This is a genomic window from Bacteroides gallinaceum, from assembly GCF_030373775.1.
Classification (GTDB): Bacteria; Bacteroidota; Bacteroidia; order Bacteroidales; family Bacteroidaceae; genus Phocaeicola; species Phocaeicola excrementipullorum.
This window is the reverse complement of sequence record NZ_JAUDEN010000015.1, coordinates 1-57,671: the sequence shown is the minus strand read 5'-3', so window position 1 is coordinate 57,671 and position 57,671 is coordinate 1. Positions and strand designations below refer to the sequence as shown.

Sequence of the window (57,671 nt, the reverse complement as noted above, 5' to 3'; positions counted from 1 at the left end):
ACCGCTTCCGACGGGCAGGAAGGAATCCGGAAGTGGAAAAGCTGGAAGCCGGAAGTGATTGTTTCCGACATTGAAATGCCGGTGATGGACGGATATGAAATGGTGCGCCGCATCCGTGAGTCCGATGCGTGCATCCCGATTCTGTTCACTTCGGGCCGTGTGTCGCCCAAGGATGTGGTGAAAGGGTATGAAATCGGAGTGAACAACTATGTGAAGAAGCCCTTTCTTCCCGAAGAGCTGGACGCACACATCAAGGCTCTGCTGAGGCTGACTCATGCAAGGGAGCCGGAGCGTGCGGATACTTTCTTCCGGATCGGCAAGTCGTATGTGTTTGATGCAGAGCGCAGCGTGTTGCATCAGGAGGGTCAGCCCGACCGGGAACTGACCGTCCGTGAGTCCGGTCTGCTCCGGATTCTTTGTGAGGGACAGGGGCATGTGGTGCGGCGCGAGGTGATACTCTCCCGCCTTTGGGATACCGAAGACGACTATTTTGCTTCGCGCAGCCTCGATGTCTTCGTGTCCCGCCTCCGCAAGATGCTTTCGGGCGATCCGGATGTTCGTCTGAAGACGGTGAAAGGCGTGGGACTGATGCTGGAGGCTGGCCGGACGCACGCAGGTACGGAGCCGTAAAAGTCCGGTTTCCGTGCCTGCGCGGTGTCCGTTTCTCTTGTCATTTGTCCAGCATTCCTCCGAGATATTCTTTCAGCGTACTTACGTATTCGTTCAGCGCATCCCTGCCCTTGTCGGTCAGGCGGCACGATGTGCGCGGTTTCTTTCCGATTATCTCTTTCCTCACTTCGATGTATCCGGCCTCAGACAATTTGTCTATCTGCACGCTCAGATTGCCGGAGGTGGCCTGTGTCTTGTCCTTGAGATAGCTGAAGTCAGCCTCTTCAACGGAAAGCAGGAGCGACACCACGGCAAGGCGCAGCTGGGAGTGCAGCAATGGGTCAAGCCCTCTCATATTGTTATTCTTTGATTTTGTTTCTGGCTATATGCGCCGGTATGATCATGAATACAAGAAATGACATCCCGAAAAGGATGTTCCAGAAATTATGGCACCAGCCTTCCGTGAGCATGTATACGGCGGCAAGCAATCCTGCGAGAGGTGTCCAGATAAAGGCCTTCTCCTTTATCACAAGCCCTGTCATGGATGTGCCTATGCCGGCATAGATGAGCGAAAGCGGCATCATTATCGAGAAGTTCATGACATGGGTGAGGACTCCGATGAGCACAATTGCGATTACCGTGAATATGAACATGCTCCCGATAACTTTCCATATATTGCCCAGCATGCTGTCGATATAGGTTGTCACTTCAGGTTTGGAACTTTTGCGGAAGAAGGTGTTGGCAATATAAGGTATGAACATGGCAAACCATGTGAACATGGCTTCTCCTCTTCCGGTGAAATGTACGGTTACCCATGTGATTATTGCGGTAATCAGGGCGGTATAGCCGTATATGAGGAAGGTGTTGTAGTCCTTCTTCATGGTGGTTCCCTTCTTTGTCTTTCTGATCATGTCGGATATGAGTTCCAGACTTTCCCGTTCGTTGATTTTTCTGTCTTCCATAATCTTTACTTTTTTAATTGGTTTATTTTATAAACTATCTATGTCTAAAAAAACAGGCACCGCGCGTCATTGCCTGTTCTTTTGCAACAAAGATAAATAAGTTTATTTTATAAACCAAATAGCGAGGCGTTTTTTTTAAAAGAATCCGTGAAATGTTTTTTATCTTTGCAGTTGCACTCCGATGAAGAATCTGAAGACATTTTGTCTGGCAGACATGCAGCGTTTCGAGAAATGGGTGGCAGAAGATTATAAACTGGTGAGGCAGGCTTGATCTGCCGGCAGGTGCGGGGCAGAAGCATTTATTTGTTTGGTCCTGTCTGCCATTGCGATAAGAATTAGTGGAAAATCCTATAATATTGAAATAAATTCGTCCTTTGTATGCAGTATTTTGACAGTGATTATATGGAAGGCGCGCATCCGTTGATTTTGGAGCGGCTGGTAAAAACGAATATGGAGAAAACTTCAGGCTACGGGACTGATGCGTATTGTGAATCGGCGAAGAAGAAGATCCGGAAAGCGTGCGGATGCCCTGAGGCGGAGATACATTTTATGGTGGGAGGCACGCAGACCAATGCGACGGTGATTACGGCCATGCTTCGTCCGTATGAAGGGGTGATTGCGGCTGCTACGGGCCACATCAATGTGCATGAAGCGGGTGCTGTGGAGGCTGGAGGACACAAGGTGCTTGCGCTTCCTTCGCACGAAGGCAAGCTGGATGCGGCGGAGGCCGACCGTTATATAGCTGATTTCTACTCGGATGCCAGCTGGGATCATATGGTGGCGCCGGGTATGGTGTATATCTCTCATCCCACGGAATACGGGACGCTTTATCGTCTGGACGAATTGGAGGCGTTGTCGTCCGTATGCCGCAAGCATCATATTCCCTTGTTTCTTGACGGCGCGCGTTTGGGTTATGGCTTGGCCGCTCATGGAACAGATGTGACGCTCGAAGCCATTGCGTCTTTGTGTGATATTTTCTATATAGGAGGTACCAAAGTGGGAGCCTTGTTTGGCGAAGCGGTGGTGATTCCCCGCCCGGGCTTCGTGAAGCAGTTCAATACGATCATCAAGCAGCGTGGCGTGCTCTTGGCAAAAGGGCGTTTGCTCGGCCTGCAGTTTGATACATTGTTTACGGACGGACTGTATCTGAAGATTGCCCGTCACGGCATCGAGATGGCCGACCGCATTGCAGCCTGCCTGGAAAAGAAAGGATATCGGTTTTATGCGGTCCCTCAAAGCAATCAATTGTTTGTGGTGCTTGAAAACAGCCGTCTTTCTGCGTTGTCCGGACATGTCAGTTTCGGCATCTGGGAAAAGGCAGATGCTGATCATACGGTTGTCCGCATTGCTACCAGTTGGGCTACGCGCGAAGAGGATGTAGAAGAACTGCTCTCTTTGCTGTGAGTTTAAATGCCAAAGCCGCGAGAAGTTCCGGGATTTGCCCGTCCGTCCTCAGCGGCTTGGCTGTTTCGGGGAGAGCATGGCGTCATTTATCTTCTTTAAACCAGGCGGCGTAGGTCAGATAATTGTGGGCCGTGCGTTGGTTGAGCGTTTTGCTTTGTTCCGGGTCTATTTTCTTGATGAAATGCGCCGGCACCCCTCCCCAAAGCGTGTATGGTTCGATGATTGTGTTTGCGAGAACCAATGCGCCGGCGGCTACAATGGCTCCTTCACCCACAACGGCGTTGTCGAGCAGCGTGGCTCCCATGCCTATAAGCGCATTGTTGCCTACGTGCGCACCGTGGAGGGTGACATTGTGTCCGATGGAAACGTCATCTCCCAGTTCAACGGTAGACTTCTCGAATAAGGTGTGAAGCACCGTTCCGTCCTGTATGTTTACGCGGTTGCCGATTCGGATGGAATTGACATCTCCTCGCAGTACGGCGTTGAACCAGATGCTGCATTGGTCTCCGATAATCACATCTCCGATGATCGTAGCGTTCTCTGCCAGATAGCAGTTCTCTCCGATTTGTGGGGTGAATCCCCTTACAGATTTTATTAAAGCCATTTTATTCTTTTCCGGTTGAAAGTTATTTGAACTGTGAATTATATCGCACTTGTTGCCTGTTTCAGCCATGCCTGTTCTTCTGCGTTCAGCATAGGGCAGAGCAGCTCGTAAACCTGCCGGTGATACTTGTTCAGCCATCCTTTTTCTTCGTCTGTCAGCATTTCGGCATGAATCGCCTCTTTGTCAATGGGGCAGAGGGTGAGCGGTTCGAACTTGTAGAAATCTCCAAACTCCGTGCGCTGGCTTTGCACGATGAGCATGGTGTTTTCCGTCCGCACTCCGTGGCGTCCCGCTTTATAGATTCCCGGTTCGTTCGTTATGGTCATGCCGGGCAGCAGAAGAGCCGGCACATGATTCATGCGGAATTGGTGCGGTCCTTCATGGACGTTCAGAAAATGTCCGACTCCATGCCCCGTGCCATGTCCGTAGTTGATGCCTGCCTTCCACATGAACTGGCGGGCAAAGGCATCCAGTTGCGTGCCGCAGGTTCCGTACGGGAATTCAGCCATCGACAAGGAGATGAAGCCTTTCAATACCAGCGTGTAGTCCTTTTTCTGTTCCTCTGTAACCGGTCCAAGTGCGATTGTCCGTGTGATATCGGTTGTTCCGTCCAGGTATTGCGCCCCGCTGTCCAGCAATAGCAGTCCTTCGGGTTTCAGTGTAGAGGCCGATTCCTCGGTTGCCTCATAATGTACGATGGCTCCATGTTCTTGATAGCCTGCAATGGTATCAAAACTGATGCCTTTAAACAAATCCTGCTGTGCGCGGAACTCAAACAGCTTCCGGTCAATGCTCTTTTCTGTTTCCTCTCCGTTTCTTACGGCGTTTTTCAGCCATATGAGGAATTTGACCATAGCAGCTCCGTCGCGTTTCATGGCTGAGCGGAATCCCTCGATCTCTGTTTCGTTTTTGATTGCCTTCAGGCAAAGTGCCGGTGATGGCTTTCGGATGACGGTTGTACAGGCGGATGCTGCTTGATAGAGCGCATAGTTGGCAGAATCAGAAATCTGGATGTTTCGTCCTTTATAGTTCAGCAGCGCTTCTGTAACCTGATTGTAGTCTTGGGTGTTGATATTGTTGGCGGCAAGGTATTGGCGCGTTTCTTCGGTGAGCTTTTGGGGGTGTATGAACAATGTGGCATCATTGGCGGTGATAAGCAGGTAGCTTACAAAGACCGGGTTGCAATGTACGTCGTCCCCTCTCAGGTTGAGCGTCCAGGCTATTTCGTCGAGTGCTGAAAGAAGCACTCCTTCTGCACCGTTGCCGTGTATGCTTTCGCGTATTCTTGCCAGCTTGCTCTGGCATGATTCGCCGGCATAGCACAAAGGCAGGATGAAGGGGCGGTTCAAGGGTATGGATGGGCGGTCGGTCCATAGGACCTCAAAAGGATCGGGAATGGAAACGACTTCCAGACCATATGCTGCGACTGCAGATTTCAGCATTTCGGTTTCGTCCAGCGTATTTACAGTACCGTCAATCCCGATGCGTCCGTGGGGCGAGAGCTGCGAACCCAGCCACTGAGGGATGGACGGAGTTTCTGGCAGCCGGTCTTTAAATAAGGTATATTCTGTGCCCTCCAATTGTTCTTCAGCCTGCAAAAAATAACGCGAATCAGTCCATAGCCCGCATTGGTCTGCGGTGATGACCGCCGTCCCTGCTGAGCCGGTAAAGCCTGATATCCATTTCCTGCATTCCCAATGGGCAGGTACGTACTCTCCCGAATGAGGGTCGGTGCTCGACACAATGAAAGCGTCGACGTGCTGCGACAGCATGACTTTTCTCAAGGCGGCGACACGCTCTGTAATGATATGTTTCATGATGTGTAACTGTTTTTAATGTATTAAGGTATACAAAGTTAGCATTTCTGTGTGATTTTTTATAAAATATGCCGGAAAGTTTTGTGGATAAAGAAAGTATGTGTAATTTTGCGCCGCGATTAACTGCCGGAAATATTTAATAACAACATATCTTTAATTTTAAAAAAACATGATTATTGTACCAGTAAAAGAAGGCGAAAACATTGAAAAGGCGCTGAAGAAATTCAAAAGAAAATTTGAAAAAACAGGTGTAATTAAAGAACTGAGAAACAGACAGCAGTACGACAAACCGTCTGTTAAAAAGAGACTTAAGATGGAACATGCCATCTATGTACAAAAAATGCGTCAGAACGAAGAATAATAATTCCGCAAAATTCTTGAATTATTGAATTCTTTTTCATATATTCGTTGCTGAATATAAGCGATGTTTCTATGCTGAAAGAATCTTTTTTAAGGTATCTCCGCTATGAACGGAACTATTCGGACTATACGGTGCTTTCGTATGGTACGGATTTGGTTAAGTTTGAGGAGTTCTTTAAAAACATGGACGAGGCTCTGGACTACCGGACGGTGGATGCTGATGTTATCCGCAATTGGGTGGTTTCGCTGATGGATGCAGGCTATACGGCTTCTTCAGTGAACAGAAAGCTGAGTTCGTTGCGGTCTTTTTATCATTATTTGCTGAGGAAAGGCGTTGTCAGTGTTGACCCTATGCTGAAGATTGCCGGTCCTAAAAAGAGGAAGCCGCTTCCCGTTTTTGTGAAAGAAGCCGATATGGCCCGTTTGCTTGATGAAACGGATTTCGGCGAAGGCTTTTTAGGAGTGCGTGACCGTATGATTATAGAGATGTTCTATTCGACGGGGATGCGGTTGTCTGAACTTGTGGGGCTGGCTGACAAGGACGTGGATTTCTCGGCGGGAGTGATAAAGGTGACTGGAAAGAGAAACAAGCAAAGGCTGATCCCTTTCGGTGAGGAGCTGAGGGAAGATATGAAAGCCTATGTGGAGGCGAGGAACGAAAGCTGTGACGGGAAATGTGAGGCTTTTTTTGTCCGTAAGGACGGAAGGGCAATGCTTCCTGGAACGGTGAGGCTTATAGTGAAACGGAACCTGTCGAAAGTTGTAACGTTGAAGAAAAGGAGCCCGCATGTGCTTAGGCATACCTTTGCTACTTCCATGCTGAACAATCAAGCCAACTTGGAAGCGGTGAAGGAGTTGCTGGGACATGAGAGCCTGACCACTACGGAGGTCTATACGCATACGACTTTTGAAGAATTAAAAAAAGTTTATAAACAAGCTCATCCCAGAGCCTAAAGAAAGAGGAGGTAATTATGGAAGTAAGAATTCAATCCATTCATTTCGATGCGTCTGAAAAACTGGAAGCCTTTATTCAGAAGAAGGCGGAAAAGCTCGAGAGATTTTGCGATAATATAAAGAAAGTAGAGGTGTCTTTGAAAGTTGTGAAACCTGAAACGGCTATGAACAAGGAGGCCGGAGTGCGTGTCTTGGCGCTCAATTCAGAGTTTTACGCAGAAAAAGTAAGTGATACATTCGAAGAATCAATAGACGTGTGCATGGATGCACTGTCTAAACAATTGCTGAAAGCGAAAGAAAAACAGCAGGGTAAGTAAAAAAGTCACGAAAATGTTTTGTGATTAAAAAATAATACCTAACTTTGCAGCCGCTAAGTCGTGAAAGGCGGCTGCAAAATTTTAAAAATCAAGCCTCTTTAGCTCAGTTGGCCAGAGCACGTGATTTGTAATCTCGGGGTCGTTGGTTCGAATCCGACAAGAGGCTCAACAAGAAGAGGAAACAAAAGGTGTTTCAATGCCGGATGTTCTTTGAGAGTGGGGCAAATACCAGAGTGGCCAAATGGGGCAGACTGTAAATCTGCTGGCTTACGCCTTCGGTGGTTCGAATCCATCTTTGCCCACTTGAATTTGCGGAAGTAGCTCAGTTGATAGAGCATTAGCCTTCCAAGCTGAGGGTCGCGGGTTTGAGTCCCGTCTTCCGCTCTTTTTCTTCTTCTTTTTTTTGCTGTTATAGCTCAGCGGTAGAGCACTTCCTTGGTAAGGAAGAGGTCCCGGGTTCAAGTCCCGGTAACAGCTCGTGGATTTGTAAAGCTGATTATTAATCAAATAAAAATAAGTAAAGCTATGGCTAAAGAGAAATTTGAACGCACCAAACCGCATGTGAACATTGGTACGATTGGTCACGTAGACCACGGTAAGACAACTTTGACTGCCGCTATTACTAAGGTATTGGCAGAAAGAGGTTTCACTAAAGCTGACGAAATCAAGTCTTTCGATCAGATTGACAACGCTCCCGAAGAAAAGGAACGTGGTATCACCATCAATACTTCTCACGTAGAGTATGAAACTGCTAATCGTCACTATGCTCACGTTGACTGTCCGGGACACGCTGACTATGTAAAGAACATGGTTACTGGTGCTGCTCAGATGGATGGTGCGATCATTGTAGTTGCTGCAACTGATGGTCCGATGCCTCAGACTCGTGAACATATTCTGTTGGCTCGTCAGGTAAACGTACCGCGCTTGGTTGTATTCTTGAACAAGTGTGATATGGTTGACGATGAGGAAATGTTGGAACTGGTAGAAATGGAAATGCGTGAATTGCTTTCTTTCTATGACTATGATGGTGACAACACTCCGATTATCCGCGGTTCTGCTCTGGGTGCATTGAATGGTGTTAAGGAATGGGAAGACAAGGTTATCGAACTGATGGATGCTGTTGATAACTGGATTCCTCTGCCTCCGCGTGATGTAGACAAACCGTTCTTGATGCCGGTTGAAGACGTATTCTCTATCACTGGTCGTGGTACTGTTGCTACAGGTCGTATCGAAGCTGGCCGTGTAAAGGTTGGTGATGAAGTTGAAATCCTGGGCTTGGGCGAAGACAAGAAGTCTGTTGTAACTGGCGTTGAAATGTTCCGTAAGATTTTGGACGAAGGCGAAGCTGGTGATAACGTAGGTCTGTTGCTCCGTGGTATCGACAAGAACGAAATCAAGCGTGGTATGATTCTGTGCCATCCGGGACAGGTTAAAGCTCACTCTAAGTTCAAAGCTGAGGTTTATATCCTGAAGAAAGAAGAAGGTGGCCGTCACACTCCGTTCCACAACCACTACCGTCCTCAGTTCTATCTGCGTACTATGGACTGTACAGGTGAAATCACTTTGCCGGAAGGAACAGATATGGTGATGCCGGGTGATAACGTAACTATCACTGTAGATTTGATCTACCCGGTTGCATTGAACGTAGGTCTGCGTTTCGCTATCCGTGAAGGTGGACGTACAGTAGGTGCTGGTCAGATCACTGAAATCCTTGACTAATTATTGATGGTTATTTAACCGAATGATACGATAGTTCCCGAAAAATAAATTCGGGAACTATTTTTACGGGAATAGCTCAGTTGGTAGAGCATCGGTCTCCAAAACCGAGTGTCGGGAGTTCGAGTCTCTCTTCCCGTGCTAAAATTAAAAGAATATGTTTACAAAGATAACGAAGTATTGCAAAGAATCTTATGACGAACTGGTCCATAAAGTTTCATGGCCTAACCGTTCGCAGCTTTCAAGTAGTGCAGTGGTTGTTTTGACAGCTTCCCTTCTCATTGCACTCGTTGTTTTTATAATGGATTCTGCCTTCCAGTTCCTTATGGAGGACGTTATCTATCCGCACTATTAATAAGTTTTTAAGATGTCTGAGATTGAAAAGAAATGGTACGTGCTGCGTGCCGTAAGTGGTAAGGAAAGCAAGGTGAAAGAGTATCTTGATGCTGATATCAAGCACGGTAACCTTGGTGACTATGTATCTCAGGTATTGATTCCGACCGAAAAGATCTATCAGGTTCGCAATGGCAAAAGAATTGTGAAGGAGAGAACTTATCTCCCTGGTTATGTTTTGGTGGAGGCCGCTTTGGTGGGTGAAGTTGCCCATCATTTGAGGAATACACCGAACGTGATCGGTTTCCTTGGAGGAATGGATCATCCAGTCCCCCTCAGGCAATCGGAAGTAAGTCGGATTCTGGGTACGGTAGATGAACTGCAGGAAAGCGGAGAGGAAATCAATATTCCTTATACCGTTGGAGAAACAGTGAAAGTTAGTGTCGGTCCGTTCAGCGGATTCAGTGGCCTCATTGAAGAAGTGAATACGGAAAAGCGCAAGCTGAAGGTTATGGTCAAAATATTCGGTCGGAAAACACCGCTCGAGTTAGGCTTTGCGGATGTAGAAAAGGAATGATGTATTTGTTACGTACAAAGTTCCCTTCGTTAAATACTTATATAAAAATTTCATAAGAAAATGGCTAAAGAAGTTGCTGGACAAATCAAATTACAGATTAAAGGAGGCGCTGCAAATCCATCTCCTCCCGTAGGACCTGCTTTGGGTTCCAAGGGTATCAATATCATGGAGTTTTGCAAGCAATTCAACGCCAGAACCCAGGACAAGGCGGGCAAGGTATTGCCTGTAATCATTACCTACTACTCAGACAAGTCTTTCGATTTTATCATCAAGACTCCTCCTGTAGCTATCCAGTTGCTCGAGGCTGCCAAGATTAAGAGCGGTTCCGCTGAACCTAACCGCAAGAAGGTTGCTGAACTGACATGGGATCAGATTCGCGCTATTGCTCAAGATAAGATGGTTGACTTGAACTGCTTTACTATCGAAGCTGCCATGTCAATGGTGGCAGGAACAGCTAGAAGTATGGGTATCGCTGTAAAAGGTGACTTCCCGGGTAATAATTAATTAACTTCAATTGACAATGGGTAAACTGACAAAAAATCAAAAGTTGGCTGCAGGTAAGATTGAAGCAGGGAAAGCATACTCACTTAAAGAAGCTGCTAATTTGGTAAAAGAAATTACTTTTACTAAATTCGACGCTTCGGTAGATATAGACGTGCGCTTGGGAGTTGACCCTCGTAAAGCTAACCAGATGGTGAGAGGCGTAGTTGCTCTTCCTCACGGAACTGGTAAGCAAGTTCGTGTGCTCGCTTTGTGTACATCTGACGCTGAAGCTGCTGCTAAGGAAGCCGGTGCTGACTATGTAGGTCTTGACGAATATATTGAAAAGATCAAAGGTGGATGGACTGACGTTGATGTTATCATCACAATGCCGTCTATTATGGGTAAAATCGGTGCTCTCGGCCGTATTCTCGGTCCTCGCGGATTGATGCCTAACCCGAAGAGCGGTACCGTAACTATGGACGTGGCTAAGGCTGTTAAAGAGGTTAAGCAGGGTAAGATTGACTTTAAGGTTGACAAGAGCGGTATCGTTCACACTTCAATCGGAAAAGTTTCTTTCACTGCTGATCAGATTCGTGATAATGCCAAAGAATTTATTGCTACTATCATTAAACTGAAACCTGCTGCAGCTAAAGGTACTTATATCAAGAGCATTTATCTTTCAAGTACTATGAGTAAGGGAATTAAAGTAGACCCTAAAACTGTAGACGAAACAATTTAAAGCAGGAGGAAATCATGAGAAAGGAAGATAAAGGCGTTGTTATCAGCCAGTTGGCTGATGCTGTTAAGCAGTATGGACATTTCTACCTGGTTGACACGACTGCAATGAATGCAGCTGCAACAAGCGAGCTCCGCCGGAAATGTTTTAATGCTGGTATTAAGCTGGTAGTTGTGAAGAATTCATTGCTTCACAAGGCTTTGATGAGCTTGGATGTTGATTATTCACCGTTGTTCGATTCCTTGAAAGGTACGACTTCTGTAATGTTCTGTGAAACAGCTAATGCTCCGGCAAAACTGTTGAAAGAATATAAAGAAGGAGTTCCTTCTCTGAAGGCTGCTTATGCAGAAGAAGGCTTCTATGTGGGTGCTGAACAACTGGAAGCTCTCGCGACTATCAAGAGCAAGGACGAGGTTATTGCCGAAATCGTGGCTTTGCTGCAATCTCCGGCAAAGAATGTCATCTCAGCTCTTCAGTCTGGTGGAAACACCATTCATGGAGTTCTTCAGACTTTGGCCGAACGTGCGGAATGATGCGTTGTGCTTGAACTGAAAACACTCAAACCATTAATTATTAAAAAGTAACAAACAATTAAATTCATACAAAAATGGCAGATTTGAAAGCTTTTGCAGAACAATTAGTTAACTTGACAGTAAAAGAAGTTAATGAACTTGCAACTATCCTGAAAGAAGAATATGGTATTGAACCTGCTGCTGCAGCCGTAGCTGTTGCTGCTGGTCCTGCTGCTGCTGGTGCAGCTGCTGCTGAAGAAAAAACTTCATTTGATGTTGTTTTGAAGAGCGCAGGTGCAGCTAAACTGCAGGTTGTTAAGGCTGTGAAGGAAGCTTGCGGTCTTGGCTTGAAGGAAGCTAAAGACTTGGTTGACGGTGCTCCCAGCACTTTGAAAGAAGGTTTGGCTAAAGACGAAGCTGAATCTTTGAAGAAGACTTTGGAAGAAGCTGGAGCAGAAATCGAACTTAAATAACATTAGCCTGTTAGTCAGGTACTTCGGTTAAGAATCTCCCTGTTCGGGGATTCTTAACCTTTTTGTGTCTATATTAAGTTCGCCGGATATTTATTCATTGTCTGGTTGAAAATATTTTATAAAAACTTCATACAGATGTCTTCAGAAACTCAAAATCAACGAATTAATTTTGCTTCCGTAAAGAATCCGATGAACTATCCGGATTTTCTGGAAGTGCAGTTGAAGTCTTTCCATGACTTTTTACAGTTAGATACCCCGCCCGAAAAACGAAAAAACGATGGCTTGTATAAGGTTTTTGCGGAAAATTTCCCGATTGCTGATACACGCAATAACTTCGTGCTCGAGTTCCTTGACTACTATATCGATCCGCCTCACTATACCATTGATGATTGTCTGGAACGTGGATTGACTTATAGTGTTCCCTTGAAAGCCAAATTGAAGCTTTATTGTACAGACCCCGATCACGAAGACTTTGACACGGTGATTCAGGACGTGTATTTGGGACCGATTCCTTATATGACTCCGAAAGGAACCTTTGTCATCAATGGCGCTGAGCGAGTTGTCGTTTCTCAGCTGCACCGTTCGCCGGGCGTATTCTTTGGACAGAGTATCCATGCGAATGGAACCAAGCTGTATTCTGCGCGTATTATTCCGTTTAAGGGATCCTGGATTGAGTTTGCAACTGACATAAACAATGTCATGTATGCTTATATTGACCGCAAGAAGAAGTTGCCGGTTACAACGTTGTTGAGAGCTGTAGGCTTTGAAAATGACAAGGATATACTTGAAATCTTCAATCTTGCAGAGGACGTTAAGGTAACCAAAACGAATCTGAAGAAAATCGTGGGGCGCAAGCTTGCGGCTCGTGTGCTGAAAACATGGACGGAAGATTTCGTTGATGAAGATACGGGTGAAGTTGTTTCTATCGAACGTAACGAGGTTGTCATCGACCGTGAAACGGTTATCGAGCCTGAACACATCGACCTGATTCTTGAATCTGGCGTCCAGAACATCCTCGTTCATAATGAAGAAGCTAATTCTTCAGATTATTCCATCATCTTCAATACTTTGCAGAAAGACCCGAGCAACTCTGAGAAGGAGGCCGTGCTGTATATCTACCGTCAGTTGCGAAATGCAGATCCGGCCGATGATGCAAGCGCACGCGAAGTTATCAATAACTTGTTCTTCTCTGAAAAGCGTTATGATTTGGGTGATGTAGGCCGTTATCGTATCAATAAGAAATTGAATCTCGATACGCCTATGGATGTCAGAGTATTGACGAAACAAGATATTATCGAAATCATCAAATATCTGATAGAGCTGATTAACTCGAAGGCGGATGTTGATGATATCGATCATTTGAGCAACCGTCGTGTGCGTACTGTAGGCGAACAGTTGTCAAATCAGTTTGCGATAGGCTTGGCTCGTATGTCACGTACCATTCGCGAACGCATGAATGTACGCGACAATGAGGTGTTCACTCCGATTGATTTGATCAATGCGAAGACTATTTCTTCTGTGATCAATTCATTCTTTGGAACAAATGCTCTATCTCAGTTTATGGACCAGACCAATCCGTTGGCAGAGATCACTCACAAACGTCGTTTGTCTGCATTGGGTCCTGGTGGTTTGTCGCGTGACCGTGCCGGATTTGAGGTGCGTGACGTGCATTACACCCATTATGGACGTCTGTGTCCGATTGAAACTCCTGAAGGTCCGAATATCGGTCTGATTTCTTCTTTGTGTGTCTATGCAAAGATTAACGACCTCGGATTTATCGTGACTCCATACCGGAAGGTTAAGGATGGAGTAGTTGATCTTTCACCGGAAGGCATTGAGTATCTTTCTGCTGAAGAAGAAGAAGATAAGATTATTGCACAGGGTAATGCACCGTTGAATGATGACGGTTCGTTTGTGCGGAATAAGGTTAAATCCCGCCGTGATGCGGATTACCCGGTTGTTGCTCCTGATCAAGTTGACTTGATGGATGTTTCTCCTCAGCAGATTGCTTCAATCGCAGCTTCTTTGATTCCGTTCTTGGAACATGACGATGCTAACCGTGCATTGATGGGATCGAACATGATGCGCCAGGCTGTTCCTCTGTTGAGAACCGAGGCTCCTATTGTAGGAACCGGCATTGAAAAGCAGTTGTGTGAAGATTCGCGCACACAGATTGCTGCGGAGGGTGACGGAGTTATTGATTTTGTAGACGCTACAACAATCCGCATTCTGTATGACCGTACGGATGATGAAGAATTTGTCAGCTTTGAGCCTGCGTTGAAGGAATATCGCATACCGAAATTCCGCAAAACCAACCAGAGTATGACGATTGACCTGCGTCCGATTTGCAGCAAGGGACAGCGCGTGAAGAAAGGTGATATCCTAACAGAAGGCTATTCGACAGCTGACGGTGAGTTGGCTTTGGGCAAGAATCTGCTTGTTGCTTATATGCCGTGGAAAGGATACAACTATGAGGATGCCATTGTGCTGAACGAGCGTATGGTTCGTGAAGACATCCTGACTTCTGTTCACGTGGATGAATATATTCTGGAAGTTCGCGAAACAAAACGTGGAATGGAAGAGTTGACTTCTGATATTCCGAATGTGAGCGAGGAGGCAACCAAGGATTTGGATGAAAACGGTATTATTCGTATCGGAGCGCGTGTTGAGCCGGGCGATATCCTGATAGGAAAGATTACTCCGAAAGGTGAGTCTGATCCGTCGCCGGAAGAAAAGTTGCTTCGTGCGATTTTTGGCGATAAGGCCGGTGATGTAAAAGATGCTTCGCTGAAAGCTTCTCCTTCGCTGCGAGGTGTGGTTATTGATAAGAAACTTTATTCGCGTGTTATCAAAACCCGCAGTGAGAAAAATGCTGATAAGGCAATTCTTCCCAAATTGGAGGATGAATTTAAAGAAAAAGCCGCAGCACTGAAGGAAATACTTGTCAACAAATTGCTGGTACTGACGGCCGATAAGGTTTCCCAAGGTGTTAAGGATTATCTGGGTGTGGAAGTCATAGCCAAGGGCGCCAAATTTACAAAGCATGATCTGGAACCGCTGGATTATACCGTTATTCAGTTGAGCAAGTGGACAAACGATGCTCATAAGAATGATATGATCCGTGACCTGGTTATGAATTATCTGAAGAAGTTCAAAGAACTTGATGCAGAGCTGAAGCGTAAGAAGTTTGCGCTGACAATCGGTGATGAACTTCCTTCCGGCATCATTCAGATGGCCAAAGTGTATATTGCCAAGAAGCGTAAAATCGGTGTCGGCGATAAAATGGCGGGTCGTCACGGTAACAAGGGTATCGTATCTCGAGTTGTTCGCCAGGAGGATATGCCGTTCTTGGCTGACGGAACGCCGGTTGATATCGTGCTGAACCCGTTGGGTGTGCCTTCGCGTATGAATATCGGTCAGATATTCGAAGCCGTACTTGGACGCGCCGGAAAAGAACTGGGAGTGAAGTTTGCTACTCCGATTTTTGACGGTGCAACATTGGACGATCTGGACAAGTGGACAGATAAGGCAGGGTTGCCTCGCTATTGCAAGACTTATTTGTATGATGGCGGTACAGGTGAACAGTTTGACCAGGCTGCAACTGTAGGTGTGACTTATATGTTGAAACTGGGTCATATGGTTGAAGACAAGATGCACGCACGTTCTATCGGTCCGTACTCTCTGATTACTCAGCAGCCTCTTGGAGGTAAGGCACAGTTCGGTGGACAGCGTTTTGGAGAAATGGAGGTTTGGGCAATCGAGGCCTTCGGTGCTGCTCACATTCTTCAGGAAATCCTTACCATTAAGTCGGATGATGTCGTAGGACGTTCTAAGGCATACGAAGCAATCGTTAAGGGCGAGCCGATGCCTACTCCGGGTATTCCTGAGTCTTTGAATGTGCTGTTGCATGAACTGAGAGGCCTTTGCTTGAGCATAACCCTGGAATAATCTACAAGTGGAGAACAAGGTCCGGACTTGCTCCTTGTTCTTCATGATTTAAATTCTTCATTTTATTATAAAATATAAAGTATGGCTTTTAGAAAAGATACCAAGATAAAAAGTAACTTCTCGAAGATTACTATCGGTCTGGCTTCACCGGAGGAGATCCTTGAAAATTCATATGGTGAAGTGCTGAAACCGGAAACAATCAATTATCGTACTTACAAACCTGAACGCGACGGTTTGTTCTGCGAACGTATCTTCGGTCCGGTGAAAGACTACGAGTGCCATTGCGGTAAATACAAGCGTATCCGTTATAAAGGAATTGTGTGTGACCGGTGTGGTGTTGAAGTGACGGAAAAGAAAGTTCGTCGTGAACGCAGCGGACATATTCAACTGGTTGTACCTGTTGCTCATATCTGGTATTTCCGTTCATTGCCGAATAAGATCGGCTATTTGTTGGGCTTGCCGACAAAGAAACTGGATGCTATCATTTATTATGAACGCTATATAGTGATTCAGCCGGGTGTGAAGGCTGAAGACGGCATTAATAAATACGACTTGCTGTCTGAAGAAGAGTATCTGGACATTATGGATACACTTCCGAAGGACAATCAGTATTTGGAAGATACAGATCCGAACAAGTTTATCGCTAAGATGGGTGCCGAGGCCATTTATGACCTGCTGGTAGGATTGGATCTGGACGCTCTGTCGTACGAGCTTCGCCATAAGGCGAACAATGATTCTTCGCAGCAGCGTAAAAACGAAGCGTTGAAACGTTTGCAGGTTGTAGAATCATTCCGCGCGTCACGTGGTCGCAATAAGCCTGAATGGATGATTGTGCGTATTGTTCCGGTTATTCCGCCTGAACTGCGTCCGTTGGTTCCTTTGGACGGCGGACGTTTCGCTACATCTGACTTGAACGATTTGTATCGTCGCGTGATAATCCGTAATAATCGTTTGAAACGGTTGATCGAGATTAAGGCACCTGAAGTTATCTTGCGTAATGAAAAGCGTATGCTGCAGGAAGCCGTTGATTCCTTGTTCGATAACTCCCGTAAATCAAGTGCTGTTAAGACAGATGCAAACCGTCCGTTGAAGTCTTTGTCAGACAGCCTGAAAGGTAAGCAGGGACGTTTCCGTCAGAACTTGTTGGGTAAGCGTGTCGACTATTCAGCGCGTTCGGTTATTGTTGTTGGCCCTGAATTGAAGATGGGTGAATGCGGTATTCCGAAACTGATGGCTGCCGAATTGTACAAGCCGTTCATTATCCGTAAGCTGATAGAACGCGGTATCGTGAAGACTGTAAAATCAGCCAAGAAGATAGTTGACCGGAAGGAGCCTGTTATTTGGGATATTCTTGAACATGTGATGAAGGGGCATCCGGTGTTGCTTAACCGTGCTCCGACACTGCACCGTCTGGGTATCCAGGCATTCCAGCCGAAGATGATTGAAGGCAAGGCTATTCAGCTGCATCCGTTGGCTTGTACGGCATTTAACGCCGACTTCGACGGTGACCAGATGGCTGTTCACCTGCCTTTGAGCAACGAGGCTGTACTGGAAGCTCAATTGCTGATGTTGCAGTCGCATAACATCTTGAATCCTGCAAATGGTGCGCCTATCACTGTGCCGGCACAGGATATGGTATTGGGACTGTATTACATTACCAAACTGCGTAAGGGCGCAAAGGGTGAAGGATTGATTTTCTATGGCCCGGAAGAAGCGATGATTGCTTACAATGAAGGAAAGGTTGACATTCATGCCATTATCAGCGTAGTTGCCAATGACCTTGATGAAGACGGCAATATCGTCAAGAAGCTGATTAAAGAAACGTCTGTTGGACGTGTTATTGTCAACCAGCTTGTTCCTGATGAGTGCGGTTATCTGAATACGATTATTTCTAAGAAGTCATTGCGTGATATCATCAGCGATGTAATCAAGAAAGTCGGTGTTGCACGCGCATGTGAATTCTTGGATGGAATCAAGAACCTGGGTTATCAGAAAGCATTCGAAGGCGGCTTGTCGTTCAACTTGGGCGATATTATCATTCCGAAAGAGAAGGAAGATCTGATCAAGAGAGGTAACGAAGAAATCGAGCAGATCATGATGAACTACAACATGGGTTTCATCACCGATAACGAACGTTATAATCAGGTTATCGATACATGGACACATGTTAACAGTGATTTGTCAGATATTCTGTATAAGACTATTAAGGAAGATGACCAAGGTTTCAACTCGGTATTCATGATGCTGGACTCCGGTGCCCGTGGTTCTAAAGAGCAGATCCGTCAGTTGTCGGGTATGCGTGGATTGATGGCCAAGCCGCAGAAAGCCGGAGCTGAAGGTGCACAGATTATCGAGAACCCGATCCTTTCTAACTTTAAGGAGGGTCTGTCGGTGCTTGAGTACTTTATTTCTACTCACGGTGCCCGTAAGGGTCTTGCCGATACCGCATTGAAAACAGCCGATGCCGGTTATCTGACTCGTCGTCTTGTTGATGTTTCGCATGATGTCATCATCAACGAAGAAGACTGCGGTACGTTGCGCGGACTGGTATGCACAGCTCTGAAAAACAACGATGAGGTGATTGCTACGTTATACGAACGCATCCTCGGCCGTGTTTCTGTACATGATATTATTCATCCGACAACTGGCAAGCTGATTGTCGCAGCCGGTGAAGAAATCACGGAAGCCATCGCAGAAGAAATCGAGAAATCTCCGATTGAAAGCGTTGAAATCCGTTCTGTGTTGACTTGCGAATCGAAGCGGGGTGTTTGTGCTAAGTGCTATGGACGTAACCTGGCAACAAGCCGTATGGTTCAGAAAGGTGAGGCCGTGGGCGTTATCGCTGCACAGTCTATCGGTGAGCCGGGTACTCAGTTGACATTGCGTACTTTCCATGCCGGAGGTATCGCAGGCAACATGGCTGCCAATGCAAGCATCGTGGCGAAGAATGATTCACGTCTGGAGTTTGAAGAACTGCGTACGGTGGACGCTGTTGAAGAAACAGGCGAACCGGTTAAGATTGTAGTCGGACGTTTGGCCGAGGTTCGTTTTGTGGATGTCAATACAGGCATTATCCTGTCAACTCACAATGTGCCTTACGGTTCGAAACTATACGCTTCCGACGGTGAAGTTGTTGAAAAGGGCAAGCTGATTGCCAAGTGGGACCCGTTCAATGCTGTGATTGTGACAGAAGCTTCAGGTAAGATTGACTTTGAGGCGGTAATCGAAAATGTAACGTATAAGGTTGAGTCGGATGAGGCTACCGGTTTGCGTGAAATTATTATCACCGAGTCTAAAGATAAGTCAAAGATTCCGTCGCTGCATATTCTGGATGAAAACGGCAACTCGCTCCGTACATACAACTTGCCTGTGGGCGGCCATGTTGTTGTGGAAGATAAACAGACGGTTAAGGCCGGAGATATTCTTGTCAAGATTCCTCGTGCAGTCGGTAAGGCTGGTGATATTACCGGTGGTCTGCCGCGTGTAACCGAATTGTTCGAAGCGCGCAATCCGTCTAATCCGGCTGTCGTTTCAGAAATCGACGGAGAGATAACGATGGGCAAGATCAAGCGCGGTAACCGTGAAATCATCGTTACGTCGAAGGCTGGCGATGTGAAGAAGTATCTGGTTGCTTTGTCCAAGCAGATTCTGGTTCAGGAGAACGATTATGTGCGTGCCGGTACTCCGTTGTCTGACGGTGCCATTACTCCAGCCGACATTCTGGCTATTAAAGGTCCTACAGCCGTTCAGGAATACATTGTGAATGAAATTCAGGATGTATACCGTTTGCAGGGTGTAAAGATCAACGACAAGCACTTTGAAATCATTGTCCGCCAGATGATGCGTAAGGTTCAGATTGACGAACCGGGTGACACACGCTTCTTGGAACAGCAGATTGTCGACCGCATCGAATTCAATGAAGAGAACGACCGGATTTGGGGCAAGAAAGTGGTTGTTGATGCCGGTGACTCTCAGATTCTGCAGCCGGGTCAGATTGTGACAGCTCGCAAGCTCCGTGACGAGAACAGTATGCTGAAACGCCGCGACCTGAAACTGGTTGAAGTGCGTGATGCAATTCCTGCAACGTCAACTCAGATTCTGCAGGGTATTACGCGTGCTGCATTGCAGACTTCAAGCTTCATGTCTGCAGCTTCATTCCAGGAAACGACGAAAGTGCTGAATGAAGCAGCGATAAACGGTAAGGTTGATAAACTGGAGGGTATGAAAGAGAACGTGATTTGCGGTCATTTGATTCCTGCAGGAACAGGACAGCGTGAATTTGACAAGATTGTGGTCGGCTCTAAAGAAGAATACGACCGCATTTTGGCCAATAAGAAGAATGTTTTGGATTATAGTGAAGTAGAATAATAATCTGAAATGAGATATTAAAGAAGACGGTGAAACTCCAGTTTGTGGATTTCACCGTCTTCTTTATTTGTTACCAATCGGATTCGAGTCCGTTGATACCCATTTCTCTCAGTGTCTGTTCAATTTTCGGGAAGAGTGATTTCAATCTTTTGTGGCTTCCGGACTTTGATATGCCCAGTTCTTGTGATATTTCCCGGAAGCTCTTGTTTTCAAAAAAGACTTTCTGCAATAACAGCCTGTGTGCAGGCGACAGTTGCTGGATAACGACCTCTATGATGCGGTAGATTTTTTCTTTGTGTTGCTGTTCTTTCCTTTCGTCATAATAGAGGGCTGGAAGACTGTTTATGTCACAGTCAATCATTTGCGGAGCTTTGGCCCGCCTTCTGAGATAGTCATTGATCATGTTGACGGTGATTGTTTTTACCCATTGTTTGAATTTGCCTTGTTCGGTGTATGAAAGCAGCAGACTCTGAAATATCTTGATTTCGATTTCCTGCATGAGATCCATTTGTTCTTCGTGGTTCAGTATGACATTTTGAATCAGTCTTCTGATTAATGGTTCATAACGTTTGTGCAATGCTAGTGCTGCCTTCTGCGATTGGGTCTGGCGATAAGCTTCTATAAGCATATCGTCACGAAGATGCTCTGTCTTTTTCATATTATTAAATTTGTTGGCAAGAAAATATCTTGCGTTGGTTAAAAGTTCTCCAAATGTACATGATATGGATGATAAAGCCAAATTTTGGAAAACTTTTTTCTTGGGAAAAATTGTTTTTTTATGAGGTTATACAAGATTCGGATTTTTTGTCTGTAGATTTAGGTCTTCAGGAACCGGCATGGTGTCCGGCTGTTGTTTTCCGGGATAACACTCCAGAACCGACCGTGCGTGAAGTTTGCCGTTATCCGTTCGGGAGTTCTGGAGTGTTGTTCAGCTTTATAAGCTCTGAAGCATACGCTTCAGCACAACTGTTGCAGATATTTCGCGATTGGCGGCTTCCGGAATCACCAATGACGTGGGAGCCTCAATCACGCTGTCTGTCACGATCATGTTGCGGCGGACCGGAAGACAGTGCATGAAGAATGCATCGTTTGTAACCGCCATGTGCGCGTCGTCAACCGTCCAGCTCATGTCTTTGCTGAGCACTTTGCCATAATCTGCCGGATTTGTGACTCCCGGGCATGCCCAGTTCTTCGCATAGATGAAGTCGGCTCCTTCGAACGCCTTCATCTGGTCGTATTCGACTTGTGCCCCTCGGACGAATTTGGGGTCGAGTTCATAACCGTGCGGATGAGTGATTACGAAGTCCACATCGGCTTCATTCATGAAGTCGGCGAATGAGTTTGGAACGGCTTGCGGAAGTGCGCGCGGATGAGGCGCCCATGTCAGCACAACTTTCGGCCGGTCTTTTCTCTTGTATTCTTCAATTGTAATCAGGTCGGCGAATGCCTGGAGCGGATGTCCGGTGGCTGCTTCCATCGAGAATACGGGCTTGCCGGAATATTGGATGAACTGGTTCAGTATTTTTTCCGTATAATCGTCTTCGCGGCTTTCGAAACGCGCGAACGAGCGCACGCCGATGATGTCGCAGTATGAGGCCATTACCGGGATGGCTTCGAGCAAGTGTTCGCTCTTGTCACCGTCCATCACTACGCCCCGTTCCGTTTCCAGCTTCCATGCGCCCTGGTTCACGTCCAGCACAATCACGTCCATTCCCAGGTTGCGTGCCGCTTTTTGTGTACTCAGGCGGGTGCGCAGGCTGTTGTTGAAGAATATGAGCAGACAAGTTCTGTGTTTGCCCAATGCTTCATACTTGTAGCGGTCTTTCTTTATTTCGAACGCTTCCGCCAGTGCGGTCTTCAGGTCTCCCAGGTCGAAGACATTTGTATAAGTTTTCATAGAATGTATATTAATTGATTCCTTGCTTGCAAATATACGATAAATATTCTTTTTCCGTTGGTAAGTGTTTATAAAAATTCATCTCTTCGGCTGTTTATGGACGGATTTGTCCGTTTCCTTCAATCAGCCACTTGTAGGTTGTCAGTTCGCGCAGTCCCATCGGGCCGCGGGCATGGAGCTTCTGTGTGCTGATGCCTATTTCCGCTCCTAGACCGAACTGTGCCCCATCTGTGAATGATGTGGGCGCATTTACATAGACACAGGCCGCGTCCACGGCTTTCTGGAAGTAGCTGCCCGTAACATTGTTTTCGGTGACGATGCTTTCGCTATGTTTTGAGCCGTATGCGTGGATATGCGAAACGGCTTCTTCTGCACAGCCAACGGTTTTGACGGACATTTTGTAGTCGAGAAACTCGGTTCCGAAACTCTGCTCGTCCGCATGCTCCAGCAATTCCGGCGGATAATTCCCTTTCAGTGCTTCCCATGCGTGCGGGTCAGCATAGATGACCACATTGTTCTTTTGGAGCGGCCGGCACAGATCCGGCAGGTCTTGCAGGCGGTCTTTGTGTATCAGCAGGCAATCGAGCGCATTGCATACGCTGACCCTTCGAGTCTTCGCGTTGTTTATGATGGCAGCCCCTTTTTCTGCATCTCCGTCCTTGTCGAAATAGGTGTGGCAGATTCCCGCTCCTGTTTCGATGACCGGAACCGTTGCTTCTTCGCGCACAAACTTGATCAGTCCTGCGCTTCCTCTCGGAATGATCAGGTCTACGTATCTTTCAGCGTGGAGCAGTTCTGCCGTGGCTTCATGAGAAGATGGGAGCAATGCTACCGCCGAAGGGTCAGTCCCGAGCCGTTCCAGCACGCGATGTATCAGCGCCACGATAGCTCTGTTGGAAAAGTCGGCATCGCTTCCTCCTTTCAGGATACACGCATTGCCGCTCTTGAGGCATAAGGAGAAGACATCGAAACTCACGTTCGGCCGCGCCTCATAGATGATTCCGATCACTCCGAAGGGCACGCTCACTTTTTTCAGGCGGAGTCCGTTCGGACGTATCCTGTCCTCAAGGATGATGCCTGCGGGTGAGGGCAGAGCCGCCACATCGCGTATGTTCGAGGCTATTTCGATGAGGCGCGCTTCGGAAAGTTTCAGCCGGTCGTATTTTGGGTTTTCCGGATCCATCCGCTCGAGGTCTTTGCGGTTGGCCTCCAGCAGTTCCGGTATGCAGTGTTCCGTTTCGTCTGCCAATGCCAGCAGGATGCGGTTCACTTCATCAGAGTTCATCATTGCCAGCTTCCGTGAAGCGGCCTGAACGCTCCTGAAGATTTCATTCAGTTCCATTTCGTTTGGTTTATGTTTCAACTTGATACAAAAATACAATATTTGGGAACATATTTCTGCGTTTTTGCATAAAAAATGCAGAATAATTGCGGATTTTTGTCTGGAAGCGCATGTGAAGTGTTCCGGCAAGGATTCTCGTCTGCCGGTGTAAAGTTTTCCTGTATGATGGGATAAATTCTACGGTCCAAGTGCTGGACTGTATAGTCCACATGTGTGAACCGTATAGTCCAGTGGCTGGACTATACAGTCCAAAGGCTGAACTGTAGAATCTGCGTGGCATTCCAGGGCTGACGCATTAAAAAGAATATTGATTATTAAGTACTTATTATTCAGCATGTGCTGATTTTATAGGTAAAAAACAGCCTTTTTATCAGGCTTTAGTATATCTCTAAATATCAGATACTCTGAATATCAATGACTTTAGTAATGCGTCAGCCCTGCGTGGCATTCTTGCTTTGTTTGCAGGGGAGGGATGAAATAACTTCGGGTCTGTTGTTCAATCTTGTGTGGAAAAACAATTGTTATCTATTGGCTGTATCTTTTGATTTTTGGGAAATACATTGTATCTTTGTCAAAAAATGACAAATATGCTGTTTGCAGAAAGAATAAAAGCGGCAAGAGATTCCTTGCAGTTGTCACAAAAAGAGGTGGCTAAAGCCATTGGGGTAGATGTGCCTATGTATAGCCGGATTGAGCGGGGCCAACGCCCTGCTAAGCGAGAAGCAATACCTGCTTTGTCTAAACTGTTAGGCCTTGATGAGTCAGAGCTGCTAAAGCTATGGTTGGCAGAAAAGGTTTACAATTATGTTGTTGATGAAGAAGATGCTGAAAGTGTTTTGTCAATTGTGGCCGAAAGCATTGTTGAATATAAGAATAAGACTAAATGACACAAAGAATAATAGACTTCGAGAACCGGAAAGTGAAAGAAGCTTGTGGCGAAACCGTTGGCGTTGGATTATTTGCTCCGAACATGCCTCCCGATATGCCGAAAGACATGGAAACTATTTCTTCATTAGTCCACCGTTCATTGATAGAAGATATGATATTTACGTTTTTTGTATCAAAGGGGATTGGTGTTGAAGAGGCGGAGAAACTGTTGGGCCTGGGTTTTGTCATGGCGAAGGAAACGCATGAATTTATAGACTGGATAGCTGGAAATGACATTCCATCATTGTGCGAATGTTTGCATGTGTCTTATCTTAATTCTTCATTTATATACCGGAACAATAAGGTAGAAAGAATACGCTCAAAGAGTAATCTGATAGAAACTGGTGCCGTATATACACAAACGAGCATAACGGATGAGATTGTGTATAACACACTTGAGCACTATAATGTATATGATGACATTTGTATATTGGATTTCGCATGCGGAACAGGACGTTTCTACGATTCAATTGTGAAATGCTTGCATGAGAAGTATGGCATGCAGCCAAATGATTCGGTGCTTAAAAACATCTGTGCTGTAGACATTGATGTAAATGCAGTGAATATAACTCGTTTAAAAGCAGTGTCTTATCTGGACAGGATATGTGCAGACTCTTTAGAAGCGGTCAGCAAGAGGGTTTTGTGGCGTAATGCACTTATGGATGACGGCATGTTTTCAGATTCTTTAAAAGGTTTGTCATTTCAAGATTTTGGAGGGTGCATGGAAAAGTTCGATATTATCGTTTCAAATCCTCCGTATCTGGTTCTTAAGCCTAACAAGAAAAAAATAGCGGATGAAAAGGGAAACAGACTCATGCAGATGGTCAACTACTTCAGGAAGTCTGGGCTTTACAATCATTCCATTGAGGGAATGCTCAATCTGTATCAGTTGAGCATTGAACGTATGCTCGGTTTTTTGAAGCCTGACGGCATGATGGGCATAATCTGTCCTTCCACACTGTTTGCGGATGTTTCTGCATCAAAATTGCGTAAACACCTTTTGCTGAAGAATACTATTTTGACCATTAAAAGTTTCAGCGAGGCTGCACAATTGTTTGAGAATGTCACTCAAGCCTCCAATATTTTTTATATGAGAAAAGGTGGAAAGACAGACAAAATAGAAATTGCAGTGGGTGTGGAAAGGTTTGAAGTTGAAATAAGCCTTATAAAGCAACTGTTTGGGAATAATATGGAAATACCGCTGATATCCAAACAAGGATGGAATGTACTTAAAAAATTGTCTTTTTGCCAGCCTTTACGGAGTTACCATAATATCCGCAATAGGCGTGGAGAACTCGACTTAACTTTGTCCAAGCAATATATCACGAAAGAGATAACTCCATATAGGCTCGTGAGGGGCAATATGATTGGAGCAGATGGCATTAAAGGCGGAAGCCAAGAATTTGTGCAAGAAGATTTTCTAAAAACTCGATCAAACGACTACATTACCAAAGATTTCAACAAAAGAAGGCTGATATGCCAGCAAATCTCTAATGGTGGTCAGGGTCGCCGCCTGAAGTTTGTCTTTTGCGGAGCGAGTGATATTCTCGGTAACTCATGCAACTATATTTCTTCAGACTATAGTACATTGCAGAAACTGTATCTTCTGCTTAACAGCAGCCTTCTCAACTGGAGGTTTAAAGTCACAAGTTCAAACAATCATATCAATAATTATGAACTGGATGAACTGCCTCTTGTTAATCTTGATTTGGTGGATGATAAATTTGAATATACAAGTCAAGAGAAGCTGGACGCATACATCGGTAGCTTATATGGCTTAAGCGCCGAAGAAATCAGATATGTTGCGGTATGAAATTATACAACCACATTGCATTTAAAATGGGGAAGCATGAGGCGGAAATCGCTCCTCATATTCCGGAAGGGGGAAATTGGAAAGACATTCCCCTTACGATATCGGATGCGCGATTGACAAACATACGTGCGTCGGGTGGTCGCACCACATATTATGGACGGTTGAGCTGGGATGAGCCGAGCTATACCATTGCTACTTATTTCAATCGGGTCGGGAATGGGTGTAATCTGCATCCAAGCCAATGCAGGGTCATGTCAAACAGAGAAGCTGCACGTTTGCAATCTTTTCCGGATGATTTTGTGTTCAAGGGTTCTGTCGCGTCACAGTATAAGCAGATTGGGAATGCGGTGCCGCCGTTGTTGGCGAGAGCCGTAGCCTGTTTAATAAAGCCGCATTTAAACAGTTATAGTTTCGTTGATCTGTTTGCCGGTTGCGGAGGCTTGTCTGAAGGATTCATTATGGATGGTTATAGTTTGGTGGCGGCCAATGAACTTGATAGAAGCATTATGTCGACATATGCGTACAATCATTCCCGGTATACTTCTGAAGACAACTTCATTGTCGGTGACATAACCCTTGATGAAACGAAACAAAAGTTATTGATGGCGTGCGGTAGACGTAACATTGATGTGGTAATTGGCGGGCCTCCGTGTCAAGGCTTTTCTTATGCCGGATGGCGTGATCCGAACGACAAACGAAATCAATTGTTTAAAGAATTTGTTGAGATGGTTGAGAGATTAAAGCCTAGTTTTTTTGTTATGGAGAATGTTCCGGGTATCTTGACTATGAGAAAAGGTGAAGCCATGAAAGAGATAATTCAGGCATTTGCGGATGTCGGTTATTTTGTGAATCAGCCGATAAAATTAAACGCGGAAGAGTTCGGGGTTCCGCAGCGTCGTAAGCGTGTGTTTATTATAGGTTCTAAAGATGGTGTAATTGTCAATGCGCCTTCTCCCTTGTTCCGATTGCCTGATAACTGCAAAACAAGACGGAAAACGGTTCAGGCAAACGCAAAATTACCTATAGCAATGTCTGTTCGAGATGCAATCGAATCGCTCCCTGCGTTGGACAATGGGGGAGGTTATCCCGAAATGGACTATAATCCGTCTGTCGTTCATCCATACGATAGGTTGATGAGGCGCGAAATCACATTTGAAGAATTTTATAATATGTGTATTGCCCAATAAATGCGATTGAGTGGAGGGGCTCAGCTACCCTCTCCGCTCAATCTCCGTTTTCAACATAATCACATAATTTCTCTATTGTGTCGTTAAGTTTGGCCTTGGCTTCTGACATTTTTTTATCATTCAGCAAACCGATAATCTGATCGGTCTGTTCTTGAATATCTTTCCTGTCTGTATAAAAAAGAACTTTTCTGTTATCTTTTTTACTGAAATCTCGTAATGATTCAAAAGCGATGCGTATGTAACGCTCCTGATTTTTGCGCTTGTTTTTGCTGGTTAAAGGCTTCTCTATTATTTGTAGTTCCTCTAACTTCATCGGGTTGAAGTTCTTGAAGCGATAATCATAAAGGGAATACTCGGGATGTAGATATTGCATCAACAACTCATTTCCGCCTTTCTCGCTTATAACTGAAAACAACTTTAAGATATTTTGGTGGCACTTTGCCATAATGGAACTTAGTTTCTTGGCGTCATCATCACTGTTGGCGTTGAATTTACATTTGTCCCAAATGTATTTAGCATGCCAACTAACAACAGTTTGGCCGTTGTTTTCCAATTGTATCAGTTTCTTTACATCGCTAAGGGTAAAGCGGTTATTCTTCGCGGAATTGCATGAGGCGCACATGGGAGCAAAGTTTGTGCTATGGCAAAATCCCAGTGAAATAGGACCTATATGGTCTGGTGACATTTGTGCCATTTGTTTGCAAACAGGGCATTCATACCTGACAGTGCATTTATGAAATTCTCCCATCAGTCTGTTGGCGAGATTGTAGTTTCCGTCAGCCCATTCTTCATATGCCCGTCTGTCCTGTGTATAGGTCTGCATATTATCTTTGTGTCTGCCTTTGTCCGTTCTTTCACGGCAGCATAATCCGTCCGAATGAAAGCCGTCAAATCGGTCTGGACAATTGCTCATAACTCCGGGCGATAAATACTTGCTTTGTTCGCTCTGTGCCAATCTTTTGATTTGCTCTATTAAATCCGTTTTGTTTGCGTAAGATGTCACGCCAAAGAGTGCAGCGATGTATTTTAAGTCTTTTTCTGTGTTGAAATGATGTTGGACTATTTCCATAATTGTGCAAGAAGTCTGTTCAACGTTGATGTCGTAGTCCTTTTTGAGCTTTGTCAAAAGCAACTTTGAAGGGTAAACAGCATAAATGCTCAGTTGCTTTCCACAGCATTGGCAAGTATGCATCTTAGTAGGATGTAACAACCTGGCTATAATAGCATAACATCCTTTTTGGATAGGTATGTCATGTTGCTTGCATTTTTCGTTCCACCAATTAGTCCGTGCAATACCTTGTTTAGACTTGCCGGCAACAACCCATTTGACGCATCCATTTTTCCCCCTTTCGTATGGTAGACCAGCATAATTCTTATGATTGACAATATATTCTGTATATGCTTTAAAATTGTCATTCCAACTTCTATCATTATTATTGTTCATATCGTTTTGATGTTTAAATAAAACGTGTTTTCATGAATAGGCTGAATGCAAAATTAATGATTCAGGCCAGAATGCCTGTCGTTCCGTTCAATTATTTGCAATTAATAAGAGAATGTTTAAACTTTAAGTCACTACTGTCCACTAAAAATGGACAAGGTTAAAAATTAAATAAATTCGGTTTACTTGAATCATATCGGTCTTTGACATTTTTGAAATTCGATTTGTCAAACAAGTCACTGAGATGTTGTTTTATCCGTTTGAAGAACAGTTCAACACTCCATCTGTTTCGATAAAGCGATGATATTAACTCCGCAGATGCGTCAAGATTGTTCGTCAGGAAGATGTATTGTGTACCGTCTTCAGGATTCTCCACGATGAGTTTTCTAAATTCCCCGGGGTAATCCTTAGAACTTTTATAAGCCGTAAGGCATCCGATTGCATCCGAAACTACACCTTCCGGCAATCTTCGTTTCCAGGTTTTAGGCTTGATCCGTATGTTTGTTTTGGTTCGCACGACGAAGAAAGCACCTATACGATTTGTCGTATGAAGGTTGCTGAAATCGTTATACCCGCAGTCGAATATGTAATGTGCTCCTGATTCGTATGGAGTTTCAGGCATAGCCTTTGAATCGTGAATATTAGATGGTGTAACATGCACAAATGCAGGAACTTCCGCTTCAATATCGTAGAGCGTATGCAACTTTATTCCGCCTTTATGTTTGCGAAATCTAGCCCACTCAAACACTGGCAGGCACAGATCAATCGTTGTAGAGTAAATAGCTGACCGAACGTCATTGTAAACTGTTGGTTCCAACAGGTATAGCTCTTGATATACTTGTTGCCATTGTATTTCTTCACAATGTATTTGAATTTCTCGTAATCAAGGAATTTCACTAATTGAGAGAAAACATACTCGTCTTTAAACATAACGGTCTGATTTTGACCGCAAAGTTAAATTCACGTTTCGGGAATATCAAATCGCTTATAACAAATTGAACTTCAATAATTTCAAAGAACTTCTATGGCTTTTTAGTGGACACTAATAATATTTTCCATATAGAGAGCTGATGTAGCTTTCTTTCTAGCCTTGTTTGTAGACTTATAGTAGTTATAGCTATTTATATGAGCGAATCAGAAGGAATTTTTATTAACTGTTTTACCTTTGCCTGCGAAGTTAACAGGCATCATAATGCATGATTTTTGATCAGTTTGTGACGAAGGAATCTTCATACTTTCCGATATATGCACTGCACTGTCCGGATGGTTAAACATTATCCTTGTGGTTGCGGAGCACGTCAAGATACCAGTCTACAAGCTTGCAGTCTTCGCCTTGTTTTTCCAAATGCGCTTTGTCCGATGTCTGTTCTGCATGCAGTATCATACAGTCCCGACGTGCTGAAATTTAAGAGCGGAAATCAAAAAGCAACCTCTGTCGCATTTGATCTCCGCCTACAAAAATCATTTTATATGAACGATAAAAAGAAACACCGGAAGCGGTGCTTCCTGAATCGCAACATGCAAAAATAATGATTTCTCGAACAATAACAAGGCTTATTGGGTTTATTTTAAATGAAAGAGCCGTGGATTGAACGAGAAAAACAGAACGGAATGCAAAAAGAAGAACTGGAAAATCATTATTTTTGCATCAGTATGCTCCAATCATAAGGACATCCAGTATTGGGATATTGCATGTCGCGCGAGATGTGGTGGACAACAGCTGTTGCTGGAGAAATGGCTCGTCAAAAAAACTTGATTGGGCATACGAATGGTTGAAGCATAGCAGTACAGAACTTTCTGATGTATATGAGGCAGCAGGTTTCAATAACCGTTCGTTCAAGCGGCTGCTCAGAGTGTTTCCGAAAGAGATTGCAATAAGGTATAATATAAAAAGAAAAGAAGATGAAAAAGATTTTGATTGTGTCGGGACATCCCGATTTGAACGATTCGTTTGCCAACAAGACCATATTGGAAGAAACAAAGCATTTATTGCCAGAGGCAGAGTTTGCCTATCTGGACAAGCTGTATCCGGATTTTCATATTGACGTGAAAGCAGAACAGGAGCGACTGCTTCGTGCAGACATTATTGTGCTGCAATATCCATTATTCTGGTATAGTGCGCCTTCGCTTCTGCACCGCTGGGTGGAGCAGACTTTCACGCATGGCTTCTCTCATGGCAGCACAGGAGATAAATTGAAAGGCAAGCAGATTGTCCTGTCTTTTACCTCCGGTGCACCCGAAGATATGTACCGGTATGACGGTCCGCAGCACTATCCCATTGATGATTTCCTTCCTGCATATAAGCAAATGGCAGATTTGTGTGGACTGCAATGGTGTGGCTACATCTATAGCGGAGGCCTTTCGTATGCCAGCCGCCATGATGAAGCAGAGCTGGCCCGGATGAAAGCGAAAGCAGTTCGCCATGCACATTTGCTGGTCGAAAAATTGAAAGGAATGGCGTAAAATTGTGTGTCGGAAAAGTAGAAGTTTCCAACACACAATAAGGGCAGCTTGTTTCAGAACTTGATAGAATGTTGCTTTATTGGAAATGTAATCCGGCAACGAAAAAAACTCGGCCTGAAGAAGCGATTGTTTGAAAACTTTTCTTATCTTTGAAAATAAGAAGCAGGGTATATGCTCTGCTTGGTTTATTAAATTTTCGGATTATGAGAGCGAATGATTATGACTCTTTGGTTGAGGTTTTCAGAGGGGATCTCTGGGAGGCCGAATTGGTAAAGGGCTTGCTGGCTTCCGCCGGCGTGGATGCCATGCTGAAGGATGAAAGCTTGTCGGTTGTAACTTCTCCGTATGCGGGCATGGGGGGAAGCGTGCGGGTGATGGTGAACCCGGAAGAAGAAGTTTATGCCAAAAAGGTTGTAGCGGAAAGAAAGCCATGAGTAAATTCCTTTTTCTTCTTGCGGCTTTTCTGCTGTCTGTCCCTTGTCGTTCGCAAGAGTTGAAGTCTGTCGTGTGGACCTCGTTTGATGTGTCGTTCAAGGCTCCCTCCGATATGGTTGTGGAGGAAGATTCTTCGGAAGGATATGCTGTCGGCAACTCTACCTACTATATAACTGTGGAACTTCTGGAAGGTGAAGGCATCAGGCGGGCGGAACTGGCTGGCGAACTGAAGGCCATAGCTGCGGACGATGAGGTGACAAAGCAGACACCGGTTGTGTCTTTTGATCTTTCTCAGTTCCATGGAGTGTATCTGAAAGGGATTTGCGGATCTGACCGTTGTGTCTACAGTTACCTTCTTGCCAAAGATGGCAGTTGCGGGTTTTACGTTTCGATTGTTTACAAGGATGCGGATGATGCGCTTCCGGAAACAATCTTGCGGAGTTTTGCCTTGAAAGACTGATCCGGCCGTTCGCGGGTGTCTTGCCGGATAGATTTTATAAATTTTGCTAAAAGATAGCGTTCTTTTATGCCGTATTTCGTATTTTAGTTTGCAAATTGACTGAAATATGAAAAATACTCATTGTTTACACATAGGCGTCGGTATGCTGTTTTTTCTTTTTGTCATTTTTTCATTGTCAGGATTTACGAGAGCAGGCGATGAAAAGCATTCAGAGCAGGACGTGGTGCAGTATAGCTGCATAGAAGTTCCCGAAAGTATTGTATTTTGCGGCACGGCTATTGATCTGACCCGTTTTGACCGGCGTGAGCGGATGGATCGTGAACTGATGGCATTTGCTTATATGCATAGCACCTCTCTTCAGATCATCAAGCGTGCAAACCGTTATTTTCCTATTGTCGATCCTATATTGAAAGAATATGGAGTTCCTGAAGACTTCAAGTATCTGATGGCGATTGAGAGCAATGTCAATCCGCTGGCTCGTTCGGTTGCAGGAGCGGCTGGCCTGTGGCAGTTCATGCCGGGCACAGCGAAGGAGTTCGGACTGGAAGTGAACAGTCATGTGGACGAACGTTATGATGTGGAGAAAGCTACCCGTGCGGCCTGTAAGTATCTGAAGCAGGCTTATGCCCGCTTCGGCAACTGGGAAACGGTAGCAGCATCGTATAATGCGGGGCAAGGCAGAATTTCGCGGCAGCAGGACCGGCAGTATGCCGAAAACGCACTTGACCTTTATCTGGTTGAAGAAACGGCGCGTTATGTGTATCGGATATTGGCCGTGAAAACAATGTTGGCCGCTCCCAAGAAGTTTGGTTTCCGTTTGCGGGCAAGCGATTTGTATCCTCCTATCCCTTATCACACGGTGAAAGTGACGGGACATATTGAAGATCTGCCCAGATTCGCAAAATCGCAGGGAACAAATTTCAGTCTGCTCAGAAACATGAATCCTTGGCTGAGGGATTTCTCTTTGCCTAATCATGGGAAGAAAGAATATGTCATTCGCATACCTGATAAGGAAGAAATGCATTATAATCCGCGGGTTATTGTCCCTTATGACAAGAATTGGGTGGTTGAATGACGAAAAAATGTCCTGCTGGGAATAGGAAACGTCCTATATTTGCAACGCTTAATTTTTTATATTTTATAACCATCTATTTATAAACCATGAAAAAACAATTAGTTCTAGGCATCTTTGGCGCTTGTTTGCTTTCTGCAAACGCTCAAAGTTTCAAAGAATGGCAAGATCCGGAAATCAATGCGGTGAATCGTGCGCCTATGCATGCAAACTTTTTCGCTTATGAGAATCTGGAGAAGGCGGGGAAAGCTGTAAAGGAAGATTCTGAGAATTTTATGAGCATTAACGGCATCTGGAAATTCTTCTGGGTGGCCAATGCGGACGCTCGCCCTACCGATTTTTGGAAAGTGGGTTTCAACGACAAAGGATGGGATGATCTGCAAGTTCCGGGTGTATGGGAGCTTAACGGGTATGGCGATCCCATTTACGTGAATACGGGTTATGCATGGAGGAACCAGTATGAAAGCAACCCTCCGTATGTGCCGGTCGAAAAGAATCATGTGGGTTCGTATCGGCGCGAAATCATGGTTCCTGCCGAGTGGAAAGGAAAAGATATCATTGCCCACTTTGGTGCTGTCAGTTCAAACATGTATCTTTGGGTGAACGGAAAATATGTGGGCTACAGTGAAGACAGCAAGCTGGAAGCTGAGTTTGACTTGACTCCTTACTTGAAAGCAGGGCAGAAGAACCTGATCGCTTTTCAAGTGTTCCGCTGGTGTGACGGCTCATATCTGGAAGACCAGGACTTTTTCCGTTATACGGGGGTAGCTCGCGACTGTTATCTGTATACTCGTAACAAGAAACGGATTGACGACATTCGGATAATTCCGGATCTGGACAGCCAGTATAAGAATGGTTCGCTGGCCGTAAACCTGAGCTTGAAGGGGAATGTGAACGTTGAGCTGGAGCTCTTGGATGCACAGAACAAAACCGTAGCATCTGCTTCCGCAAACGGTTCCAAGAATGTGTCGGTGACTATGAATGTGGAGAATCCTAATAAATGGACGGCTGAAACTCCTTATCTTTATACTTTGCGCGCAACTGTAAAAGAAGGAAATAAGGTGAGCGAAGTGATTCCGGTCAAAGTAGGGTTCCGCAAAGTTGAACTGAAAGGCTCTCAGGTTCTTGTAAATGGACAGCCCGTTCTGTTCAAAGGGGCTAACCGTCATGAGATGGATCCCGACGGCGGTTATCATGTTTCACGCGAACGCATGATTCAGGACATTCAGCTCATGAAGCGTTTCAACATCAATGCTGTGCGTACCTGCCATTATCCGGATGATAATTTCTGGTATGATCTGTGCGACAAGTATGGAATCTATATGGTGGCTGAGGCTAACATCGAGTCGCACGGGATGGGATACGGTGACAAGACGCTGGCAAAGAATGCTTCCTACAAGAAAGCGCATCTGGAGCGCAACCAGCGTAATGTGCAGCGCAGTTTCAATCACCCGAGCATCATTTTCTGGTCATTGGGTAACGAAGCCGGGTATGGACCTAACTTTGAAGCTGCATATGATTGGGTGAAGGCTGAAGACTCAAGCCGTCCGGTGCAGTATGAGCAGGCACATCAGACTGGAAAGACAGACATTTTCTGCCCGATGTATTATGATTATAAAAACTGTATCAAGTATTGTGAGGATGACAGCAAGACCAAGCCGCTGATTCAGTGTGAATATGCTCATGCCATGGGTAATTCTGAGGGAGGCTTCAAGGAGTATTGGGATCTGGTACGCAAATATCCGAAATATCAAGGTGGATTCATTTGGGACTTCGTTGACCAGTCTTGCCGCTGGAAAGGCAAGGACGGGGTGATGATCTATGCTTATGGCGGCGATTTCAACCGTTTTGACGCCAGCGACTTCAACTTCTGCGACAATGGGCTGATCAGTCCTGACCGTAAGCCGAATCCGCACATGTATGAAGTGGCTTATTACTATCAGAACATCTGGACAACTCCGGGAGACTTGTCTAAAGGTGAAGTGAAAGTGTATAACGAGAATTTCTTCCGTGACCTTTCGGCATACGCTATGGAATGGGAAGTGCTGAAGGACGGCAAGGCTGTGCGCAGCGGACGTATGGAAAATCTGAATGTTGCTCCCCGTCAGACAGCTACTGTAAAACTGGATTTGGGACAGACCGATGGGGAAGGCGAATGGCTGCTGAATGTGAGATATATCCAGAAGAATCGTGAAAACCTGATTCCGGCCGGTCATGTGGTGGCAAAGGATCAGTTGGCTCTGACTGAATACAAGGCGCCTTCGATGGACTTCCCCAATGTGGTTGGAAGCAACGAGGTGGCCATAGTTCCCGAAGTAAATGCGGACAACGTCAATTGTGTGGAGATTACGGGGAGCAATTTCAATATTCAGTTCAATAAATATACCGGCTATATGGATCGGTATACAGTGAATGGGGTTGATATGATTAAGGAAGGTGAAGCTTTGACACCGAACTTCTGGCGTGCTCCGACTGATAACGATTTTGGTGCCAACTTGCAGAACAGGTTCCGTGCATGGCTGAATCCGGGGCTTAAGCTGGAATCCATCAAACATGAAACGGCTAATGGGCAAGTAACCGTTTCTGCTGAATATGCAATGAAAGGCATTTCTGAAGCCACAAAACTGTATCTGACTTATGTCATCAACAATCAGGGTGCTGTAAAGGTTACCCAGAAGATGGTGGCGGATAAGAACGCAAAGGTATCTCCGATGTTCCGTTTCGGCATGCAGTTGGTTATGCCGAAATCTTTCGAGAAGATTTCATTCTACGGACGTGGTCCGATAGAGAATTACAGCGACCGCAATCATTGTACGGATCTTGGCATCTGGAACCAGAATGTAAGCGACCAGTTCTATGCTTATATCCGTCCGCAGGAAAATGGCAACAAGACTGACATCCGCTGGTGGAGGCAGATGAATGATGCGGGCAACGGTCTGGAATTTGTTTCAGAGGCTCCTTTCTCGGCTTCTGCTCTGCATTATACCATCAGTTCGCTCGACTCGGGACCTTACAAACGTCAGGAACATTCGAACGAGGTGAAACCTGCCGATCTGACGAATGTACTGATCGACAAAGCTCAGATGGGCTTGGGATGTGTAAACAGTTGGGGTGCATGGCCGCTTGATGAATATGTGCTGCCTTACGGTGATTATGAATTTACGTTCATTATGACTCCGATCCAGAGCAGTATCAGTATTCTGTAATGTGAAAGAATTGAACACAGAGGTGCAAGCACAGCGTTCTGTGCTTGTAGCTCTGTGTTTTGAACTTATATTCGGGCATTTGCTTTTCTTTTTGGGGTGGAAAGCATTTGCTTGTCTGTTTTTATTTCCTAATTTTGCCTTTTTTAAAGGCATGTTTGTATGAAGGGCAGAATTGCGGAACTGGATTTTTTGAAATGCATATTCATCTTGCTGATGATTGTGTTTCATCTGGCATACATTGGCGACAAATATCCTTATGCCAAGTCTTTGGTCTATACATTTCATATGCCGGCTTTCCTGATCATATCGGGGTATCTGATGAATGTGGAAAAGGAAATTCGTCCGTTTCTCAGGATGATTGTCTGGATTTTCATACCTTACGCAGTGATGGAGAGCGGATATGTGATTGTGTCATCCGTGCTTCCGGTTCGTGGCGGCATTGATGAGTTGGGGTGGGGAGTATGGCTGGAGAAGCTTTTCCTGCATCCGGTAGGGCCTTATTGGTATTTGCATACTTTGATAGTTTGCGGATTGACCTATTATGTAGCATTTCGTCTTTTCCGTAACCGGAGAAACTTGATCTCATTCTTTATCATTCTTGGTCTGCTTTATGCGGCAGAGGCTGCATGGGCTGGAGTGGTTTCTTTGCCTAATGCTTTTTATTTCCTTGCAGGAGCCGTTTTAAGGCGCACTTCTGTTGGGTTCTGCTCTTTTTTCAGGCCGTCGTTGTGGGCTGTGCTTCCGTTTGTCTGGCTTGCCTCTGATATGTCGAATCTTGACAGGGCGCTTGTTTCGGGTGTTTTGCTGACATATTTGGCTGTCAGCTTGTCACTTGTTTTGTATCGCTGCTTGCCGGAGAGGTTTGCCCGTGCTGCCAATTTTATAGGGGCAAACACTTTTATTCTTTTGGTTTTTTCTCCTATATTTACCATGCTTGTCAAACCGCTTGTGCCTGTTTTTTCGTTTGACTCTTCTGGCATGCTTTTTCTGGCTGTATCGTTGGCGATAACAGTGTCAGGATGCTTGGGTATCGCCTGGTTGATGGATAAGCTTCGTTTATCGCCCTATTTCTGGGGAAAGGCAAGGATGATCCAGCGCTCTTGTTGAGATTTCGCGACAGATTGTCAGTTTGCATTTTCATTGGCACTCTGTTTGTAGGAAGTATAGTACATCTTGATTAAACAATTAAAAAAACATACAATTATGATTTCAGAAAAATTACAGAACGCGATTAATGACCAGATCAATGCTGAAATGTGGTCTTCCAACTTGTATCTTTCAATGTCTTTTTATCTGCAGAGTGAAGGATTCGACGGCTTTGCATCATGGATGAGAAAGCAGTCGCAAGAGGAATTGCAGCATGCTTATGACTTGGCAGACTATGTGGCAAAACGTGGAGGCGTTGCTAAAGTTGATAAAATAGATGTTGTTCCACAGGGCTGGGGCAGTGTGCTGGAAGTGTTTGAACACGTATATAAACATGAATGTCATGTTTCTGAACTGATTGACGAACTTGTCAATGTAGCTTCGGGCGAGAAAGACAAGGCTTCTCAGGACTTCTTGTGGGGCTATGTCCGCGAGCAGGTGGAAGAAGAAGCTACTGCGCAAGGTATTGTTGAGAAGTTGAGAAAATGCGGTGACGGTGCGGGCATCCTTTATTTGGACGAACAACTGGGCAAGTCACGCGCTTAAAATCAGGTTATTTGAATAAAGAATCATCCTGCGGTTTGTTGCAGGATGATTTTTTTTGTTCTGATGTCTGTTGGTCTGTCATAAATTTTTAACTTTGCCCCAAGTTATAACTTTTAATGATTGCTTGGAAATGGGGGATATTATTTTACGGGGATGGAACTGGTGCAAGCGTATCTGCCACCGGAAAGGCTATGGCGTACATTCTCCGTCAGATTTCTTTTTCATAACAAATGTTGTTTATGAACAACAGCCTTTCTATGCTTATAGCTCTTTGCATCATTTGCGGAGAGTTGTGGCCTTTTTGCCCCATTACCGTGAGAAAGTGGACAAGTTTCTTTTCCGGCTTGTGAACTATCTTCAACCGTCTGTTCTTTTTGAAGTGGGGACAGGAAGCGGAATAAGTGTGAGGTATATGCTTGAGGCACGGAATGAAATGTCGGTTTACACGTTTGCAGAACAGTGCCAGGAGGCTGTAAAACGCATCTTGTCTGCCAAGCCTGCGGTGGAATATCTCGAAGGCAGCTGGCAGGAAAAAGTGAAGGAACTGACAGGAAAGGGAGTTGTACCCGATCTGGTTCATATTGCTTATACGGCGGATTATGAGAAAGTATTTGAAGAGCTTCTTCCATTTGCCGGACCGAATACATGCTTTATAATAGGGAAGCCATATTTGAATGGCGAGAAGAAGCGGTGGTGGCAAAGTGTTGTCAGGGATCCGCGCACGGGAGTAACTTTTGACCTGTATGATATCGGCATTGTGTTTTTTGATAAAAAACGGGCAAAAGAGCATCGGATCGTGAACTTTCTGTAGAGTTTTCAGGTTGTATCGGATATGGGAAAAAGTAAGATTTATACGAAGACTGGCGACAAAGGCACTACTTCCCTGGTTGGTGGGGTGAGGGTGTCGAAGACTCATGCCCGTCTGGAAGCGTATGGTACGGTAGATGAACTGAACTCGTTTCTGGGTATGCTGGCCGTGTCTGTAGATGATGTTGAGACGGAAGTTCAATTGCGCAATATACAGCATCGCCTGTTTGCCTTGGGAGCTTATCTGGCAACCGACCAGAACGAAACGGATTTGCATGTGACTGGTATGGTGGCACCGGAGCATGTTGCTTTTTTAGAGCGGGCCATAGATGATATTGATGCGTCATTGCCTCCGTTGCAGGGATTTATCTTGCCGGGAGGAAACCGGGACGCTGCTTTGTGTCATGTGTGCCGTACGGTTTGCCGTCGGGCTGAGCGGAGGATTCTTGAACTGGAAGAAAAGGGCGTATGCGAGATAGACGGGAACGTAAAACGTTTTATTAACAGATTGTCTGATTATTTGTTCATTTTGGCAAGAAGATTGAACTGTTTAACAAATAAAGATGAAATTTATTGGGATAAAAGTTGCAAATGAGATATTTTGTTATACATTTGTGGCTCAATAATTAGAATGTGAAACTTTAAAATTTAAATATCATGTATTGGACATTGGAATTGGCCTCTAAGCTTGAAGATGCTCCTTGGCCGGCAACAAAAGATGAACTGATTGACTATGCTATGCGTTCGGGTGCTCCGCTGGAAGTTATTGAAAACTTGCAGGAAATGGAGGATGAAGGCGAAATATATGAAAGCATTGAAGATATTTGGCCTGACTATCCGAGCAAAGAAGACTTCTTTTTCAACGAAGAGGAATACTGATAGCCTTCGGACTAGTCAAACAATTAAACACCAACGCGATGAACAAAGATTATTTGTTTGTCGCGTTGGTGTTTTATGGTGTTTTATAGTGCGGTTTGTTTGTCTAAAATACATTACCATTGTTTCTCCTCATGAATATTGAATTGGGAGGAAAAGCATATGGGAAGACCGAAAAGACTATATCCATTGGGCAAATACCGCCTTCGCACGCCGAAAGTGGTTGACAAGGAAAAAGCCTATCCTGTCGAGTTGGAATACACTTGGAACGGGCAGGTAATCCGTAAGACAACGAATGTCTTTGTCAAGGTTGCGGACTGGAACTAGAACGGCAACCAGGGACGGGGTGAAATACGTGCAAGTCATGGTGCTGAATCCAAACGGCTTAACCAGTTATTGCTGGCACGTGTTGAACGTATAGATTCACAACTTGCCGAATATAGCGAAAAACATCCTAATCAGATAACCGCTGATGTCGTATTCGGCTTTCTTGCGGACAAACCGTTTGCACGTCGTGATCAAGGAAAGGACTTCGTGGAGTTTACATTGGAACGTCTTTCTTCAGACTATGCAAGAAACAGAATCGGAAGGAGCCGGTATGAAAACGGAAAGAGCTGCATGAATATATTCCAGACATTCCTGAGGGCTACCCGACAGGGAACCTATCGTTCTGACAGCATTTATGTAGGCGATATGACTCCGGAGTTGTTAGACAGTTATATATCGTGGCGCAGGGAAATCAAGCAGAACAGTGATGCCACTATCAACCACTCTCTGACTCCGATATTAAAAGCATGTGCATACGCCTGTGAAATGGGCATGATGGAACCTGCCGTCAATGCAAGGATTCAGGATATGCGCATTGTAACTAAGGTATCGCTTTCTGAAGAAGAGGCAGAGTTTGACGGCAAAAGTTTCAGTAAGGAACAGATGGCGGCATTGCTTGAATATTACAAGACTTGTACTGAACCGCGCAGAAAAGAATTTTGGAAATGTTCTTCTTTGCCTTCCATGCCTGTGGACTCCGTGTAGTGGATGTGATGACATTGCAGTGGGGCCATGTCAATTTTGAGAAGAAGGAACTGAGAAAAATCATGATTAAGACGAACAATCGCCATGTAATTCCTCTTACGGAACCTGCTTGAATATTCTTCACCGGTGGAACGTGCCGGATGTCGGTATGTATTCAACTTAGTAAAGTATGATCTGGATCTTGATGATGCTGAGGCTCTGTACAAGTCCCGTAACAATGCAACGAAATGCATCAATCAGTCGCTGGCGGTTGTCGGAGAACAGATAGGGCTTCCGTTTACCCTCTCAATGCATTGTGCAAGACATATAAATTCTTCTTATTCATTGAAAACAAGAAACTTACAAAGATTGTCAGTTTGACAGGTAACGACTTGGAAACAACTATTCGTTCCAAATGTAAATCATTATCTATCAGTTGATCGTGATAAGTTGTTTTGATGATAGGTAATGGATTTGTAACGTGCTAACTTCTGTATTCTTCATCGCTTTGAAGTGGGGTGATTAGCTGAGGACAAAGATACGGCTTTTTCTTGAAAAACTCAACATCATACACAAATTTTGATAATCCACAGATTAAGCCTACCTATATGACTCCTATAACACGTAACGCTTGGAATTTCTATTTTAATCAGTATATTTGTAATTTTGCTACGATATTTTATATTATATTTGGTTGTATGCCGTTTTGTTTGTATCTTTGCACCTAAACAAGATAAAAACATCAAGTATGATAGTAAACTTCTCAGTTGAAAACTTTTTCTCCATTAAATCGGCTCAAAAAATTAGTTTTGAACCCACATCAGATACTTTTATGTCTGATGAATATTCGTATGAGGTTAAAGAGGGAGTCAGATTGCTGAAGGTAGGCATCATCTATGGCGCCAACGCTTCCGGTAAAACTAATGTATTAAATGCCATTGAGTTCTTCAGAATGTTGGTTTTGAGAATGCCTAAAGACCGGAATGAGAAAACGGGAGTTGTTCCTTTCATGCTGGACGATACTTCAAGAAATGGAACAACAAAGATGTCGATGGTATTTTATATCAACCAATCGAAATATATTCTTAGTTTTGAATTAGATGCAAAGTATATTCATTCTGAGACATTGGTCGTTTATGATTCTATTCGCCCTACCAAGTTGTATAATCGCAGTTATGATGCCGCGACAGATTCCACATCCATTGAGTTTGGTTCAAACCTGAAAATGTCACGGAAAAGCCAAGAAGTAATTTCCGGGAATACAATCAATAATTGCAGTGTGCTTGCCGCGTTTGGCAAAAGCAATGTGGAACGGACAAAGTTGAATGATGTGTACGATTACTTTGCCAACCATGTAAAGGATGTATTAGCTCCTGGCATGTTGCTTTCTGGGTATGTCAAATCACGATTGGATAAAGACGAAACTGGAGATTTGAAGAAATTCATTTTAAATTTCTTGAAAGCATCCGATTTCAACATAGAAGATGTGGTGTTGCACGAAGAAGAAGAGTTGATTACCCCTGAATTGGAACAACTGATTCAGAATGCGCCTATTGACAAAGAGGCCAAAGCCGAAATGCTAAGGAGGGGTAAAATCACAAACGCGGCGCTGACTTTCAAGCATAAGGCAGGCGATAAAGTATATGATTTGTCTGAAGAATACGAATCCAATGGTACGATGAGGTTTTTGGGAATGGCAGTGATTCTGAATTTCTTGTTAAAGACTAATCGGTTTGTGCCTATTGACGAAGTAGAGACAAGTATTCATTACGAACTGCTGGCTTATTTCCTGAAAGTATTTTTAGCAAACAGCAATAGGCCGTCTCAAATGCTCCTGACAACGCATGACATTAATCTGCTTAACGAAGATTTCATTCGACGTGACACAATATGGTTCACTGATAAAGACGAATTGGGCGAGACCCAAATAGTGCGCCTTTCTTCTTTGGGATTGCACAAAAATCTCTCCCCTTACAATGCCTACAAGCAAGGAAAGTTAGTAAAATTGCCGTTCCTTGGTAGCCAATACATTAACTTAAACGACCAATGATATGGGGCGAACAATAACAAAAAGTATTGCTATCATAGACGAGGGAGAAACAGAGTGGTTCTATTTCGATTCTTTGAGGGTTGCGTGTCGCTATCCTTTCAAGATTGCACCTGATTTCCCTCAACATAGCGACATCAATCATATCCTGAAATTGGTCGAATCCTACTTGAACAGGCAATATGACTATATCGTATGCCTGTTTGATATGGACAGATTGTTACGGTTTCCCTCCGAAATGCAGTCATATCAGCGAGCAAAGAAAAAGTACCATGCAAAGAAGTATGCCGGGAGAGTGATGTTTGTAGAAACAAATCCTTGTACGGAATTTTGGTTCTTACTTCATTTCTTGCCTAATGTGGTTTGTCGGCGATATGAGAGTTACGAGCAACTGCTTCCTGAATTGCAGAAGTATATGCCAGGATATGAAAAGACAAAACGATATTTCATACGCACAAATCTCTATAAATACTTGACAGAGAATGGCGATTTGAAACGGGCTATGTCAAATTCCGAAAAATTGTACCAATTGTGCAAAGAATCACCAAAGGAATTGAAGGCATACTCGGAAATATATAAAGTGATAGAATTATTAAGCAGAATTTAATCATTTGAATTATAAAATTATGCGTAAAAGCCTCAAAAATTTAATACAAAGTGCCATAATAATGCAATATCAGCTCCCCGTTGATGTAAATGGGACACACATACCTTGTGCACATATTTCAACACGGCATGACGATTGTTTCAAACAAATTGGAACAAATGATGATATTGCGCAATTAATTTATAACGGTATAGTTGAATACGCATATAATGACAATGAAATAAATCTGACACATTTAGATAATCTCCAAATTAGAGCATTGCTAAGTAAATTGAAATATAATCCTACAGCACCATTCCCTAATCAACTAGCTTGTGGATTTCAAGGAGAGGTTTTGTTGCATCTTATACTTCAACATTACTATCATGCTGACAAAGCCATAGCAAGAGGATATATGTTCTCTGCTTTGGAGAATGCGGAAACTAAAGGCTACGACTCTTATTTGATGCATGAAAACGCGGATACAATTTTTATGCTATTTGGAGAGGCCAAATTTTACATATCAGGATACAAGGAGTCTTTAAAAAAGATTTTTGACAATATTGACAGGGCTCTTTCTGATGATTATCTAAATCGCAATTTTATTGCAATGGATAACCAATATGAGCATTTAGCCACAGGTAGCAGAATCCCTGCAATTATTGATGCTTGGAGGGATAATCCTATGATTAACATGGCAATTGAAGCACAGAAATATAATATGCACCTAGTATATCCAATGCTTGTCATTTTCGATAACAAAGCAAATTCATACGAGGAACTGATATTGGAAGTGGTAACTCATATTAGAAACGAATATAGTACAATTAATCCGACATTAACAATACCTAATACAATATTTTTTATTTTTCTTCCAGTAAATAACAGTCGTGAAATTAAAACACAAGTTTTACAATGGATAAATCAAAAGCAGCCATTAATGCAATAAAGCTGATTAATCAAGCTAAGAGAGATATAGACCTACGACCTTTAATGATAAAGGCGGTATGCTCTTATTTTGATTTAATGAAAGATAACGAACTGTCTCAATCAGATAAGTTGTTTATGCATTATTTAGCCAATCAAGTAGGAATACCACAATATTATTATCCCATGCTAAATGTAGGAACAGATGTTGATAAAGAAGTGTCCTTGCAAACTTTTTGTAACTATGTTCAAGAAAGTAGTATGGTTGTCGGTGACGGTGTGATGTTGCATCGCTATCAAAAAGAGGTTTTAAATATGTTTACAAAAGAACATAGAAATCGCTATTTTTTAAGTGCTGCAACATCTTTTGGTAAAACATTCTTAATATACGAAGTCGTGAGAAAAATGAGATATTCGAATATTGCGTTCATTTTTCCAACTATTTCTCTTCTTTCCGAAAATATATTCAAAATCTACACAAAGCCAGAGTATGCTTGGATAAAAAATAATTTTACTATTCATACCCTCAGCGATACAGAAATATTTGGAGAACGAAACATACTCATCTTTACTCCAGAACGTTATTTGTCTTTTTTGGATAAAAACAATGAATTAAATCTTGATTTTGTTTTTGTAGATGAAGTATATAAACTTGATAATGGATTTATTATAGATGAAACACCACAAGAAAACGAGCGTGACGTTGCTTATAGAATTGCGTTATACGAGTTGTTGAAGGTCGATACCACAGATGCTCTACTCGTGGGGCCATATATCGTATTTCCCGATATAGCAGATGCAAACAAGCAATCTTCTTTTCAGATTTTTCTTGACAGATATGGTTTCATTCCTATTGACTACAATCTTTATGATATTGTAGATAAAGATGAAGTTATAATTAATACGGCCCTCAACGTGAAAGTGAATGACTCTTTTAATTTGACTTTTACCAACAGAGCTAAAAAAACTCGTGTCATCCAACTCGTAAAACAACTATTGGAAAGGTCTGAAAATACTATTATTTATTGTAGCCAAAAGCATCAAACGGAAAATTGGGCAAAGGTACTTATCAACGGTGAAGCTGGATTAAAAAATATTAACAATGACAGAGTTGTAAAACTTATTAATCATATTGGTAATTTATTTACAGATAGAAAAGGAAATCAATGGATTGTATCAAAAGCTCTAAAGAAAGGGATAGGTATACACCATGGATTAGTTCCTAAATATATTCAACAAGAAATCATATCATTATTCAATGATGGAATTCTGAAAGTTTTAATATGCACAACGACTATTACAGAAGGCGTAAACACAACTGCTAAAAATATAATTGTCTTATCTGGCAAAAAAGGAACTAAAGATTTAAAGAAGTTTGATGCTCAAAATATTGAGGGAAGAGCTGGTAGATTTATGGAGCATTATAAAGGTAGAGTCTTTATTATGGATAATGAGTTTAGCAAGTGTATTAATGGACAAGCTGAATTGCTGCAGCATAAATTTTTCGACAAGGATATAGAAAAACAAGATGTTGACATTATATTTACTGAATCACCCTATCTTACAGAGAAACAAATAGAACGACGCAACCAATTGAATAGGATGAAAGATAGTGGAGTTATGCCAAATGCCTGTTTTGAGGAATTTAGAACAATTTCATACGAAGATAAAATCTATTTGTACAATACTATTGCAAGATTTTCACTTGCAGATCGAAATAAAATTAAAGAATTGATAAAGCGTTTTGTTGGTCAACATAAGCCATATAATCCTGGCCTTGAGCTAATATGCCAAAGTATTCGTCCGATTATCAAAAATGATAAATTGCGATTTTATGCAGAAAATGGAGATGGTGTATCAGGTAATTGTTATTTAACAGGTATGATTTCCGCATTTATTTTACGTGGTTTTGCCGGATCCGCTAATTATTATATCAATAAAGAACACGATGTTGACAAGGGGATTAGAAGGGCCGCAAATTTCGTATTTTATATGCTTCGTTATCAGGTTGTAAAATATTTCGGTCTATTTAATCTATTATACAGACATTTTGAAGCGACAAATGAAGGCATTGATATTAATGAAATAAATGGTATTGAGGCTTTATTGTTACGATTAGAGTATAGCGCAGACACTAAATTGGGAAGACAGGTTAGCGACATTGGTGCATCCTTTAAAGTTGTTGAATACTATGATGCTAAAGAATGTAATCCCGATAATCCAAACAAGATAAGAGAACTATACGATTCTTTGGACGATTTTGAAAAATACAGCATATCTAAAATAGAACAAATATTGTAGAATGTAAGTATAAATAGCTAAAGATAAATACAGTATAAAAATTAGTTATGTATACGAGGATGAGGGCAAGTTACGATACTTGCTCTCATTTATTACATATTACATTGGCTTGGTATCTTCTCAATAAATGTTATTTCATCATCGGTTAGATGGTATTTCACTTAGGGATGTCAGTTATTTTTTGTAGAAAGCACTTCTTTTATATACTGTTGCTGTGCGTCATCTATCCCGAACAGCTTGTATAACTGTCCGTTAACATTTCCATTATAATCTATTAAATCATTATTGTCGGTATAATCCAATAAATCAGGAACCTTCTTTGCCAAGGATGTTAAAGATTCGTCTGTCATCAAGAAAGCAAACCGTATTATTTCACTGGTCGCATATTTGAAGAAATTACGTGCTTCCTTTTCGGTTTCAAAAGTTTTCAATGCTACTCGCGAACGTCCAAACGCACTATGGTTGTCTACTACGGCTATTTGGTTGCTACGCTTTTGACCTCCAGCATTCGCACTTGATACAATGACCTTCCAGCGTCCCAGGTATTCTTTGCCCGATGAAATCACGCTCTTGCTCGCCACATACCAGCGAGCACGCCCGCTCTTGCCCGCTTTGTCGTTGGTGAACAGCTTTATTTCCGTATCTGGGTTAAAGGTGTCTCCATCGTTATATTCCCTGACAAGGGCAGGATTCTTTTCAACAAAGTCGCTTTCAATGCCAAAGAGCTTTTGCGATAATACCGCATCATGTAAGCATCCGTGCTCTTTTATCACCTTGTCCAACTTCCTTACAATTTCATCGTCATTAGGATTGAGCGGGAACAATTCCTCATCTGGATTGTCCGTACGAATGGTGATGGTCTTGCCTTCTTTGGAATAGCGATAGATAAAGCCTTTCTCCCTTTTGTCCATGTCTTTTAAGACGATAGACAATCCATCGGCGATGGCTACGTCCTTGAATATATCTGTGGATTGAGGGAAGAATTCAAGCATAGCCAAGTGGGGGTCGTTCATCTGCGCCAAGCCAAACTTCTCTAGACCTTTGCCCGAACGATGAATCCATCTTGCGCCAGGATATATTAAGGAAGTGTATTTCCCAACTTTTTCGCTTATCATCTGGAAATATTGGAAAATACTGCTGCTGCGTTTTTGCCCATTATCTGTATCTTTCTGAGCTACTACTTCTTGATACGGCGGATTCCCCACCACTGCGTTGAATCTCATATTGTCTCCTGCTAGGTCATGAACTTTCTTGATGAAAAGTTCCGGTTGATTCTTGATTTTATTGATAAGGTCATCTGGTGCATACATATTTGTCTTTGTTCCGCGGAAGCCTACCAGCGTCCGCTTGGTGATGCTTTTCGCCATCGGTGTTTTGCAGACCACGAAAATATTTTCGGCAACAGTTTTGTCCCACACTGCCTGCTGCTCTTCAAGCGTATCGGCAGAAATGGTGCTATCTTTCAGCCGGGAGCGGTAAATACTGTAAGCCATATAGAGTGGATATAAGCCCGACTTGGAATTGATTTCAAGTATGCGGCTGTCAGGGGTGAACACTTCTTCCGTTACCTTGCCGTGTTCGATGAAACGCGGCTCGTCAATGGTATGCTCATAATCCTTGTCAAAAAAGCAGTAGCCACCCAAACAATCGCCCAAGTGCATGTTCACCACACGCCACGGGGTAAGCACCGTTTCCTTGTCGGGATTGCGGAACGTGCTGAAGATGTTCGTGATGCGTCCGATACGTTCCTCCACACTCAGTTTGTCAGCAGCCCTGGCCATTGCGCGGATGCGCTTGCCTGCGGCACGGAAGATATCCGGGTCGTAGTATTTCTTGAATGCGTTGAACTTCTGCTTGCTCACCCCTTTGGGCATGAACTCCTCCCAGGAACGCGGGTCTATCTTCTCGGCGAAGTTGTCTATGGTGATTTCCTCGTCCTCGTTATCCAGCTCCGCACCGTAGATGAGCAGGGGCATACGGATGGAGATGCCACGGAGGATGGAGATAGCCGCCTCGCGGTTCTTCGTCTTCTTTTTCAGTTCCTCTAATCTGCGCTTCTCCTCCTCGGTCAGTTCCTTCTTGGGCTTCTTCTCCAGCTTCTCCTTTTCCTCGTATTCCTCGTTATTCAACCCTTGGTTGTTGATGTCCACCTGATTGGTCTTGGGCATAGCTTTGGTCTGACCGATGATTTTCTTCAGGTCGTCGAACTCCTGCAATTCCAAATCATCCAGTTTCAGCAGCTCGTCATTGTACAGGCTGTTGTCCTCGAATCCGTTGCGCACCACGCGTTCCACATAGACCTTCTTCAACTGCTCCAACATACGCGGTACGTCGAACTTGTCCATGCGCGAGCCTTCGATGGAAATGACCGGGCAGAAGTTGAGGAAGTCGCCCATCGTCTTGCGGTCGTCCTGCGAGGTCTTTCCTGCCTTGGCAGAAATCTTGGCGGTCTCGGCAAGCACTTTCAGCGTGCGGTCGGGCGCGAAGTCAAACACGTAGCACTGCTCTTTCACCCGTCCGTTGATAGTGGCAGGTGTCTGCACGCGGAAGATGGTCTGCATATAGCTGGAAGCAGCCGTGTTATATGAACCTGAGAGCATGAACACGGCAGTCCACGCCGGAACGCTCACGCCCGTGGTCAGGCGTCCGCAGGACAGGGTGATGGTGCGCGTCTGGTCCGGGTCTTTCCCGATAGCCTCATTTACCATCTCAAGCGCATCACGGTTTTCCTCGTCCTCATCGCCGTTGCCCGCTACATTGACAACATGGAAATGCTGGAACACGGGATGCCGCTGCAACAAGGCACTCAACGCCTTTGCCTCCTTCACGCCCGGCACCATCCACAGCGTATGGCGGAACACATTGCGGTATTCCTTGCTGGCGAAAGGATAACAGCTTTCCTTGTCCTCTTTGGTAAGCAGGTTGAGAAAAGCGGAAACGTCACGCTCATGGATAAAGCTACCGTCTTTGTCCACACGGAAGAACTCGCGGAAATTGAAAGCCACATCCTCATCGACAAACTCTTTCAGTAAACGTCCGAGGTCGTAAGTGTAGATGTTCATGGCAGGCAATGCCGCATACGGGTTCGGGTCACCGAAGTGGTTCTTATCCCAGTCGTGTTTGGCACGCTGCTCCATCACATAATCCCATGTGTAGATTTCGTTCTCCTTGAAATCGTCCAGCAGGTTGAACGGCGTTCCAGACAATCGTAGGACTTTCGTATCGTCCTTGACCAATTCAGCCATCACCGCCTTGCCGAGTTCGGTCTGCGTGCCCTCGTGCGCCTCGTCAACAATGATTAAGTCCCAAGGTGTAGCGAATACCTCATTGTTCTTGTCGAAGTTGCCGCCAACGAGTTCCGACCCGCGCAAATCCTGCATGGAGGCGAAATAGACATAATGCAGTCCGTCTGCCTTTGCCCTGCGTTCAAGGCTTTCATGGCTCTCCCCGTTGTTCTTGGAGCCGTAAGCGAAGTTGTTGCGGTCATAGAATATCTTGCCGAAATCCTCGAACCATCCGCTGTCCACCACGGGGCGGTGGGTAAGGATGAGTGTGCGTTTGAAATCCATGTCCTTGACCACCTGTAGGGCGGAAAGGGTCTTGCCGAAACGCATCTTGGCGTTCCATAGCATCTGGTTGCCTTTCCTGAACTGCTTTTCCGTTTTCTCAATAGCCTCGCACTGTTCGGGACGGAACACGATGGGGCTGCGCCCGTGAGCCACTTCTCCCGGCGACAGGGAATCCTTGCCCTCCTTGACGGCTGCAATGGCACGCTTTACGACATCAAGGCTGGTCATGAACCACTCGTTAGCTTTGTTCTCCTTGTCAAACACCTTCCTCTTCACGCCGGAACGCTCCAGCACGGCATGCACCTCCTTATCATTGAACGAGCGCAAGCCGCCACGGTTGTACAGTGTCAGTTCGGTATGCAACAGGTCGTAGCGTATGCCTGCGGTCTGTGTATATTGGTTAATGCGCTTCCTTGCCGCCTCGTTCAGCGGCTTGCTGTTCGGTGCCAGCCCGATGACGTTCTCATCGTCACAGGTAGCCTCGCCTATCTTCAGGCAACCTTCGTGTGCAGCATCGTTGATGCGGAACACGTATATCAGCTTCAGTTTAAGGGAAGAAAAGTATTTCATGGGCATTCACTTTAGGAGGTCGATGTATCGGATTCGCTTGCCTTTACGCCCGGTCTGCGGGTCTTTGCCGCGCCAGTCCTTTATAAGGCAGTAAGTGCCGTTGTGCCTGAAAATGTTGTCCGTGCGGCATCCCTCGCAAGCGGTCACAGTCCGCGTGGTTTCTCCGAAAAGGTCGGTAGACATTTCCACCCTGTCGTGGCAACTATTTGGCACGACACCTTTCAGCCCGTCCATCTGCCACACGTTCCAAGATATGATGTAGGCAATGTAGTTGACGGACTTCGCCAACGGGTCTTTGCCGAACTTGGCACGGTAGTATTCGACAAAAGAGGCAAGCATGGATTCACGGGCGATGAGCAGACTGTCGCCCTGCCATTCATAGGCATAAAGACTCTTGTAAACTTCCTGCGCGGCTTCCAGCCATTCACCGGAAGTCCCGGTATTTTCGCTGACAACACGCAGTTTGCGGTCAAGCAGTCCGATACGGTCAGAAAGCGGAATGACCGCGCCAGTGGTGTTGTCATAGCGGCTGACTATATAGGGTGCCTCGCCGCAGGTGATTTCAAGACGTGTGTCACGGACATAATCCTTCCATGTCTTTCCTTCGGGGAAAGAGATTTTTTCGGGATTCGCTTTCCAGCCGTGTGTGCCGCCCTCTGACGTGTATTCCGTATTGAACACGTCTTTCCTGCCAAACCATGCCTCGTCAATCAGGTTGTTCTGTGCGTTGCATACCCATGCAGGGGTGAACACCTCAGCCATGTCGCGGACACGCGCCGACTGGGTGTCCTTGTGCTTCAGGACACGGGGCATGATGACCTGACCGTTGGCACCCGTGATGAGTTCGGGCAATATCAGGTCATGGTAGCCATACCCTTCGCCGAGATGTTCATAGTCGGAAGTCGCCCAGAATATGTTGCACACGGCATCGCCCCTGCTCGTCGTATGGTCTTTGAGCAGGGTGGACAGCAATCCGGGGGAATCCTGCAAGATGCTGTTCTCCAATATGTCGGCTGTTTCAGGCATGTTGATACACTCATGTTAAAGTGTATCTCCTGACGGGAGAGCATAATGCCTGATAATCAAACCGTTTATTTCTCATTTGTAAAACAACAGCCGTTTCAATGCTGCTTTAATGCTTGTTTGACGCATTTTTATGGAGTGCAAATTGCCCGTTTTTCACAAAAATGTGTAATTTTGCATCCGATAGTGTATCTCCCGTCAGAAGCACCCCCATTATTCCCAAACAATTTCCGATTACAAGTCTTTCAGAATAAGCAAGTTCGCTTTGTCTATCACCGAACCGTCCAATGACGCGAGGTATATGCGCGTGGTTTCCTCCGAATCGTGTCCCATGCCCTCGCTGATGACTGAAATCGGTATGTTCTTGCTCTTGGCGATGCTTGCCCAAGAGTGCCTGCTCACGTACATGGTAAGCGGCGCGGCAATGCCGCATAGTCGGGCAATCTCTTTCAGGTACTTGTTGATGCGGAACAGCGTACTCTTGTATTGGCTGCGCAGTTTCTTGGAAGGCAGTTTCAGGATAGGGAGCAGGTAATCACCGGAACATCCTGCGGCATATTTCGCCACGGTTTCCTCCATGCAGCTTTCCCACCTGATGTGGAGTTGCTGTCCGGTCTTGTGCCTGCGGTAACTCAATATGCCGTTTTTCAAGTCCGACTTCTTCAAATAAGCCATGTCAATAAACGACATTCCACGGGTGTAAAACGAAAAGAGGAACATATCCCTTGCCAGTTCCCAATGCGGCTTTCCCGTCAGGTCAAGTTCCTTGATGCGCCGGATGTCCTTCAGGGATATGGCGCGTTTCACGGTCTTGTCCATTCCTGTATAGACATGCCTGAAGGGATGTTTCTGTGCGGTCAGCGCCTTTTCCACTGCACGATTGTAGGCGGCGCGCAGGATGCGCATATAGAAAGATATGGTGTTCAGGGATGCGCCATTTATTTTCAGCCATGCCTCGTATTCCATTATCAAGTCCTCATCCATGTCGTCCAACTGTATATCCTTGTTCCGCCTGAAACGCATGAAGCTGGACAAAGCGGACGCATAGGTTTCCGATGTGCGTTCCCTGTTCAGGCGTTTCAGTTGCCCAATGACGGAATCCATGAAATTAAAGAACGATTGCAGGCTTGTCTGTTTTCGATAACCGTCCACAATGGCATCTGCCGAACAGACACCTTTGAGCGTCAGGTCGCGGATAATGTTCTCCAACCGCAATACGTCACGGCTGATGTATTTTTGGATAATATGAAGATGGTGCTTCCTGTCCGCATCAGCTTGGGAGGGAGCCGTTACGGATGATGTTCCGGCGTTCCACTCGCTTTCATGCACATACAAGTCTGCCGTAATCTGGCGGACCGCGCGGTTGTGTATCACCTGATAATAGATGCTGCCCTCCTTGCCGTTTACGGAAGAAGGACGGAATTTCACTTTTACCGATGCCATTCACGTTACTTTTTGTTATTACCATTTATTTTTGTCACTTTCAATTTCTCCTGCATCAGACTGTCCGACAAGGTCTTTAATCCTTTGTCGTAGCCGTCAGCTTCCTGTCGTATCCAGTCAATAGTTTCTTCGTTGCGGTGGATGTCGAACACGTCATTCAGCCAAAGAATGTTGTTTGCATTGCAACCTCCCCACGAGCGGATGACACGGAACTTCAACGCATCGTCCGCATACTGACGCTTGGATTTCCAAAGCTCGATGTTGCCCCAGACGGAAAGGCTGCATACGATGCCCATGCCGACCAAAAGAGAAAATACCTTGTTGGACTTGATGTCGAATTGATGACGGTGGATATGCTCCTGTGGCTCGGTATCTCGTTCTTCCGAACTTAGAGCAAACGATTCCTTCAAAGCCCGTAACAGGTGTAGAATCCTGTTCGATGCGTAAACCTCCGCTTCAGCGAATTTGGTCAGCATGGCTTTTGTCTGTGCCTGATGCTCCCTTGCGGAACTGTCAAACAGCTCCTTTATGGGTGTCAAGTCCACCGCCGTAGGCTGTCCGCCAGATTGATTGTTGGTTACTTTTGGAGCGTTCTCCAACTTTCCGTTGATGCTCTTGAGGTCATTCTTGATGTCCTCCAAGAGCGAGTAAACTTCATTATTATCCATGTTTAAAATCTTATTTTACGTTGTTTCTTTTTCTTGTTCCTGCGTTTTAATTCTTCCTCGAAACGGTTTTCCTCAGCCTGTCCGTCCGCGTTGTCCGGCATGAAAAGACCAATCGAGCCGTTGTACAAATCATCGTTGCCCCTTGATTCAGGTTGAAACGTGGGTAGTTCTTCATGACGCGAGGGCGGTTGCATATTCATTCGCTCTGTGCGCCTATTACGTTCCAATGCTGCGTCAATCTTGGAAAAGCTGAACCGCCTGTCAATCTTGGAACCGCTGAACGAATAGCCGTTCATGGTGAAAACTACACCCTGTACCTCGTCCGACTTGCCCTTGTACTTGAACCGCATATCCACTCCTTGTTTCTTCAGATTAGCGGCAAGAATGTTCCAGTTTCCACACCTTGAAACCTCCGATTTAAGGATGGAGTAAAGCCCGTACTTGGTCTTGTCCGGCTCTTTCAGGCGGTGCTGCTTCACCCGTTCCTTGCCGTTGGCAAAGTACAGGTTATATTTCTTCGTCAGTTCCTTGCAGATACGTGCGCTGCGTATCCGCTCGTTGCGGTCACTGATTGTCCTGCCATTATTGGCGATTCGGTTGAACGCTATATGCACATGCGGATGCTCCTTGTCGAAGTGGCGTACGATGAGAACCTGCGTGTCGGTTATCCCCATTCCCTTCAGGTATTCCAACGCCATTCCAGCCATCGCGCGGTCGGTCAGGCGGTGTTCGTCTTCCTTATGGAAAGCCAACGAGATGTGTCCGACGGGTTTCATTACCCTCGGATTCATCTTTGATTGTGCCTCGAAGCTCATGGCTATTGTGTCCTTATCCTCGGCAAACAGACCGTCACAGACGAGGATTTTAGCGTCCTTTTCCTTGTCAAGAATGTAGTTTACCACACCCTTAAAACTGCTTCCCTTTACGATTTTAGCTATCATATCTGACTGTCATAAGAGGATTAAATTCAGCACTTCTTCAATCCGTGCCACGAGTATGCGACACTCCATCCTCACCGTAACGAAACCCGCGGCGTTCGCCTTGTGCGCAAGCTGGTTCAGATTGTTCGCCATGCCGCAGAGCTGGCGGACATAGCCCGTATGTTCCGGCGTGAGCCGTTCCTTCACCTGCCCGTTCCTCATGCAACGGCGCAAGAATTCCCCGGTGGATATGCCCGCGTTCCGCACCTTGCCTTTCAGCGTGTAGTAGTCCGATGTCGCCATCTTCACAGTGAGGCGGTATTTCAGCTTGTCTGCCGCTCCTTTCTTGGGGCGGCCTCCCTTGTTTCTTCTGTCAAAATTCCGTTTCTGTTCCATTGATTTTTAATTGATTTCTACTGATTAGAATGTGATTACTGGTTAGACCAACGGGATATGGCTCTCCACGGAGTCTATGAGTGGGAGTAGGCGGTTTCGGTATGCCCGAAACACAAACTTGCTCCCCTCAAAACTCCGTTGGATAGGTTCAGGGTAACTCTGAATTGTCCCCCGTCAATCCACTTCTTAATTCTCAGAGTTTACGCCATGCCTCGATGTCCTCCCCGTAGGTGGCAAGGTGCTGCCGTGCGATGTTCTCCACCAGTCCCGACACGCTCATCCTGCGCTCGCCGAACATGCGGACGATGCGGTCAAGGGCGTCGCGCGTGCGGCGGCTGAGGAACACGGGCTTGCGGTCTTCGATGACCGGAACGGGAAGGAATGTTTCCTTGTAATCCTCCAACGATGCCCTGCGTTGCTTGCCGCTGATGCGGCGTACCACTTGCGGAGTTTCATCCGTCTGTTCCGGCACGGTTTCACTTGCCTGTTCCTGTACAACCTCGCTTGCCTTTCCCTGCTGTTCCTGCGTGTCAGCAGGCTGAGATTCCGGCTTAGGGATTTCCATACTCGGCTTGCTGCCTAAAAAATCCTGTAATGCTGCATCCATGTTTTGGCTGCTTAAATTTTTCTTCATACTTGTTTGAATTAAATGTTTAACAATGTTGGTCGTTGTGCGCACATTTGACCGATTATCGATTGCAAAGGAAATGGCTATAAAACAGACAGTCAAAGGATTGGACTGAGTGTGACAACAATGTACGGTTTTGCACTTTACGCATTGCCTAAGCGGTACAGGCTGCGCCGTTTTGCCATAGTACATGAAACGGGCATTGGAAATTTTAAGGGCTTAATTGGAGCTGTCAGGGCGGATTTAAGGATATGGCTTTTAGGAAACCAGAAGAACATATTTTCGGATGGTATTAGAAACCGAAGAACGCCACAGGCTACCACACCGACGCCAAATGCTGCCACACAGATGTGAAGTGGTCGGATTATGCCGGACTTCACTTTTCTTTGCATCACGGACGCTTGGAACAGACGCTACGGGTTCGGTAGATTACGCCACTCCCGACCACTTGCTGCCACAAGCTGCCACCTCATTGCAAATCCATTGTTCCATGCGAACAACGGATTTACTTTGCAGGCAAAACGGATTATTAACACTAAAATCAGTATAAGAAATGAATGTAGTAATTATTTCGAAAGAAAAGTACGAAGAGATGGTCGGCAAGCTCAACCGCCTGTCCGACCGGGTAAATGAAATCCTCCGCAAGAGGGAAGGGAAACGGCTCAGCCGTTGGATGGACAACCAAGAGGTCTGCCAACAGTTGCGCATCAGTCCGCGAACCTTGCAGACGCTCCGCGACAACGGTACGCTGGCTTACTCGCAGATAGGGCACAAGATTTTCTACAAGCCGGAGGATGTGCAGCGCATCGTCCGGCTCGTGGAGGACAGGCGTAAGGATGCAGCCTATCGTGGCTGTAGCATCTAATCAGACAATAATATGTATAACCACTAAATCCACTGTAAATTATGAACGACTTGATTCTTGCCGACCGTGAACTGGAGGTCGGCTTCATCGGAAAGCTGGATGCTTTGTTTGAAGGTATCGAAAGAATGGATGCGGGGCACAAGGCTTCGCCAAGTAACGAACAGTTCCTGACGGACAAGGAGGTGTCAGCATGGCTCAAGGTGAGCCGCCGCACCTTGCAGGACTACCGCAGCAACGGGATGATTGCCTATTACCAGTTGGGTGGAAAAATTCTGTATAAGGAATCGGACATCGAAAAGATGGTGATGAGCGGTTATCGGAACGCCTATCGTTTGGAAACGTGATTTGATACTTGCAAAAACTGAGTAAGCCGATGGCTGCAAGATAACTGCCTAGCCATCGGCTTACTCTTTATGGGAAGGTCGTTTCGCTTTATCCTAACATGCGCATCGGGGATGGGCATTGGATAGCGAAAAAAACAAATGGATGGAATTTCCTCTATTGAAAGAACAGAGTTTGTCCATGATGAACCGTCTGAAAGCCATTGCCTCGCGGCTTCGCAACCTGAAAGCCACGGCAATCACCATTTCAAGGCTGTACACGTCATAGCAAATCCTGTAGTCCAGCCTGACATGTCGCACCGTTTCCTCTTCCGACAATTCATTGTTTTTGTAAATGACAGCAATAGCCTTACGAATATAGCAACCGAACACATTGAACGCATCGCACATCTCCTGCTGCGTCATCCAAACGGGAGCGGTCGGCATCGTGACCGCCCCGTTTTCAGTGATTGTGATTATTCCCCTGTCCATAATGTATGTTTTTAATGTTTTCCTTATCCTTGTTCCATTCCGGCATACGGAACTTGTTGCCTATGCGCTGTGTCAGTTTCTTCATGTCCTCGTCCACTTTCTGATGGGTCAGTC

The 57,671-nt window shown here is 45.0% G+C and carries 50 protein-coding genes, 5 tRNA genes and 2 pseudogenes (1 of these 57 running past the window's edge); 39 read left to right on the top strand and 18 right to left on the bottom strand.

Features of this window, described 5'->3' with window-relative positions:
- Positions 1–630, top strand: partial view of a response regulator transcription factor gene (locus QUW60_RS09565; RefSeq protein WP_289560102.1) — the 3' portion only. Its footprint begins 93 nt before the window's first position; 630 of the gene's 723 nt are visible here — the last part of the coding sequence; the start codon falls outside the window, past its left edge; the stop codon is at positions 628–630.
- A gap of 40 nt (positions 631–670) precedes the next feature.
- Here QUW60_RS09565 and QUW60_RS09560 read toward each other — a convergent pair whose 3' ends face one another.
- Both QUW60_RS09560 and QUW60_RS09555 read right to left on the bottom strand, forming a co-directional pair.
- Positions 671–964: a winged helix-turn-helix domain-containing protein gene (locus QUW60_RS09560; protein WP_289560100.1), complete on the bottom strand. Its 294-nt coding sequence runs from the start codon at positions 962–964 to the stop codon at positions 671–673.
- Positions 965–968: 4 nt separating this feature from the next.
- Positions 969–1,571: a hypothetical protein gene (locus tag QUW60_RS09555; protein WP_258336743.1), complete on the bottom strand. Its 603-nt coding sequence runs from the start codon at positions 1,569–1,571 to the stop codon at positions 969–971.
- Between the two features lie 378 nt (positions 1,572–1,949).
- Here QUW60_RS09555 and QUW60_RS09550 point away from each other — a divergent pair, with 378 nt between their 5' ends.
- On the top strand, positions 1,950–2,975 hold the full coding sequence (locus QUW60_RS09550) for a threonine aldolase family protein (RefSeq protein ID WP_289560098.1): 1,026 nt from the start codon (positions 1,950–1,952) through the stop codon (positions 2,973–2,975).
- Between the two features lie 82 nt (positions 2,976–3,057).
- Here QUW60_RS09550 and QUW60_RS09545 read toward each other — a convergent pair whose 3' ends face one another.
- The gene (locus QUW60_RS09545; RefSeq protein ID WP_258336739.1) at positions 3,058–3,579 is read right to left on the bottom strand and encodes a gamma carbonic anhydrase family protein; all 522 of its coding nucleotides are present in this window, start codon (positions 3,577–3,579) and stop codon (positions 3,058–3,060) included.
- Positions 3,580–3,617: 38 nt separating this feature from the next.
- Positions 3,618–5,396 (bottom strand): aminopeptidase P family protein, encoded by a 1,779-nt coding sequence (locus QUW60_RS09540; RefSeq protein WP_289560096.1) that lies wholly within the window; start codon positions 5,394–5,396, stop codon positions 3,618–3,620.
- A gap of 169 nt (positions 5,397–5,565) precedes the next feature.
- On the opposite strand from QUW60_RS09540, the gene rpsU reads away from it, so the two are divergent.
- The 17 genes from rpsU to rpoC all read left to right on the top strand — a co-directional run bounded on the left by rpsU (position 5,566) and on the right by rpoC (position 20,173).
- Positions 5,566–5,757: a 30S ribosomal protein S21 gene (gene rpsU / locus QUW60_RS09535; RefSeq protein WP_258336737.1), complete on the top strand. Its 192-nt coding sequence runs from the start codon at positions 5,566–5,568 to the stop codon at positions 5,755–5,757.
- A 71-nt stretch (positions 5,758–5,828) separates the two neighbouring features.
- A complete protein-coding gene (locus QUW60_RS09530; RefSeq protein ID WP_258336736.1) occupies positions 5,829–6,710 on the top strand; it encodes a tyrosine-type recombinase/integrase in 882 nt (293 codons plus the stop codon).
- A gap of 17 nt (positions 6,711–6,727) precedes the next feature.
- Positions 6,728–7,027, top strand: coding sequence for a ribosome hibernation-promoting factor, HPF/YfiA family (hpf, locus tag QUW60_RS09525; protein ID WP_258336735.1), 300 nt, complete (start codon positions 6,728–6,730; stop codon positions 7,025–7,027).
- 92 nt (positions 7,028–7,119) lie between these two features.
- Positions 7,120–7,193, top strand: a tRNA-Thr gene (locus tag QUW60_RS09520).
- A 53-nt stretch (positions 7,194–7,246) separates the two neighbouring features.
- A tRNA-Tyr gene (locus QUW60_RS09515) sits at positions 7,247–7,329 on the top strand.
- A 9-nt stretch (positions 7,330–7,338) separates the two neighbouring features.
- A tRNA-Gly gene (locus tag QUW60_RS09510) sits at positions 7,339–7,411 on the top strand.
- Between the two features lie 21 nt (positions 7,412–7,432).
- Positions 7,433–7,504 (top strand) — tRNA-Thr (locus QUW60_RS09505).
- A gap of 48 nt (positions 7,505–7,552) precedes the next feature.
- Positions 7,553–8,746, top strand: coding sequence for an elongation factor Tu (gene tuf, locus QUW60_RS09500; protein ID WP_289560092.1), 1,194 nt, complete (start codon positions 7,553–7,555; stop codon positions 8,744–8,746).
- 65 nt (positions 8,747–8,811) lie between these two features.
- Positions 8,812–8,884, top strand: a tRNA-Trp gene (locus QUW60_RS09495).
- A 16-nt stretch (positions 8,885–8,900) separates the two neighbouring features.
- Complete coding sequence (secE, locus tag QUW60_RS09490; RefSeq protein ID WP_258336733.1) at positions 8,901–9,098, top strand: preprotein translocase subunit SecE; 198 nt, start codon at positions 8,901–8,903, stop codon at positions 9,096–9,098.
- Positions 9,099–9,110: 12 nt separating this feature from the next.
- Positions 9,111–9,653 carry a transcription termination/antitermination protein NusG gene (nusG, locus tag QUW60_RS09485; protein WP_258336732.1) on the top strand — a complete coding sequence of 181 codons (543 nt, stop codon included), beginning with the start codon at positions 9,111–9,113 and terminating at the stop codon, positions 9,651–9,653.
- Between the two features lie 60 nt (positions 9,654–9,713).
- Positions 9,714–10,157: a 50S ribosomal protein L11 gene (rplK, locus tag QUW60_RS09480; protein WP_258336731.1), complete on the top strand. Its 444-nt coding sequence runs from the start codon at positions 9,714–9,716 to the stop codon at positions 10,155–10,157.
- A 16-nt stretch (positions 10,158–10,173) separates the two neighbouring features.
- A complete protein-coding gene (gene rplA / locus QUW60_RS09475; RefSeq protein ID WP_258336730.1) occupies positions 10,174–10,875 on the top strand; it encodes a 50S ribosomal protein L1 in 702 nt (233 codons plus the stop codon).
- Positions 10,876–10,889: 14 nt separating this feature from the next.
- Positions 10,890–11,405, top strand: a complete 516-nt coding sequence (rplJ, locus tag QUW60_RS09470) for a 50S ribosomal protein L10 (RefSeq protein WP_258336729.1) — start codon at positions 10,890–10,892, stop codon at positions 11,403–11,405.
- A gap of 74 nt (positions 11,406–11,479) precedes the next feature.
- Positions 11,480–11,857: a 50S ribosomal protein L7/L12 gene (rplL, locus tag QUW60_RS09465; RefSeq protein ID WP_258336728.1), complete on the top strand. Its 378-nt coding sequence runs from the start codon at positions 11,480–11,482 to the stop codon at positions 11,855–11,857.
- A gap of 135 nt (positions 11,858–11,992) precedes the next feature.
- The gene (rpoB, locus tag QUW60_RS09460; RefSeq protein ID WP_258336727.1) at positions 11,993–15,805 is read left to right on the top strand and encodes a DNA-directed RNA polymerase subunit beta; all 3,813 of its coding nucleotides are present in this window, start codon (positions 11,993–11,995) and stop codon (positions 15,803–15,805) included.
- Between the two features lie 81 nt (positions 15,806–15,886).
- Positions 15,887–20,173, top strand: a complete 4,287-nt coding sequence (gene rpoC, locus QUW60_RS09455; protein ID WP_258336726.1) for a DNA-directed RNA polymerase subunit beta' — start codon at positions 15,887–15,889, stop codon at positions 20,171–20,173.
- 70 nt (positions 20,174–20,243) lie between these two features.
- On the opposite strand, the gene QUW60_RS09450 is transcribed toward rpoC, so the two are convergent.
- From QUW60_RS09450 to QUW60_RS09440, 3 genes are all read right to left on the bottom strand, one after another.
- Positions 20,244–20,831 carry an RNA polymerase sigma factor gene (locus tag QUW60_RS09450; protein WP_258336725.1) on the bottom strand — a complete coding sequence of 196 codons (588 nt, stop codon included), beginning with the start codon at positions 20,829–20,831 and terminating at the stop codon, positions 20,244–20,246.
- Positions 20,832–21,107: 276 nt separating this feature from the next.
- Positions 21,108–22,070, bottom strand: a complete 963-nt coding sequence (locus QUW60_RS09445; protein ID WP_258336724.1) for a Rossmann-fold NAD(P)-binding domain-containing protein — start codon at positions 22,068–22,070, stop codon at positions 21,108–21,110.
- A 94-nt stretch (positions 22,071–22,164) separates the two neighbouring features.
- Positions 22,165–23,412, bottom strand: a complete 1,248-nt coding sequence (locus tag QUW60_RS09440; RefSeq protein ID WP_289560086.1) for a glutamate-5-semialdehyde dehydrogenase — start codon at positions 23,410–23,412, stop codon at positions 22,165–22,167.
- A 587-nt stretch (positions 23,413–23,999) separates the two neighbouring features.
- On the opposite strand from QUW60_RS09440, the gene QUW60_RS09435 reads away from it, so the two are divergent.
- Genes QUW60_RS09435 through QUW60_RS09425 form a run of 3 tightly spaced genes read left to right on the top strand, consistent with a single transcriptional unit; the run spans position 24,000 to position 27,339 of the window.
- The gene (locus QUW60_RS09435) at positions 24,000–24,299 is read left to right on the top strand and encodes a helix-turn-helix domain-containing protein (protein WP_258336713.1); all 300 of its coding nucleotides are present in this window, start codon (positions 24,000–24,002) and stop codon (positions 24,297–24,299) included.
- Complete coding sequence (locus QUW60_RS09430) at positions 24,296–26,152, top strand: Eco57I restriction-modification methylase domain-containing protein (protein WP_289560082.1); 1,857 nt, start codon at positions 24,296–24,298, stop codon at positions 26,150–26,152. The genes QUW60_RS09435 and QUW60_RS09430 overlap by 4 nt, the downstream gene beginning before the upstream one ends.
- On the top strand, positions 26,149–27,339 hold the full coding sequence (locus QUW60_RS09425) for a DNA cytosine methyltransferase (protein ID WP_289560080.1): 1,191 nt from the start codon (positions 26,149–26,151) through the stop codon (positions 27,337–27,339). The genes QUW60_RS09430 and QUW60_RS09425 overlap by 4 nt, the downstream gene beginning before the upstream one ends.
- 37 nt (positions 27,340–27,376) lie before the next feature.
- On the opposite strand, the gene QUW60_RS09420 is transcribed toward QUW60_RS09425, so the two are convergent.
- The 3 genes and pseudogenes from QUW60_RS09420 to QUW60_RS09410 all read right to left on the bottom strand — a co-directional run.
- Positions 27,377–28,783, bottom strand: coding sequence for a restriction endonuclease (locus QUW60_RS09420; RefSeq protein WP_289560078.1), 1,407 nt, complete (start codon positions 28,781–28,783; stop codon positions 27,377–27,379).
- 157 nt (positions 28,784–28,940) lie between these two features.
- Positions 28,941–29,597, bottom strand: coding sequence for an IS4 family transposase (locus tag QUW60_RS09415; RefSeq protein WP_289560076.1), 657 nt, complete (start codon positions 29,595–29,597; stop codon positions 28,941–28,943).
- Positions 29,598–29,608: 11 nt separating this feature from the next.
- Positions 29,609–29,710 (bottom strand): annotated as a pseudogene (locus QUW60_RS09410) (DUF4372 domain-containing protein); the annotation flags it as partial.
- Between the two features lie 972 nt (positions 29,711–30,682).
- Between QUW60_RS09410 and QUW60_RS09405 the strand changes: the two are divergent.
- From QUW60_RS09405 to QUW60_RS09330, 15 genes and pseudogenes are all read left to right on the top strand, one after another.
- On the top strand, positions 30,683–31,243 hold the full coding sequence (locus QUW60_RS09405) for an NAD(P)H-dependent oxidoreductase (RefSeq protein WP_258336708.1): 561 nt from the start codon (positions 30,683–30,685) through the stop codon (positions 31,241–31,243).
- 203 nt (positions 31,244–31,446) lie between these two features.
- On the top strand, positions 31,447–31,677 hold the full coding sequence (locus tag QUW60_RS09400) for a DUF2007 domain-containing protein (protein ID WP_258336707.1): 231 nt from the start codon (positions 31,447–31,449) through the stop codon (positions 31,675–31,677).
- Positions 31,674–32,138, top strand: a complete 465-nt coding sequence (locus tag QUW60_RS09395; RefSeq protein ID WP_289560073.1) for an amidohydrolase family protein — start codon at positions 31,674–31,676, stop codon at positions 32,136–32,138. The genes QUW60_RS09400 and QUW60_RS09395 overlap by 4 nt, the downstream gene beginning before the upstream one ends.
- Before the next feature lie 142 nt (positions 32,139–32,280).
- Positions 32,281–33,213, top strand: coding sequence for a lytic transglycosylase domain-containing protein (locus QUW60_RS09390; RefSeq protein ID WP_289560147.1), 933 nt, complete (start codon positions 32,281–32,283; stop codon positions 33,211–33,213).
- An 86-nt stretch (positions 33,214–33,299) separates the two neighbouring features.
- A complete protein-coding gene (lacZ, locus tag QUW60_RS09385) occupies positions 33,300–36,416 on the top strand; it encodes a beta-galactosidase, LacZ type (RefSeq protein WP_289560071.1) in 3,117 nt (1,038 codons plus the stop codon).
- A gap of 159 nt (positions 36,417–36,575) precedes the next feature.
- Positions 36,576–37,523: an acyltransferase family protein gene (locus tag QUW60_RS09380; RefSeq protein ID WP_289560069.1), complete on the top strand. Its 948-nt coding sequence runs from the start codon at positions 36,576–36,578 to the stop codon at positions 37,521–37,523.
- 96 nt (positions 37,524–37,619) lie between these two features.
- Positions 37,620–38,108 carry a ferritin gene (locus QUW60_RS09375; RefSeq protein ID WP_258336703.1) on the top strand — a complete coding sequence of 163 codons (489 nt, stop codon included), beginning with the start codon at positions 37,620–37,622 and terminating at the stop codon, positions 38,106–38,108.
- A 130-nt stretch (positions 38,109–38,238) separates the two neighbouring features.
- Complete coding sequence (locus QUW60_RS09370; RefSeq protein ID WP_289560066.1) at positions 38,239–38,919, top strand: O-methyltransferase; 681 nt, start codon at positions 38,239–38,241, stop codon at positions 38,917–38,919.
- A 21-nt stretch (positions 38,920–38,940) separates the two neighbouring features.
- On the top strand, positions 38,941–39,510 hold the full coding sequence (locus QUW60_RS09365) for a cob(I)yrinic acid a,c-diamide adenosyltransferase (protein WP_289560064.1): 570 nt from the start codon (positions 38,941–38,943) through the stop codon (positions 39,508–39,510).
- A gap of 62 nt (positions 39,511–39,572) precedes the next feature.
- On the top strand, positions 39,573–39,794 hold the full coding sequence (locus QUW60_RS09360; RefSeq protein WP_002558131.1) for a DUF2795 domain-containing protein: 222 nt from the start codon (positions 39,573–39,575) through the stop codon (positions 39,792–39,794).
- A gap of 159 nt (positions 39,795–39,953) precedes the next feature.
- Positions 39,954–41,150 (top strand): annotated as a pseudogene (locus QUW60_RS15110) (tyrosine-type recombinase/integrase); the annotation flags it as partial.
- A gap of 400 nt (positions 41,151–41,550) precedes the next feature.
- The gene (locus QUW60_RS09345) at positions 41,551–42,852 is read left to right on the top strand and encodes an AAA family ATPase (RefSeq protein WP_204970477.1); all 1,302 of its coding nucleotides are present in this window, start codon (positions 41,551–41,553) and stop codon (positions 42,850–42,852) included.
- 1 nt (position 42,853) lies between these two features.
- Positions 42,854–43,456 carry an RloB family protein gene (locus QUW60_RS09340; protein ID WP_289560056.1) on the top strand — a complete coding sequence of 201 codons (603 nt, stop codon included), beginning with the start codon at positions 42,854–42,856 and terminating at the stop codon, positions 43,454–43,456.
- A gap of 4 nt (positions 43,457–43,460) precedes the next feature.
- The gene (locus QUW60_RS09335) at positions 43,461–44,384 is read left to right on the top strand and encodes a HamA C-terminal domain-containing protein (protein WP_289560055.1); all 924 of its coding nucleotides are present in this window, start codon (positions 43,461–43,463) and stop codon (positions 44,382–44,384) included.
- The gene (locus QUW60_RS09330) at positions 44,351–46,663 is read left to right on the top strand and encodes a helicase-related protein (protein ID WP_289560053.1); all 2,313 of its coding nucleotides are present in this window, start codon (positions 44,351–44,353) and stop codon (positions 46,661–46,663) included. Before QUW60_RS09335 ends, QUW60_RS09330 begins: the two co-directional genes overlap by 34 nt.
- A 170-nt stretch (positions 46,664–46,833) precedes the next feature.
- Here the strand turns inward: QUW60_RS09330 and QUW60_RS09325 are convergent, their stop codons facing one another.
- From QUW60_RS09325 to QUW60_RS09295, 7 genes are all read right to left on the bottom strand, one after another.
- Positions 46,834–50,802 carry an Eco57I restriction-modification methylase domain-containing protein gene (locus tag QUW60_RS09325; protein ID WP_289560051.1) on the bottom strand — a complete coding sequence of 1,323 codons (3,969 nt, stop codon included), beginning with the start codon at positions 50,800–50,802 and terminating at the stop codon, positions 46,834–46,836.
- A 6-nt stretch (positions 50,803–50,808) separates the two neighbouring features.
- Positions 50,809–51,828, bottom strand: coding sequence for a restriction endonuclease subunit M (locus tag QUW60_RS09320; RefSeq protein ID WP_289560049.1), 1,020 nt, complete (start codon positions 51,826–51,828; stop codon positions 50,809–50,811).
- Between the two features lie 231 nt (positions 51,829–52,059).
- Positions 52,060–53,268: a site-specific integrase gene (locus QUW60_RS09315; protein WP_022339318.1), complete on the bottom strand. Its 1,209-nt coding sequence runs from the start codon at positions 53,266–53,268 to the stop codon at positions 52,060–52,062.
- Between the two features lie 5 nt (positions 53,269–53,273).
- Positions 53,274–53,936 (bottom strand): hypothetical protein, encoded by a 663-nt coding sequence (locus tag QUW60_RS09310; protein WP_289560047.1) that lies wholly within the window; start codon positions 53,934–53,936, stop codon positions 53,274–53,276.
- A gap of 2 nt (positions 53,937–53,938) precedes the next feature.
- Positions 53,939–54,877, bottom strand: a complete 939-nt coding sequence (locus QUW60_RS09305) for a relaxase/mobilization nuclease domain-containing protein (RefSeq protein ID WP_289560045.1) — start codon at positions 54,875–54,877, stop codon at positions 53,939–53,941.
- Between the two features lie 9 nt (positions 54,878–54,886).
- A complete protein-coding gene (locus QUW60_RS09300; protein WP_289560043.1) occupies positions 54,887–55,252 on the bottom strand; it encodes a MobC family plasmid mobilization relaxosome protein in 366 nt (121 codons plus the stop codon).
- Between the two features lie 193 nt (positions 55,253–55,445).
- Entirely contained in the window at positions 55,446–55,886 is a 441-nt protein-coding gene (locus QUW60_RS09295; RefSeq protein ID WP_289560042.1) for a DUF3408 domain-containing protein, read from the bottom strand.
- Between the two features lie 547 nt (positions 55,887–56,433).
- On the opposite strand from QUW60_RS09295, the gene QUW60_RS09290 reads away from it, so the two are divergent.
- Positions 56,434–56,745, top strand: coding sequence for a helix-turn-helix domain-containing protein (locus tag QUW60_RS09290; protein WP_087312332.1), 312 nt, complete (start codon positions 56,434–56,436; stop codon positions 56,743–56,745).
- A 41-nt stretch (positions 56,746–56,786) separates the two neighbouring features.
- Positions 56,787–57,089, top strand: a complete 303-nt coding sequence (locus QUW60_RS09285) for a helix-turn-helix domain-containing protein (RefSeq protein WP_087312334.1) — start codon at positions 56,787–56,789, stop codon at positions 57,087–57,089.
- Positions 57,090–57,182: 93 nt separating this feature from the next.
- Here QUW60_RS09285 and QUW60_RS09280 read toward each other — a convergent pair whose 3' ends face one another.
- A complete protein-coding gene (locus QUW60_RS09280; RefSeq protein WP_289560037.1) occupies positions 57,183–57,557 on the bottom strand; it encodes a virulence RhuM family protein in 375 nt (124 codons plus the stop codon).
- Positions 57,558–57,671: the final 114 nt, after the last annotated feature.

What these genes read in the sequence shown, in the direction of transcription:
- QUW60_RS09560 (WP_289560100.1), bottom strand. Translation starts at nt 964, where the DNA reads ATGAGAGGGCTTGACCCATTGCTGCACTCCCAGCTGCGCCTTGCCGTG.
- QUW60_RS09555 (WP_258336743.1), bottom strand. Translation starts at nt 1,571, where the DNA reads ATGGAAGACAGAAAAATCAACGAACGGGAAAGTCTGGAACTCATATCC.
- QUW60_RS09550 (WP_289560098.1), top strand. Translation starts at nt 1,950, where the DNA reads ATGCAGTATTTTGACAGTGATTATATGGAAGGCGCGCATCCGTTGATT.
- QUW60_RS09545 (WP_258336739.1), bottom strand. Translation starts at nt 3,579, where the DNA reads ATGGCTTTAATAAAATCTGTAAGGGGATTCACCCCACAAATCGGAGAG.
- QUW60_RS09540 (WP_289560096.1), bottom strand. Translation starts at nt 5,396, where the DNA reads ATGAAACATATCATTACAGAGCGTGTCGCCGCCTTGAGAAAAGTCATG.
- rpsU (WP_258336737.1), top strand. Translation starts at nt 5,566, where the DNA reads ATGATTATTGTACCAGTAAAAGAAGGCGAAAACATTGAAAAGGCGCTG.
- QUW60_RS09530 (WP_258336736.1), top strand. Translation starts at nt 5,829, where the DNA reads ATGCTGAAAGAATCTTTTTTAAGGTATCTCCGCTATGAACGGAACTAT.
- hpf (WP_258336735.1), top strand. Translation starts at nt 6,728, where the DNA reads ATGGAAGTAAGAATTCAATCCATTCATTTCGATGCGTCTGAAAAACTG.
- tuf (WP_289560092.1), top strand. Translation starts at nt 7,553, where the DNA reads ATGGCTAAAGAGAAATTTGAACGCACCAAACCGCATGTGAACATTGGT.
- secE (WP_258336733.1), top strand. Translation starts at nt 8,901, where the DNA reads ATGTTTACAAAGATAACGAAGTATTGCAAAGAATCTTATGACGAACTG.
- nusG (WP_258336732.1), top strand. Translation starts at nt 9,111, where the DNA reads ATGTCTGAGATTGAAAAGAAATGGTACGTGCTGCGTGCCGTAAGTGGT.
- rplK (WP_258336731.1), top strand. Translation starts at nt 9,714, where the DNA reads ATGGCTAAAGAAGTTGCTGGACAAATCAAATTACAGATTAAAGGAGGC.
- rplA (WP_258336730.1), top strand. Translation starts at nt 10,174, where the DNA reads ATGGGTAAACTGACAAAAAATCAAAAGTTGGCTGCAGGTAAGATTGAA.
- rplJ (WP_258336729.1), top strand. Translation starts at nt 10,890, where the DNA reads ATGAGAAAGGAAGATAAAGGCGTTGTTATCAGCCAGTTGGCTGATGCT.
- rplL (WP_258336728.1), top strand. Translation starts at nt 11,480, where the DNA reads ATGGCAGATTTGAAAGCTTTTGCAGAACAATTAGTTAACTTGACAGTA.
- rpoB (WP_258336727.1), top strand. Translation starts at nt 11,993, where the DNA reads ATGTCTTCAGAAACTCAAAATCAACGAATTAATTTTGCTTCCGTAAAG.
- rpoC (WP_258336726.1), top strand. Translation starts at nt 15,887, where the DNA reads ATGGCTTTTAGAAAAGATACCAAGATAAAAAGTAACTTCTCGAAGATT.
- QUW60_RS09450 (WP_258336725.1), bottom strand. Translation starts at nt 20,831, where the DNA reads ATGAAAAAGACAGAGCATCTTCGTGACGATATGCTTATAGAAGCTTAT.
- QUW60_RS09445 (WP_258336724.1), bottom strand. Translation starts at nt 22,070, where the DNA reads ATGAAAACTTATACAAATGTCTTCGACCTGGGAGACCTGAAGACCGCA.
- QUW60_RS09440 (WP_289560086.1), bottom strand. Translation starts at nt 23,412, where the DNA reads ATGGAACTGAATGAAATCTTCAGGAGCGTTCAGGCCGCTTCACGGAAG.
- QUW60_RS09435 (WP_258336713.1), top strand. Translation starts at nt 24,000, where the DNA reads ATGCTGTTTGCAGAAAGAATAAAAGCGGCAAGAGATTCCTTGCAGTTG.
- QUW60_RS09430 (WP_289560082.1), top strand. Translation starts at nt 24,296, where the DNA reads ATGACACAAAGAATAATAGACTTCGAGAACCGGAAAGTGAAAGAAGCT.
- QUW60_RS09425 (WP_289560080.1), top strand. Translation starts at nt 26,149, where the DNA reads ATGAAATTATACAACCACATTGCATTTAAAATGGGGAAGCATGAGGCG.
- QUW60_RS09420 (WP_289560078.1), bottom strand. Translation starts at nt 28,783, where the DNA reads ATGAACAATAATAATGATAGAAGTTGGAATGACAATTTTAAAGCATAT.
- QUW60_RS09405 (WP_258336708.1), top strand. Translation starts at nt 30,683, where the DNA reads ATGAAAAAGATTTTGATTGTGTCGGGACATCCCGATTTGAACGATTCG.
- QUW60_RS09400 (WP_258336707.1), top strand. Translation starts at nt 31,447, where the DNA reads ATGAGAGCGAATGATTATGACTCTTTGGTTGAGGTTTTCAGAGGGGAT.
- QUW60_RS09395 (WP_289560073.1), top strand. Translation starts at nt 31,674, where the DNA reads ATGAGTAAATTCCTTTTTCTTCTTGCGGCTTTTCTGCTGTCTGTCCCT.
- QUW60_RS09390 (WP_289560147.1), top strand. Translation starts at nt 32,281, where the DNA reads ATGCTGTTTTTTCTTTTTGTCATTTTTTCATTGTCAGGATTTACGAGA.
- lacZ (WP_289560071.1), top strand. Translation starts at nt 33,300, where the DNA reads ATGAAAAAACAATTAGTTCTAGGCATCTTTGGCGCTTGTTTGCTTTCT.
- QUW60_RS09380 (WP_289560069.1), top strand. Translation starts at nt 36,576, where the DNA reads ATGAAGGGCAGAATTGCGGAACTGGATTTTTTGAAATGCATATTCATC.
- QUW60_RS09375 (WP_258336703.1), top strand. Translation starts at nt 37,620, where the DNA reads ATGATTTCAGAAAAATTACAGAACGCGATTAATGACCAGATCAATGCT.
- QUW60_RS09370 (WP_289560066.1), top strand. Translation starts at nt 38,239, where the DNA reads ATGGGGGATATTATTTTACGGGGATGGAACTGGTGCAAGCGTATCTGC.
- QUW60_RS09365 (WP_289560064.1), top strand. Translation starts at nt 38,941, where the DNA reads ATGGGAAAAAGTAAGATTTATACGAAGACTGGCGACAAAGGCACTACT.
- QUW60_RS09360 (WP_002558131.1), top strand. Translation starts at nt 39,573, where the DNA reads ATGTATTGGACATTGGAATTGGCCTCTAAGCTTGAAGATGCTCCTTGG.
- QUW60_RS09345 (WP_204970477.1), top strand. Translation starts at nt 41,551, where the DNA reads ATGATAGTAAACTTCTCAGTTGAAAACTTTTTCTCCATTAAATCGGCT.
- QUW60_RS09340 (WP_289560056.1), top strand. Translation starts at nt 42,854, where the DNA reads ATGGGGCGAACAATAACAAAAAGTATTGCTATCATAGACGAGGGAGAA.
- QUW60_RS09330 (WP_289560053.1), top strand. Translation starts at nt 44,351, where the DNA reads ATGGATAAATCAAAAGCAGCCATTAATGCAATAAAGCTGATTAATCAA.
- QUW60_RS09325 (WP_289560051.1), bottom strand. Translation starts at nt 50,802, where the DNA reads ATGAAATACTTTTCTTCCCTTAAACTGAAGCTGATATACGTGTTCCGC.
- QUW60_RS09320 (WP_289560049.1), bottom strand. Translation starts at nt 51,828, where the DNA reads ATGCCTGAAACAGCCGACATATTGGAGAACAGCATCTTGCAGGATTCC.
- QUW60_RS09315 (WP_022339318.1), bottom strand. Translation starts at nt 53,268, where the DNA reads ATGGCATCGGTAAAAGTGAAATTCCGTCCTTCTTCCGTAAACGGCAAG.
- QUW60_RS09310 (WP_289560047.1), bottom strand. Translation starts at nt 53,936, where the DNA reads ATGGATAATAATGAAGTTTACTCGCTCTTGGAGGACATCAAGAATGAC.
- QUW60_RS09305 (WP_289560045.1), bottom strand. Translation starts at nt 54,877, where the DNA reads ATGATAGCTAAAATCGTAAAGGGAAGCAGTTTTAAGGGTGTGGTAAAC.
- QUW60_RS09300 (WP_289560043.1), bottom strand. Translation starts at nt 55,252, where the DNA reads ATGGAACAGAAACGGAATTTTGACAGAAGAAACAAGGGAGGCCGCCCC.
- QUW60_RS09295 (WP_289560042.1), bottom strand. Translation starts at nt 55,886, where the DNA reads ATGAAGAAAAATTTAAGCAGCCAAAACATGGATGCAGCATTACAGGAT.
- QUW60_RS09290 (WP_087312332.1), top strand. Translation starts at nt 56,434, where the DNA reads ATGAATGTAGTAATTATTTCGAAAGAAAAGTACGAAGAGATGGTCGGC.
- QUW60_RS09285 (WP_087312334.1), top strand. Translation starts at nt 56,787, where the DNA reads ATGAACGACTTGATTCTTGCCGACCGTGAACTGGAGGTCGGCTTCATC.
- QUW60_RS09280 (WP_289560037.1), bottom strand. Translation starts at nt 57,557, where the DNA reads ATGGACAGGGGAATAATCACAATCACTGAAAACGGGGCGGTCACGATG.